This window comes from Legionella londiniensis, assembly GCF_001467825.1.
Classification (GTDB): Bacteria; Pseudomonadota; Gammaproteobacteria; order Legionellales; family Legionellaceae; genus Legionella_A; species Legionella_A londiniensis.
This window is the reverse complement of record NZ_LNYK01000033.1, coordinates 221,530-272,834: the sequence shown is the minus strand read 5'-3', so window position 1 is coordinate 272,834 and position 51,305 is coordinate 221,530. Positions and strand designations below refer to the sequence as shown.

Below are 51,305 nucleotides of genomic sequence, written 5' to 3'. Positions count from 1 at the left end.
CGGGGCGAAACTAGAATTTCGCCCCGAGCCGCAACAGCAAATTGTCTTAAGACACTTTTTTGTAAGTTACCGTTTCGTCAAAATCCATCGTTTTGCCATCGGGCATGGTCATGGTTCCTTTCGCATGCATCACCATTTGCTTTCCTTTCATTTCAAAAGTACGGGTTTCCTTAAACCTTTCGTTGCCGTCGGCCAGTACAAATTTATTATCGCCAAATGTGCCAGTGCCCACAGCAGCGCTGTCTGCGCCCCAGCTGTCAAACCACCAGGCCTTGCCTTGGCCAGTAGAAGTCACCCCAAATACGCCCATACCTTCATAACTGATTTCAGGTTGGTTACTGCTTGCCTTTAATTCCATAATCAAATATTGATGGTTCAGCGCCCAATGAATTTTGATGGTCTCATGCATTTTGATTCCCATCATGTCATTTTCGCCTTGCCAAGTCCCGACCATTGCATCATAAATTTTATTTTGAAGGGGCTTTGGGGGCTGCATCATATTGTTCGTTTCAACTTTAGTTTCAACGGCATATGCGCTGCTGAACAAGAGAGACGCGCTAAGCGCTAAAATTTTTTTCATGTTATCACCTGCGTTAAGTTAATTTAATAAAGCGATAAATTTTATCAATTTTTGGCAATCCGTACAGATTTTTTTAAAGTTGATAAAAATGGTTGACATTCTATTCCGCAAAACATAAGCTTTGGGACAAATCACCAGGGGTGCTTTGTTTTGCAAAGCTGAGAAAAACCCTTATAACCTGCACTGGATAATGCCTGCGGAGGGAGAGTGAGCCTTGGCTGTAACGAGCAGTACTTTCGTTATGCCATGGCATAATCTTCTCCGGGCAAAGAGAAGATTATGGCTGATTCATATTTAAAGCTTTGCCTTGTTACCCAAAAACCCGACAAACCTCTCAACCAGTACCTGGAATTCCTTGATTTGGCAATTCAGGGCGGCGTTACCTCAGTACAACTTCGCGCTAAACATGCCCCGCCCGCTGCTGTTCGCCATTATGCTCTTGCCATCCAACCTCTGCTGGCTTCGCATCATATTCCGTTCATTATCAACGACCATGTTGGTTTGGCGCTTGACCTTGACGCGGATGGCGTCCACTTAGGCCAGGGCGATCTGTCGCCAGAAATAGCCCGATCCATGTTGGGTCCAAATAAAATCATTGGCTTATCCATTGAAACTTTTGAGGAACTTGAAAGAGCCAACCAGTTGAATTGCATCGACTATATTGCCGCAAGCGCCGTATTTCCAAGTCAAAGTAAGCAAAATTGCAAAACAATCTGGGGATTAAACGGTTTACAGGAAATCGCGCAGCGTTCAAAACACCCTGTAATCGCTATTGGCGGAATAACTTTGAACAATATTTGTGAGGTGATCGCTCATGGCGCCTGCGGCGTTGCCGTCATAAGCGCGCTTCATGAGCATCAAGATCCTTTTTTAGCCGCAAAAGAATTCATTCAGAAAATAAACCAAGGATAGCAATATGTATGACCACATGCTTCAGTCTATTAAGAAAATTAAAGAAGTACGACCCGTAATTCTCAATATCACAAACCATGTAACCATGGATTTTATCGCCAACGGCCTGCTGAGTCTAGGCGCATCACCTATCATGACGCAATCGCTGGAAGAAATGGAAGAGTTAATCCATATTGCCCAAGGTGTAGTGATTAATATTGGTACATTAAATCCTGAATTTATCAGGCTATGTGAAAAAGCTTGCTCAATTGCTAACCAGTCAGGAAAACCAATTGTATTTGACCCGGTAGGCGCTGGCGCAAGCCAATATCGCACCAAGGCAAGCTTGAGCTTACTTGAGCAATTCCGCTTTGCGACAATCAGAGGAAATGCCAGCGAAATTATGTCCCTGGGCGGCGAGCATCACAACTCAAAAGGAGTTGATGCAAACATGGCTACCAGTGAGGCGGTGGACGCTGCAAAATTGCTTTCCGCAAAATACAATGCCGTGATTACAGTGAGCGGCAAAACAGATATGGTCCTCCTTCACGACAAACTAGGCGCATACGACCGAGGGCACGCCATGATGCCTGCCATTACCGGGTCGGGTTGCCTATTGTCGTCGGTTATCAGTGCGTTCAATTCGGTTTGTGACGATTATTTTAAAGCTTCTTCTCTAGCTGTTGTATATTTCGGCATTTGCGGCGAGATGGCCGCCAAACGCTCGAATGGCCCAGGATCTTTCAAGTCCTGCCTCATAGACGCAATGGCCAAAATACCCGGGAGAACAGATTATGAAACAGCATAAGTTACCCTGCGTTTTGACTATTGCCGGCACTGATCCATCCGGCGGGGCGGGCATCCAGGCAGATATCAAAGCGATTTCTGCTACAGGCTGCTATGCCGCAAGTGTTATTACAACCCTGGTGGCACAAAATACGCAAGGCGTGATATCAATTTACGATATACCGGAAACGTTCGTCCAACAACAACTAGACGCTGTTTTCAACGATTTAACTATTCAGGCAGTCAAAATTGGCATGCTGCATGATGCAAGAATGATTCGGGTTGTCGGCAGCACCCTGGAACAATTATGCCCCCCGAACATAGTGATTGATCCAGTCATGGTTGCAAAAGACGGTTCGGCATTATTTTGTTTAGAGACCATATCGCTTTTAAAAATGAGGCTCTTCAGACAAGCCTGCCTGATTACGCCAAACCTTTTTGAAGCAGAAAAAATATTGGACAGAAATTTAGCCAACACTGATGATATGGCAGATGCAGCTTGTGAAATTGGCCGGGAATTTCAAACCAATGTCCTGCTGAAAGGAGGCCATCTCAAAAGCGATGAGGCATCGGATGTTTTATTTAGTTTGAAAGACCAATGTTGCTACTGGTTTCACTCAAAACGCATTAAAACAAACCATACCCATGGCACAGGGTGCAGCTTATCTTCGGCAATCGCTTCCTATTTAGGCCAGGGTCTTGCGCTTTATGACGCAGTGGCGAAAGCCAAAACCTATATAACAAAAGCTATTGAATCTGGTAAGCAATACGCTCTGGGTCAAGGCAATGGCCCTGTTGATCATTTTTATTTTTTGAGAAGCAGTTAAAATGATTTTTCACAGAATGCAACACGCCATTCGTGCGGATATTTCCCGATTTTTTCAACACCCCTTAAATCTCGAAATCTACAAAGGAACATTAAACAAAAATATTTTTCAGAATTTTATAGAACAAGACAAAATTTACCTGAAAGCCTATGCGAAAGTACTGAATCATATTTCGACTCGTTTGCAGCGTGAAAATCAAAAAAAACTGTTTAGGGAACTGTCTTATTATATTTCGCAAACCGAATTGAAGCTTCTGGATAAATATCTGGCGCGCTCCCCCGCAATGCGATTTTTTTCAAGAAATGAGTGCATAAAAATCTCAGTAGAAACTTCAGAGTACATTAATTACCTGCTTAATTTGGCTAATGACGCTTCAGTAGAGGAATCCGTGGCCGGCGTCATTCCTTGCTTTACAATTTATAGTGAGTTGGGGCAAATGATGCAAGAAAAAGGCGTTCTTACAAGTAATCCTTATTTTGACTGGATAAACTCATACGCAAGCCCCAAATTTTTAGCTTATGCGAAAAGAATGGCGATCACTGCAGATGAAATAGCGGAGGATATTGATATCGCCAGTCAGCAAAACATGATAAATGCTTATGTGAAAGCTGCTCACTATGAACTATTATTCTGGGACGGTGTTTATAAAACAGCGACAATACAGCAAAATGACCTGCCAAATCGATTCGCAGGTTGACCTTGTTTTGCCATTATTTTTGCTGATGGTATCATTAGGCAACTATGCCAATTGTGGGATATTCAACAGATTAAAGTTTATTTCTGGCCTTGTTCAATGATGGCATAAGCAATTTTCATGCTGTCCTCATAGGGAAGCGTGCATTTTTTATGAATCAGTTGCTGACAAATCCTGCGGATTAATTTCTGGGGAAGGAACGGATGTATAAAGCCGCTGACAAACCAACCTCCCTTGATAAAAAAATCAAAAATATCTTTTTCGGTTTTAAGAACAATATTAATTTCTGTTTCCTCTAATGCGACCACTTTGAAGCCACTGGCTTTGATCATCTTGTGCAAATGATCCAAATCTTGCGGAACATATACTTTATCCAGCGTTTTCTTGATATGGTGTGCTATAAGCTTGTAAAACGGATTGGGAGATTCTTTAAGCCTCGTGAGTATCGATTGGGCTACTGGAAAAGAGGCCATTGTGTTGGTGACAATCGAAATTAACCCGTTATCTGAAATTAACTTTTTACACTCAGCGAGCATTGCAGGCAGCGGAACGTACGCTGTCACAAAATGTGCCAAGATAAAGTCAAAATCCTGTTTTTCAATAATAGAAGAAGCCTTGAGAATATCGCCATGGTAAGTTTTGCAGTCCAGAACCGATTTTGCCTTTTCCAACATCTTTTGGGAGATATCCAAACCATGTAAATCAGCGTCAGGATAATGCCCCACATAAGGAAGCACGTCTGTTCCGTCCCCCATCCCCAAAGCAAGAATAGAACGAAATGAAATGCCCTGCGCCAGAATCAAATCAAGCGCTTTATTTTTTGCTTTATCAAGAACCTTACCGCTTATGTCTTGGTTATAGGTCTTGGCTACTTCGTCATACAATCGTTCAATTTGCATTGATAGCATCCTTTGCAAAAACCATTTAAATTATGGGATAAAATCGGCACATTTTAAAGAATAATTCTTTAAACACATACAAATAGCGTTGTTCTGCATAAGCCTTGATTCGCGCAATATCCACCGCTAGATCGAGTTGGAAAGCCCGCCTGCCGGAAAGTCTTCTGCTTTTGAAGTCTTTTTCATAAAAATACTTTGCGATCTCACCAAACCTTTTTTCTCAGGCTCTATATTCTTCAGGTTTTTAAATTTGTGAGCTGGCAATGTGAGCAGAGGGCACTCCGGAATTGAACCGCTACCCTTGAAGGCACTTTTATAGAGATTATGCTGGCATGGCTTGAATGATGCAAGAGGTGAAGTCATGATGATTTCTGCGCCATTTGTTATGCAATTATTTTGAAATGCTATCTTAACCGCATTTTGTTCAACTTCCCGAAGCTTCATTGGCCCTTTGAAACCCTGCAATAATTCTCCATGCAAAAAGTAACTCAAAAACGTTGCAATTCCCAGATTTTCTCCGCCATAAAAATATTCATGTTTCTGGATTTTTTTACTGGAAGATGTATGGTCCTTATATTCTTCATGTTGGATATAGCTTGAAAAATGTTCCAGATATTTGCTGGGAAACCCGCATCCATTATCAGTGATGGTGATCGATAACTGATTGTCATGAAGGGAGCAGGCTATGGTCATTTCTAATTGGGCCCGTTCTTCCTGATTGCCGCTTTTTAAAAATTTCTCAATGCACGCATCAACACTGTTTTTCAACAATTCAACAAAGCTATAATCCAGGCTTTCTATGGCATGGCATATTGGTATGTCCTCTTTGCCATAATCTGCCAAGGCAGATTTTAACAGTTTTTCTTGCAAATCTTCGTCGTTACACTGCTCTTTTAATTTCTTTTTAATATCCAACCAAAGAAGATCCGCTTTTAATCCGTGTAAAAAGCAGCCTAACGCTTCGCGTTCCTCACGAAATTTTTTCATCAATTGCCTGTACTGAATTTTTAAGACTGAAGCGTTTTCCTCGCAATTTTTTTTGTTATTTTCCGGCTCTTGACGCTTGCGGGCTTCATCGAGCCTTTTGCACGCTTTGCAGTAATGACTGATATCCATAGTCAATTTAACCGCCAACCTCAACGATTCGTGCTGCCGAATTTCATACATAACCAACTCCATCTGGATAATTTAGCCGGGTAAAAGGGTTCCCAATTTGCCTTAAAATCTATCAACCACATTCCAATCGAACAGCATGCGCAAACCAGTCTATCACGTCTTATAAACTTTCTGATGCTATTTTTTCCTGGACTGCCTCACTCAATTTCAGGTAAAAAATTTTTTCTTGCGCATAAAGTCATGATCTTTAAGCGCGCAACAAGCTTTTGGTTGGGTGCGCCCATGGGAAATAAGGATTGGTTATCGATTCAGCCGTCATTCATGACCTGGTTAATGCCTTTAAATCAAAAGATTCCAGATCCCCATCCTCAATTTCCTCCTCATCAGCAAGATGCTCATAACTCAAGCCGAACTGATTAATGCCGACTTCAACCGCGAGGGATAGTTCACCTGAAGTCAGATAATGATTATGAACCGGGCGGGATTTGAGCATGATATTGAATTCTTCATAATTAAATCCGCTTGCAACTTCCTTTAACGTTTCAACTTCTTTCTCAGTTCCTGACAATATGAGCTCCCTTCCTTCGAACTGAGATTTTTCACCGCCAATAAAAAGCAAACTTGTCACGATAATCTTATCATCTTCCTCTATATCGAGCTGTTCGCGCAATTCCTCAAAAAAAAATTGCAGCTGCTCTGCAACATAGTCTGTTGCCTGATTCCGCGGATCGGTGAATCCTGACCAGTGAAACAAGCCGCAGAACGGAATGAAGTTGGCATCTTCGTCATAATAATGGCCCTGAACAACAAATGCGATGCAGGTTGTAATACCCTTGGTCACCAATACAGCATCTTTTTTATTTGTGAAATAATATTCATCCATCCCAACATCAATCGTATTAGTTATCATGATCCAGAGCACAATGATTTAATTTAAAAAGGGTATTTTATGATGCATTCGTTTATCAGTCATCTTTTGGCAGAAAAAGACGGTTGGGCAAACAGGAAAAACTTCTGCCTGTTCCTCCTCAGCGCCATTTAAATCTGTTACAAATCTGCTACAGTTATTAAACGGGCAGGAGAAGGAAATCGCGATAATTTTCTAAGTTTCCTAAAAATAAAAGAGGGATCGAAATGACTACTAAAATCCAAATCATATTTTACAGTATGTATGGGCATGTTTATCAAATGGCAGAGGCTATTAAGGAAGGCGCCCAAAAAGTATCAGATGTTGAGGCTTTGCTGTTTCAAGTCCCGGAATTAGTACCTGAAGAAGTATTAGAAAAAAGCGGGGCCAAAAAAGCACGCAGCCAGTTTTCCCATATACCCGTTGCAAAAACAGAGCAGCTGACTCATGCGGATGCGATTATTTTCGGCACCCCCACCCGCTATGGCAATATGTGCTCGCAAATGCGCAATTTTTTAGACCAAACTGGCGGATTATGGATGAATGATTCCTTAGTAGGAAAAGTTGCCAGCGTATTTTGCTCTACCGCAACGCAACACGGCGGCCAGGAAACGACACTCACCAGTTTCCACACTACTTTGTTTCATTTGGGTTTTATCGTTGTCGGCCTGCCTTATAGCGAAAAACGCATTTTAAATATGGATGAGATAACCGGCGGCACGCCTTATGGAGCAACAACGCTTGCCGGAGCGGAAGGCACGCGAAAACCCAGTGAAAATGAACTTGGCGCGGCAAGATTTCAAGGCCAGCATGTGGCGCAAATTACCAAGGCGCTCAAATTGGGACGCAATAAGCTGTAATTGCTATTGCAGCAACAACCAAATGGCATAAATTGTAAGCGAATCCGCAACAATGCATGCGGCAGTATGTCTGAGGCTAAATCATGCCTGAATTTCAATATACAGCAAGAGATCAAAAAGGGAATGAAATTAACGGCAGGCGCCGGGCTTTAACAGCTGAAGATTTGGCAGGGCAATTGCAAAATGAATCCTTGATTCCTTTGGATATAAAGCTTGCAGGCAAAACCCAGGAAAAAAAACATCCTGCTTTTGAACTGCCAAAATTATTTAAGCCCAAGGTTTCTCAGGAAGAATTGCAAATGTTTTGCCGGCAAATGTATTCTGTCTTAAAAGCCGGCGTTCCCATTTCCATTGCGGTAGAACGGCTTGCGGAAACCGCGCGCGATAAAACGTTGGCTAATGTTTTGCAGCAAACACTTGCCAGCCTGAATCAAGGCCACAGCTTATATTTATCCTTAAGCCAGTTTCCCGACATTTTTTCCGATTTTTTTATCAATTTGGTCAAAGTTGGCGAAAGTACCGGCCGCTTGGAGCAAGCCTTTTTGCATTTGGCCGAATACATTGACTTGAAAGTCGAGACCCAGAAAAAGATTAAATCCGCGCTTCGTTACCCCATACTGGTATTGGTGGCGACTGTTGTGGCGTTAATTGTCATCAATGCCTTTGTCATCCCGGCGTTTGCAGCGCTCTTTGCCCAGTTTAAGGGCGATTTACCTTTGATGACCAGGATTCTGATTGCCTCATCGAATTTCTTGACCAGTTACTGGTATATCGCGCTGTTAATGGTGCTCACAGTCATCATTGCCCTTCGCTATTACATCAAAACCCCTGAAGGCGAATTACAATGGGGAAGGCTCGAATTGAAACTTCCGGTTGTGGGATGGTTAATTCACCGCATTATCCTTGCCCGTTTTGCAAGGCTTTATGCCTTGGTGCTGCGCTCGGGGCTTTCTGCCGTAGAAGGTATTGAATTGGTAGGCAACTCCATCGGCAATGCTTTTGTTGCCAAAAAAATCAAGGCAGTTGGCACCTTGATAGCCCGCGGCAACAGCATTTCCTTATCGATTGCGCAAACCCATCTTTTTTCTCCCCTGGTCATTCAAATGATAACTTTGGGCGAGGAAACGGGAACCATTGATGAGCTGCTCGATGAAGTAGCGGATTTTTATCAGCGCGAAATTGATTATGATCTGGTGCGTCTAAGCGATGCCATAGAACCCATCATGCTTTCCGTGATGGCGGTGATGGTGCTGATTCTGGCTCTTGGTGTATTTTTGCCCATGTGGCAACTGGCGGGGCAGGTGCGCGGGTGAAAGGGGTGCTTGCCAAATCCTATCGCTTAAAACGCTATCATATGGTTTTAGTCATTATCGTCATAGGAGCGATCATTTGGCTGATGCTTCGTTATTTTGCCATGATTGAAGCCAGTTTTGAGCGCCTGTCTTTTGAACACAATCTTCGTCTTATAGAACGGCTGATCCATATCCAGAACATTATTGCTCAAGAAAAAGACATTTGCCGCAATCTTCGCTCCCCCGATTTCTTCATAGAGACAGTAGGCGGCATGGGCCTCAATCCCGCCGCAGAAAAGGGAAAGCGTTCTGTAATAAAAAAATGGCGCTATTTACCCAAGAAGCAGGTTTTAACCTACTATGTGCAGAGCAGGGATTATTTCCACGGCAGGAAACAGGAAATTCAAATTGCCTTTATCTGCTGGAATAACAAGGTATATTATAAAGTCAGCCGGCACCAATGGTGTGCTGATATGCGCCTTTGGGGTTGCAGGGAATGGGAAAGCGTGCCTCAATAAATTCTTGATGTATTTTTTACAAAATTATCTTGAATATTATTCTATAATTAAGGGTATAAACAATCTGGAGGCAGGACAATGAGACAACAGGGTTTCACATTGATTGAGCTCGTGATGGTGATTGTCATCATCGGCATTCTCTCGGCGATCGCCATTCCTCAATTTATCGACCTACGGGGCGAAGCAAGGCAGGCGGCTGTGAACGGTGTGGCGGGTGCCCTGGGATCTGCTTCTGCCATCAATTATGCAGCTTCAGTTGCCGGCTCGCCCAATGCCATCGCCGTGGATAACTGCACCGATATTGCAGGAGCCCTGGCAGGAGGCGCTTTGCCTTCTGCAGAATATGCCATTGCCGATCAGGCCATTGCGTCAGGAGCAACCGCGACCTGTACGGTAACGCTTACCCCTGCAGGCGGGGGGGCGGCAGTAAATGCCACTTTTACCGGTCACGGCACATAATTGATCCGGATAGGGATAGTTATTCATGCAGGGAGCAGCAATGATTACATCATTATTAATTTTAGGGATTTTTGTGATTATCATAGGGGGTATGCTGATTTTTACCCCCCACCTACTGGAAAAAATCAACGCTTACCTCAGCAAAAAAATATTCACAGACAAGGACGTGTTTGCGCACAGGCTGGTGGTTGCAGTCATCTTTATTGCTTCCGGCATCTGGTTTATTTTGACCTATGTTTACTACGCTTAGCGGTGGTACTCATCCGTCAGCTCAAGCGGCAGCTGTTTTAGCAGGCGCAGATATAATGCCGACATTTGCTTGCAAAAAATAAATTGTTGCTCACGGCTCTCCCATAAATCATAGTCTACACCCTTACGATAGGCCATTTGGCGCCCCAGGGTCTGGATAAGCTCCAGATCGACTTTTGAAAAATGAAGCCCGCGGTTTGCGGCAACCAGCTCGGATAATTTTTTATAATGCCTGATTTGGCGGTGCTCATATAACAGGCAGGCTTTGAGCGTCAATTCAACAGCAAGGTGCAACAGGGAAATCGCCGGCAACAAGGCATCGTGCGCCAAACCGTCCTGCGCCCTGATGTCTGCGTCCTCAGAGAGCAGGTGCAAAGCGCAATTGGCATGCTGCTCTGCGATATGAAGCATTTCTCTTGGTTCTAAATAATATTTTTGCATCATTCCCCCATGGGCTTTTATGGTTCGATATCACAAAAGAGAGCGTCCGCCGTCAACGGCTAAAACCTGCCCCGTGATGAACGGATTTTCGCTCAGCGCCAATACCGCGTTGGCAATAAATTGAGGCTCACCATGGCGTTTTAAGGGCGTTTGGGCCATGATTTTTTCCTTTATGGATTCGCTTAATGCGTTTTCCCCTTCAGGCCACATAATGGCGCCCGGGGCTATGGCATTCACTCGCACTTTTGGGGCAAATTCGCGGGCAAGCGACTTGGTCTGCATCGCCAAGGCTGCCTTGGACTGGCAGTACAGGCTATAGCCTTTAAGCGGTTTATCTGCATGAATATCCGTAATATTAACAATCGAGCCTTGTGTTTTTTCAAGATAAGGAAAAGCAGCAAGGCTTAGCCAAAAAGGGGCTTTGACATTGGCAGTGAACAACACATCCCAGTCTGCATCGCACTGTTCCTTTAAATGGTTTGGCATAAAAACTGAGGCATTATTCACCAGCAAGTCAAGCCTTCCCCACCACTTGTTTGCTTCTTCAATCAGCAGCAAAAGAGAGTTTTTGAGCATTAAATCAGCAGCTAAAGCGCATGCGCTGCCGCTTCTTTCCTGATTGAGCTTCCATGCCAAAGCGTTTGCCTCTTCAGCCGAATGGCGATAGTGTATAATCACCCGAAAACCTGCTTGATGCAGCGCTATGGCAATGTGTTTGCCAATGCGGCGGGCGCTGCCGGTGATTAATGCAACGCGTTGCTCTTCATTTTGTTGATTCACGTTCGTTTCCCCGGATAATTGCGCTATACTTGCACAGCCTGAGTAGAAGGCTTGTTAATCAATTCTTATAATGATCAATGATATGTTATGAAAGCTATTGAAGCCATAAAAAGGCAAATTGAACATCAAGGCGGGATACCTTTTGTTGAGTTCATGCGGCATGCATTATATGACCCGGCATACGGTTATTACAGCTCAAGCATGCCTAAATTCGGCAAGCAAGGGGACTTCATCACAGCGCCAGAACTGACGCCGCTGTTTGGCAAAGCCTTGGCCAACCAGTGCCGCGAGCTATTTGCCAAATTGCCATCCCCTTGCCTTTTTGAATTTGGCGCAGGTTCCGGCAGGCTTTGTGTGGATATATTAACGCACCTTGAACAATTGGATTGCCTGCCTAAAGAATACCTTATTCTTGAAGTCAGCGCCGATTTGCAAGCCCGGCAAAAACTCTTGATTGACTCGGAGATTCCGCACCTTGCAAAACGGGTAAAATGGCTCAATTGCTGGCCCGAAAAGCCTTTTTCAGGCGTGATGATTGCCAATGAAGTGCTGGATGCCATGCCCGTGCACCGCTTTCTGCAAAGCGGGGATGGAATACTGGAGAGTTATATTGAACTGGATGACAAAAAAAATCTGATTGAAGTATTTAAACCCTGCCAAAACCAGCTCTTGCTTGCACATGTGCAAAACTGTTTGCCGTCGAACCTTTATCCTTATCAGTCGGAAGCCAATTTATTGATTGATGGCTGGATTAAGGCGTGTGCAGAGCGGCTTGCGCAAGGGGCTATTTTGCTTATTGACTACGGATTTCCGCGCCATGAGTATTATCACCCTGAACGAAATACCGGGACAATCATGTGCCATTACCGGCAAAAAGCGCATGGCGATTTTTTAGCCCATCCCGGGGAGCAAGACATTACCGCCCATGTTGATTTTACTCATGTTGCAGAAGCAGCGCATGATGCAGGCTTTCATGTAGCTGGATTTGCAAGCCAGGCTTCCTTTCTCTTGAGCAACGGCATACTTGAGCTTTTGGCAACAGTAGCGAATGATCGCGAACGGGTCAAAGAACAGCAGGCAGTGAAGCAGCTGCTTCAGGCACATGAAATGGGCGAGCTGTTTAAGGTGATGGCATTAACCAGGAATCTCTCAGAATTAACGCTTGCGGGCTTTCAGCTGCAAGATAGAAGAGCGAGTTTATAATGATGGCAAAGTATTTAACTACTGTGGAGCTGCAAAAAGAATCCATGCAATTTTCAGCAGGTCATACGACTATTTTTTCAGCAACAGAACGCGAACCGTTGCATGGCCACCATTACGGCGTCTATCTCGCTTTGACCACCTGGGTTGAAGACAACGGCCTGACTTTTGATTACCGCTATTATAAAAAACGCATTCACAGTTTATGCAGGGCTTTAAACCAGACTTTTCTCATGCCCAAGTTTTCACCTTTTTTACAGTTTGAAGAAGATGAAACCTATTATTATTTCACCTTTAACCATAAAAAAATGCCGTTTTTAAAGGAAGACGTAACACTCATGCCCTTGAGCAATATTACTGTTGAGGAACTGTCACGCTGGTTCGTCAACGAATTGATTAAAGACGAAGAAGAGCTAAAGCGCCATCGGATAGAACGCATCGTGGTGAAGGTATTTTCAGCTCCCGGCCAATCGGCAAGCCACACCTGGCAGCGTCCCTAATCAAGCCAGTAGCCCGCATTAGCAAAGCGTAATACGGGGAAATTCCAAAGAGAACCCGGATTACGACTTCGCCTAATCCGGGCTACAATGCTACTGGGTAAAATTCAGCTGCTCATCATCCGAACTTTCTTCGCCATGTCGCTGTTGCAGCAAAGGCTGCTCCTCTCGCGGACGTGCAAACAACCCGAATGTTCCGGCTGTTTGCCTATGTTGCTTGGGTAATTCCCGAGCGAACGATTCATAGGCAGCTTCGTCAAATTCTGGCGCTTTAGCTTTGCCGGGTTCAAATTGGTTTAAAATCAAGCGCGATATCACCGCCAAAGCCAGCCCTGCTGCAATCACCCCAATGCCGATACCAGTGGGCATAAAGGTTAATGCAGTAAATATCAGTACGGGCATCATGGCATCAATAAAAATGCTGCGGATGAGCTGGGCTGTTTGAAACGCAATTTTTTTACCCTGATAGCTGGACTCGGCATCAAGGCGCATGATTTCAAGATAAAGAAATTTTTTCTCATCGGGATCATTGCTTTTAAGAAACTCATCAACCAGTTTTTGCCGCTCCTGCTTTAGCAATTGCCGCTGTTGGGCAATTTGGCCAATATCCAAAGCGCTGGTAACCGCGTTATAAGCCACAGTCAGCGCAAAACAGACAGCAGCGCCTGCGACACCTAACACAAGAGCCGTTGCCGGCAAGACGCCTGGCGGCATGATGCAGCACATCACGATAAAACCTGCCAATAAACCTGTGGAATAGGCAAAGCCCGCCGCCGCTTTATATTTTTTATAACGCCACTCCATCTCAGTTTGCTTGCGGTCAGCCAAAAGTTTTTCTTGTTCGATGGTCAAGGCTGCAAGCTTATCCTGAAGCATCGCATTTTCTTCATCCATTGTAAGCGCGGCTTCGGTGTCCCTGATTTTTTCATTTAACGCTTCAAGGTCATTTTCGTAGCGTAGCATGGTTTTGTTGTAAGCCGTACTTTCCTCATAAAACCGCCAGATGGAAAGGACAGTATCTACCAGCAACAGGCCAACAGTTAAGAGATTTCCTGAGTAACCAAGCCAGCTGCTGCCAGTCAGCCAGAAAAAAGTCACAAGATTCACGGTTGCCCAGATGGAATCATTTAACAAGTTAAACTTTCGCTGATTCCATTGGGTTTTGAAGCGATCCCATGCGGGGATTTGTGTTTCTTTCTCTTTCATCCACGGACCTTGGATTGCATGCTTCAGCAGCAGGCCAAGATTAATACCGAAGCGGGAATAATAAAGGATCCAGCTGACATAACCGGCCACATGGCGCACCGTCCCCAATGTTTGCTCGGCTTCAAGACGATGGCCAAAATCAGCAGGCAGCAGGCTTAAAACACTGGCCAAAAACCCATCGCCCCACACCCAGTAAAGCCGTCGCTCATTGAGCGCCCCCATCCACTCCCTGATTTGCCCTGTTTCGCTATAATCGGGATCGATCTCTTTAAGCTCTTTCTCGATGCCTTCCTTTGCCTTAGTCAAAGGCACAGAGTCCTTCTCAATCAATTCCTGAACTTTTTTAACAATAAAGGGGGCTATAACCGTTAACCCCAAATATTTTAAATGACGCCCGTAAGAATTAATTTCATATGCAAGATGATTTTCGAGCGTAGGAATAGAGTGTTCCAGCATAAACAGCAAGTCTGCGCAGCGCTTAATCTGGGTGCCAAGTTTATGAAGGTTTTGGCGCCTGCTTTCTGCGTCATCCAGGTTGTATTGTGCTGAAAAGAGGTAAAACGCAAATAGTAATTCTTCTTTCAATGCTTTTTTTTGCGCTTCATTAAAAAAAGGAAATGTAGCTGGATTAATCGCTTGCAGTTTGTTTTCATAAACAGCAACAGTCTCGGCAAGCGGCATGCGGTTATAAAAAAGGTCTTGAATATCGAGATCAAGTTTTTCGCCTCGTCGATAGCTCGCATACAACTCGCGCACTTTCCCTTGCCCTGCTTCATACAGGGCATTAAAAGACGTGTGGAGCAAGATGCTGTTTTCGCTGGTCATGGCCTCACCTCGGGCAACGGTAATCACTGCACTATTAATTTTGTGATCAAAAAGACAATATGTACACTTTTATATCACTTTATAACATAGGCTGTGTTTTGCCAACAAGATGATGAGCGTAATCTTTACATAAATGTCAGATTTTTTACGTTTATTTATTGGTGTTTTCAGTTTAGGGTAGTTCTACTTCGCGATGATATATGTCATCAAAACGGATGATGTCATCCTCGCCGAGATAATCGCCGCTTTGGACTTCAATGACATATAAAGGATGGCTTCCGGGATTGCCCAACCTGTGGCGGGTTTTTTGCGGGATATAAGTTGATTGATTGGCGCCCAGGCATAGCAGCTTGTCACCATTGATGACTTCTGCCTCGCCACTGACAACCACCCAATGTTCGGCGCGGCGTTGGTGCATTTGCAAAGAGAGTTTGGCACCCGGCTTGACCATCAGGCGTTTCACTTTGAACGTTTCTCCTTCTGCCAGAATTTCATAATATCCCCAGGGGCGCAGTACGCGAAGGTGCTCATCAGCCAACTGCGGATGTTTGCTGGCAAGGGCGCTGACCATGTCCTTGACCTGTTGTGAGTAACGTTTATCCGCAACCAGTATGGCGTCAGCGGTTGCGACAATAATTTGATCTTTTATCCCCAAAGCAGTGACCAGCGTTTTTTCACTGCTGATTAGGCAATTCTTGCTGTCTTTTGCAATGGCGTTCCCTTGAAGCACGTTGCCGTCATCATCCAGCGGATTTGCTTCTGCAACGGCTGTCCAGCAGCCAAGGTCGCTCCAGGGCATGGTTGTTGGAATCACATAAGCGGCACTGGTTTTTTCCATCACAGCATAATCGATGGACTGGTTTTCACACTGTGAAAAAGCATTTAAATCCAGGCGGAAAAAATCATGATGATGATGCGCATGAAAGACGGCTTCATCGCAGAATCGATAAATGTCTTTGGCATGCAGCTGGAATTGATGAAGCCAGGTTGCGGCTTTCGCGGCAAACATGCCGCTGTTCCAGAAGTAATGCCCCTGCTGAATGAACAGTTCTGCTGTCTGAACATCAGGCTTTTCGCGAAAGCTTTTAACTTTAAGCGGACTTTGCCCTGTATCCACGGCTTCGATATACCCATATCCTGTTTTGGCGCTGGTGGGCTTGATGCCGAACGTGATGATGCCGGAATTGCTGGCTGCGGCTTTTACACCACAAGCGATGGCCTCACGCCAACTGGCCACATCGCCTATCCAGTGATCAGAAGGCAAAATGAGCATGACAGCATCTTCGCCAAAATGCCTGGCAATATAATGGGCCGCTGCTGCCACCGCGGGCGCGGTATTTCGGGCGCAGGGCTCAAGCAGGTAAGTTAAAGTACAGCCTGCGCTGTTTAACTGCTCCTGGCAGAGAAAATAGTGTGCCTCATTGCTGATGATTAAGCAGTCGGAACAGGAAAGGCTTAATGCCCGGGCCAGCGTTTGCTGAAGGAGTGTGGCATCGCTTTGCAGGCGCAAAAACTGCTTTGGGAAATTTTTACGGGACAAAGGCCAAAGACGGGTACCGGAGCCGCCTGCAAGAATCACAGGAATTATTGTTTGCGCCATGGATTTGCATTCAATCGCTATCGTGTGGCGCATTTTAGCAGCTCCCTGATAGAGGTGGCAAATTTCAAAATAAACCTTGACGGCAAGCAAAGCCATCAGCCATCACTGGGAAATCAAAGCTTTGCTGCCCGGAGAATTTTCTTGAAGCACCATGATATGATCTTGCCTGATGTACTGGAAGCTTCCTCATCTTGCATGATAAAATTTCATTTTTGTGTATCACGGTTGTATCCATGAAAAAGGCTGTCGTCCTTTTATCCGGCGGGCTTGACTCTGCTACCTGTCTTGCCTTGGCAAAGGCTCAGGGTTTTTCCTGCTATGCTTTAAGTTTTGATTATGGCCAGCGCCATGCTTATGAATTGCTGGCGGCAAAGCGGATTGCCGAACGATCAGCAGTTTGCGAGCACCGCATTGTGAAGCTTGATATGGAGCAATTCGGCGGCTCGGCCCTAACGGACATGTCCATCGACGTGCCAAATTATAATGCCTCCCAAAATATCCCGGTAACCTATGTTCCGGCGCGCAATACGACTTTTCTTGCCATCGCATTGGGTTATGCCGAAGCACTTGGCGCATTTGATATTTTCATAGGCGTCAATGCCGTTGATTACTCAGGCTATCCTGATTGCCGGCCGGAATATATCAAAGCTTTCGAGGCGATGGCAAACCTTGCCACCAAGGCCGCAGTTGAGGGAGCACGCATCCGCATTGCGGCTCCCTTGCTCCACCTTAGCAAAGCCGAAATCATCAAGACTGGCACTGAACTTTTGGTGGATTATTCGCTCACGGTATCCTGCTATCGCTTAAACAACGAGGGTGAAGCCTGCGGCGCATGCGACAGCTGCGTATTTAGGGCCGAAGGCTTTGCCAAAGCCAATGTCCCTGACCCTACCCGCTATCAAAAATGACAAGCTCTTAACAAATAATTAACAAATTATTGTTTATTTTTCGCTTCTTATCTTGATTTTAACTGATATAATTGAACCTCTTTTACTTTGGGAGGATTTAATCATGTTGGAATTTTTACGTAACCACTGGAAGGGCATGGTGTTTGGTGCCATAGCTTTCGCCATTGTTGCCTTGTCTATTGCCGCAGTCATCCTGTTATTCCCGCCCGCGGGAGCCTTAATCAGCGCGCTTGCTGCCACCCCGCTTTTTGCTTACATGGGAGCCGCGGCGTTTGGCGTGGCTACCGCATCAGTTGCTCTCGCTGGCGCGCTTGCCGTCACTTCAGGATTGCTGGTGTTGAAAGGAATAGCATCTTTAGTTGGCAAATTATTTAACCCCAGCAGCCAAACGCAGGCGGAAGAATATGTTGTTCTCAATCGAAATGAAGATGAGGAAGATAAGCAAAAGCCATCTACCCTTTTACCTCAACTGCTTCAGAAAAACGAAATAAATAAAAAGCTATTAAAGGATAATGATTCCCAAGATCAGCAACCTCCTGTGTTAGAACAGCGACAGCAGGATGACAGTGTTATAGAAGGATCACAAGATGGAGTTGATAAAAAAACCAGCACTCCTGTATCTATTCCAAAAGTCGGTATGTTTAAGCAGCCGCCCACAATTGATATTCAAGAGAATCAGGAAGAGGAACAGCATGACGATTTGAGTCCAGCAAAACAGAAAGTTCAGTAATAGCATACTACCAGTAAAAAACGCGGCATTGCCGCGTTTTTTACTGGTCCCAACGCCTGGCCAGCGTATTGTCAAGCCCGAATAAATCAAGGACGCGGCCTATGTTGTCATTCACCAGATCGGCGATAGTTTGGGGCTCGTTATAAAAAGCCGGCACGGGCGGGAAAACTATGCCGCCCATTTGCGTGATGGTCACCATATTTTGCAAATGCACGAGATGTAGCGGTGCTTCACGCGGCATAATGACAAGCCTTCTTCTTTCCTTGAGGGTGACATCTGCGGCCCTCGCGAGAAGGCTGCTGCCTGTGCCGTGCGCGATTTCACCCAGTGTTTTCATGGAACAGGGGGCGATAATCATCCCTAGGGTCTTAAAAGAACCGCTGGCAATAGGGGCTGCAATATCCTGGCAGGCATGCACCACATCAGCCAGCGAGTTCAGGTCCTTTGCGGTCAGGTTTGTTTCATACCCGCGCGTTAACTGCGCTGCCTTGCTGACCACCAGATGGGTTTCCACCTCCATTTCCTTTAAGGCTTCCAGCAAGCGGATGCCATACACAATACCCGAGGAACCACTAATGCCGATAACGAGCCTGGGGTTGCTCATGAGCAAAACTCCATCATAAAAATAACCATTGTAACCCAGCTTCCCGCGTGAACCTATGTTGGGAAGCAGGTTATTGCTGGCTTCCAAGCATTTTTTCCCGCTGTTTCACCTCTCTCAGCCTGAATTCCTCATCGAGCTGGCCGACTACGCGGATAGCTTCGCTAACCGAGGTCTTGCCCTGTTTCAGTAAGTCAATGACTTCCTCGGAAATTGGCCGATAGGTATCGCATGCTAAAGCTGCCCTGGCAAACTGGGAAGCGTCGTTCAGGCGCAGGGCTTCAAGCATAGGCCTGTTTAATTCCAACAATTCATAAACGCCAACTCTTCCTACATATCCCCGGTAGCTGCAATGCGAGCATCCGGCGCCGGCTTTGAAGGTTTGATTCGGATCAATGCCCATGGTTTCAAGCCATATTATTTCTGCCTCTTCCGGGGATTTGTCTTCCATGCATGCCTTGCACAAAGTCCTCACCAGCCGCTGGCCGACTATGGCTTTTACAGCAGCTGCTACCATATAACCTTCAGCGCCCATATCAATTAAGCGCATGGCAGAAGTTAAGGCATCATTGGTATGCAGGGTTGCCAGTACAAAATGGCCGGTTACAGCAGCGCGCATTGCGATGCGTGCGGTTTCCGTATCGCGGATTTCACCTACCATAATGACATCCGGATCCTGGCGCAACAGGGAGCGGAGGATGCGGGCAAAAGTCAAATCAATTTTGGGGTTTACCTGAACCTGGCAGACCCGGTTGATGCGGTATTCGACGGGATCTTCTACAGTGAGAATTTTTCGCCCCGGCGTGTTCAATCTGGCTAAAATACTGTATAAGGTTGTGGTTTTACCGCTTCCCGTAGGGCCTGTGACCAGCAACATCCCGTAGGGTTTTTGATAAATGGATTCAAGGCGCTTGACCATCTCCCTTGGAATGCCAAGTTCTGCCAAGTCGCGAACAGGGGCTGACTGATCTAAAAGCCGCATGACCACCGATTCGCCGTTTGCAGTCGGCATTGTGGAGAGCCGCACGTCAAAGGTACGGCCTTTCACAGTAAAATTAAATCTCCCGTCCTGGGGTATTCTCCGCTCAGCTATGTCGAGATGGGCACGTAATTTTAACCTTTGTATTAATGCATTTAAAATCCGCTTGTTGTTTATAACATTTTCATTCAGCACCCCATCAATGCGAAAGCGGATGCGGAGGGATTTTTCATCAGGCTCAATATGGATATCTGATGCGCGGGCTTGTACGGCATCACGAAAAAGAGAGTTCAAGAGCTTTACAACAGGCGCCTGTTCTTCGCTTTCAACTGCTTCATCGAAGAGTTCATCTTCCGCGGCAGCCAGCTCATCGACCAACTCGCCGGAAAGTTCTTCAGCAAAATGGGTGATTTCCTGGGTACGGCGGTAGATCCTATCCAGCGCAGTCAATAAACTGTCTTCACTGACGACCGCGATTGTAATCGGTTTTTTCAGGATTTTTGAAATCGCATCAAAAGCGTTTATATCCTGCGGGTCTGCCATGCCAATCAAGTAACCGCCATCCTGGCGGGCCAAAACGATTGCCCGGTATCGGCGGGCATAGGTTTCTGGCAAAATCAGGGATAGGGACTGGTCAATATCATAAAAATTTAAATCGACATAAATCACGCCGAGCTGGCGGGCAAGCAGCCTCAGAAGCTGCTCCTCCTGGATAGCGCCCATTTCAACCAGAATAGCGCCAAATTTTTTCCCGGTTTTTTTTTGGATTTCGCCGGCCTTATCCAGTGTTTTTTGATCAACCAGATTTTCTTTCAGTAAAAGCTCGCCCAAGCGTATTCGTTTCATGACTAACCCTGCAATAGTTTCAATCGGTTCTCAGCATAGATACGAACCATAGGCTCAACGTCATAACTTTGGCTGGCATGTTGATAAGCGATTGCCGCCTGCTGAAAAGCCTGTCTTTGCTCAAGCGCCATGCCATAGCCTAGCCAATATTGTCCACATGAAGGCTCAATTTCCACCAGTCTTTTATAGAGATCACCAGCTTCATTATTCTTTCCCAAAGATTGCAGAATAGCGGCCATTAGCCCATAAAAATCCGGATCCTGGCGAATGTCTGGTTTAAACCTGGCAAGCAGCTTCAACGCCTTGCTCGTTTTATCCTGCTCAAAAAAAATTCTTGCTTTCATTTTAGACAATATTATCGAATCGGGTTCATACTCCAGGCCTTTGTCCAAAATAGTCATCGCCTTGGTCAAGTCGGCACGGGAAAGATAGATGGCAGCAAGACTTTCTCGGGCTTCGACAGAGGCGGGGAATCTTGCAAGAATCATCGTCAATAATTGAATGGCATGAGATTCCTCTCCTTCCTCTATTGCCTGAAGCGCTTCATTTAAGTGCAAATCATGCCATTCTCTGGCTGAAAGGCTTGAAGCCGTTTTTTTGACTGCTGCCGTCAAGATCGGTTTATGGGCATTAGGCGCCAATGTTGGTTCGGCTGCAAAATCCTCGTCGGGAAACTGTGATATGCCGGGAATAAAAGAAGGCAACACAAAAAATAATGGCTCTGATGGGTCATTTCTGGCAGGCAGGTTGCCTAAGGATTCATTCTGAATTTTGTTTGCAGCAGGTTTTGCGGTTGCCGGCTGCTTTTGTTGTTTTACTTGCACCAGAGCCTCCGAAGGAAGAGGGGCTGCCGGCTCGCCTTCGATTTCTTTGTCTTTTTTAATCTGTAGGCCATGCGTCATTAATAAAACCAGCAAACTGATTATAAACGTCGCAAAAAGCCAGGGGATAACGCTCGGCAGTTTTTGCAAAAAGGATTCCTTGTGCAAGGGAAGGTACAAAGGTGTTGCCTTGGCCCTGGCTTTGGTTTCATTGAGATCTTTTAGCATCTCATTCAGTAAACTCATCTCAGAGCAGCCCCAGCTTCCAATAGACCCCCAGCACCAAAACCAGCGCAAGGCCGCTGATTAAATACATGGTTAAATTAGAGTGGCTTTTGGTTATCCAGGCGCTTTCCGTATCGGCAATGGCGCTTTTGACGGCTTTGACATCCACAATACCGGCACCGCGCCCATAGGTGGCAAGCAATGCCTTGTGGCACAATACGTTCAATAAACGCGGCAGGCCTTTGCTTGCCCGGTAAAGATATTTTTTGGCGCTTTTGGAAAACATTGAGCCATAAGTATAACCCGCCTTAGCCAGGCGATGGCAGATATACACTTCAAATTCGCTTTTGCTTAACGGCTTTAAGGAATACGAGAACGTAATGCGCTGCTTTAACTGGCGTAAATTTTTCTGATTCAGTTTATTATCCAGTTCAGGCTGGCCAAATAAAACCACTTGCAGCAATTTTTTTTCTTCCGTTTCAAGGTTGGTCAGCAACCGAATGGCTTCAAGGCAGGAATCCGGCAAAGCCTGGGCTTCATCGATGATTAAAACCGTTTTTTTACCGGCCTTATGCAATTCCAGCAAGCGCATATTAATGGCAGTCAACAATTGGTGCTGGGTCATGCCCTTCTCAGGTTTCAAACCCAGTTCAGTCGCCAATGACAAACGAAGGCTATGGGCATCTTGATCGGGATTGGGAATATAAGCTGTGACATACTGATCATTGAGCGCGTTCAAAAGCAGCCGGCACAGCAGGGTTTTACCCGTTCCCACCTCGCCTAATATCTTGATGAAGCCCTCGCCATGCTCAAGACTTAACAATAAGATATTCAAGGCCTCCTGATGGCCAGGCAGCTCACAGTAAAATTCCGTATTGGGAGTGAGTGAGAACGGCAGTTTCGCCAATTTAAAATGCTCTAAATACATTTAAAGCCCTCCTGCATATCAATGCTGCGGTTTATAATAACCTGCCTTAGGCCCAAAACTCACAGGCTCTTCGCCTTCTGTACCATAAAGGTCAGGCCTGCTGCCGATTTTAAAGCCACGTTTCATACGCGCGAACTGTTGTGTGGTTTCAATCAAATGCTTATTCATGCTTTTCGGGTTAATCACGGTTGGCCGCAAAAGGATGACCAGCTCACTTTTATTGGAGTTTTGCTTGGTTGCCCTAAACAAGGTGCCAAGAAAAGGAATATTTCCAAAATAAGGCATTTCAGCAATTTGTTCTTCAGACTGGTTTTGCATTAAGCCGCCGATGACGACCACTTGCCGGTTTTTCGCGTGTACAATGGTATCTGACTCACGAATGGTGCTTTGCGCCAAAGGCAGTTCAAGGACGCCGCCCTGCTGGCCAAGATTAATGCGCTTTCGTTGGTCTTTCACCACACTGACTGATGGATGAATGTGGAGGGTTACATCATTATTGGCATTAATCTGCGGCGTGACATCGAGAGTTATCCCAGAGAAAAAAGGCGTTAAATCAACGTTCTGCGTGGGATTGGTAACGCCTCCTGTGGTCACAAAATTTTGGGTGGTATTGATATTGGTTACAAAGAATTCATCGCTGCCCACTTTAATCATCGATACCTGATTATTCATGGCCGCCACTCGCGGGCTTGAGAGCACCTGAACATTACCTTGCGTTTCCAAAGCCTGTATGGTTGTTTCAAAGCTTTGATTCCAGTTGATATCTATTTTGAATGCGTCAGGAAACGTTTCTGGTGAAATATCCACGCCAGCTCTTGTAAAATTACTCAGCGCATTCAAGCGCGCTCCAAACAGGCGCCAATCGATACCCATCTGGTATTCATCCTTCAGCGTTACCTCAAGAATCTTCGCCTCCAGAATGACTTGGCGGTCCATGCTGTTTTGCACCAGATCGAGATAGGTTTCGACTTGCTTGAGTTCTTTTGGCAGGGCGCGGACCACGACGACTCCTGCCATGGCATTCACAGTTACGCTACGCCCGCCCTCAGTGCCGATAATACTCTCGAGGGTGGATTTCAGCTGCTTCCAGAAATCAATAGTGCTTTTGGTTTCAACATCACCAATTTTATTCTCAACTGTTGCGGTATTGCCAAATGATGTTGCCGTCGTTGCGCCCAAAATACCGCTGGTTGTCCTTCCCGCCGGCAATTGCGTTACTTCTCCGGAAGAAAGGCGCATGTTTGAGCGGCCCTTGCGTTCCAGCTCAAGATAATTGACTGTATACATCTGTGTTTTCAGGCTGTTTGGCAGAATCTCATAACCGCCGGGGATGGGATTATAGGCGTACCCATAAAGATTCTCCAAGGTTTGCAGCACCTGTTCGATGGTCACATGTTTCAGATTCAAGTTTTTAATTTCACCTTGAATATCCGGACTGACCACAATACTTAATGGCGTATCTGCTGCAAGCGCCGTGTAAAATTCATGGGCCGGCGTTGATTTCACTGAAATATCAAAACGCCTTTGCAGGTGATTTTTTTGCGGGATGCGAACCTTGATTCCAGGCATTAACGCTTTGGAAATGACTTTGGATGATTTTGCGTGATCTGCTTTATATTGCAGCATTTCATTTTCAGCAATCCCTTGCCGTAAATCTACATTCATTTCATCGATAGCCGTTCCATCCTTTGGTTGATTGGTGGTGCACGCCGCAAGGCTTAATACTAAAATTAAAAAAACTTTTCTCATTGCGTTCTAGTTCCAAATACCGCGCTTAAATAAATGAATAATCAGCTTTCTTCCCGCCACTGACAATACAACGGCATTTCTTTCAATTGCAACCACTTTCGCCCCTCCAATGTTATCACCAACTTTTACAAGACGATTATTGATGATTGCCATGCGGCGGCTATTGCTGATGATAATGGATTGCAAATCAAAGCCTACGGCGTCTTTTTCTGCGGCAGCGACATCGCTTATCCCTGCTGGAGGTTTTGTGGGATCTCGGCCTGGATTCATTAGGGGGGCGGCAAAACCTGGTAGAAAAACCAATAGAAGAAAGCAAAAATTAAATAAAACAACATGTTTCATTTAACCGTTCCATCAGTAGTTGCCTGACCGCTTGCGGGCTTCAAGGTATAAAATTCTATGACTGCCAGGGCTTGCGGGTATGCTTCTACTTTATAATTTAATTTGTCCCAATACAACTGCCAGGGGCTTTGTTCCAGGCGTTTTAAATAATTCATGATCGAGAAATAATCCCCTTTTAAAGTCAGAATATACTGAGTTCTTTCTCCGGATAGCCCGCTAAAATTCGTCAATGCCGACGGCAGCGCAGATTGAGTGGAAACAGCGCTGCTTACAGATGGTTGAGGCTTTGCCAGGGCAGCATCTTCTCCTCGCTTTTGAATGGGGGCATTCGAAAAATCTTCAATACTTACGCCTTGGGTCTCCTCCAGAATGGAATACAATAACCTCGATAAATCACGGCTGCTGATGTAGCGATGCTTAAAACGAGTAATTTGCTGTTCAACTTGTTGTATTTCTTTCTGAATATCCTGATAGGTTCTAATCAAACCCAGCAGGGTTTTATCTCGGGCAAGTTGCTCAATTATTTTACCCTTTTCTGCAAAAAACGCCGTTTGCTTCTTTTCTTCCGCGGCGACAAGTTTTATTTCTTCAATGCGGTTTTTTTGCGGAAGAAAAATTAAAAACATCCAGAGCACAAGAATCAGCAAAAGCGAGGTAACCAAAATCATAACCCGCTCCCTGAGGCTTAAGCGATCCAGTATAAACCGCAATTTAATCAATTGTTCTTTCACCGCTTGTCTTCCTGATCCTCTTCCTGATTGGTAAGCTTTTTATTCGCTATTTCAAATTCGATATAATTTTTGCCAGGGACTTTTTTAACATAAAACAAATCAAATTCTATTGCTTTAAAAGCCGCAGCCTCTTTAAGGTTTTGCAAAAAAATAGACACCAATACAGGCTGCAGGCTATATCCGCCAAGCGATAAATTCTTTTCATTCTGATCAATTTTGATGGTTGATAGCCACAAGCCTTCCGGCACAGCAATAGATAGATTGCTTAAATACTGAGAAAACGGATGTCTGAGCGTCGCATGAGTGAGCTCTTTAAATTGTTCCCGCTTGGCTTGCAGCTTGGCTTGCAGTTCGGTAACCCGTTCGACCAATGGCCGCTCTGTAGCCAATAAAGGATAAGCTTTGGCCATTTTCTGAAAATTCTTTTCTGCAATCTCGCGTTGCGCGGTGATTTCATCAAGCCGTTGCGCTGCTTGAAACTGATAAACGCCCATCGTCAAAGAAATGGATATTAACACCAAAAGCAAAGCAAGTATGCCAAGGCCCATCCACATTGCCGGCAAGTATCGTGGAGCCTCCGGCATGGAGCGAAGGAAGTTCACTTCTTGAGTCATGTCGGATTTTGCCCTTTGTCGTTATTGAAATTAAATGCAAGCGCCCCGCCAATGCTGTAAATTCTGTCCTGCTGTGCCTTAAGGCCTATGGGTGTTTCCACCTGCAAATATTCATTGATATCGAGCAACTTAATCTCTTTATGCAATTCGCGCTCAAGATATTGCAAAAAGCTTTTTGCCTTATAGAACATTGGCGTGAAAAAAATCTCCTGTGGCTCGGGCAATTTTAATTCACTCAGGCAATAATCAATACTACGCTGGATTTCCAAAAGCATGCTTTCCGCACCCTTTGGATCTTCTTTAAGATGGCGGCCCATCGGGAGCTCTCGAACCAGATAAAGCTTATTTTGATAGATGACCTGCAACTGGCATAGTTTGTCTTCAAGGCTTATCACCATAGCTGACGCCATTTCATTGTTAAGCGCGAGGCTTACGAGGTTACGCAAGGCAAGCTCCGCGATGCCGACTCCCTGAACTTCAAGAAAAGCTTTTTCCAGAATTTCAATTTTAGCCTTCAGCGAAGACATGGAAGTAACCGCCACAAATACTTTTTTTCTGCGGCCGGCTACACCATGGGAGGGGATAGAAAAAACATCTATAGCCAAATCATTCAAGGGATACTCGACCAATCCTTTTAGCCGCCACCGAAAAGCTTTGGCCATTTCCTCTTCCGGCACTTCCAATGCATCCATGAGCAATAACTGGTATTGCCTAGGCCATAAAATCATCTCGCAAGAAGCGCCGATCAAATGCAAGCTTTCGACCTCGCGAGCCAGCCCCTGGGCTATCAGCTGGGGGATTTTTTCTGCAAACTCACAATGTTTGCTAAAGAGCAATTTCTGGTTATTCTCAATTGCCGAAATAGCGAATTGTTTTTCGCCGAGACAACAAGCAATGCTCCGTTTGCCGCGATTAAAATTGAAGCCAAACATAAAACATCCATGTCCTGCATAATTACATAGACATTAACACAAAATCTTCTATACCTGCATTTCTTTTCAAATGAATTATACTTACCTTTAATCTAGGATATTTAATGGATTTACTTTGCGAAATAAAATACATTTTGGCTGCATCGTAGGTACAAGGCCTGAAATCATTAAAATGATGCCCGTCATTCGCTTGCTGCAGCAAAGCTCCTGGGCTTGCGTCTCTGTAATTAATACCGCACAACATCGCAACCTCCTGGATGATATGCTTGATTTATTCCATATCAAGCCCGATTTTGATTTAAATATTATGGTAAAGAACCAAACTCTTGGCGAACTCACGGCAAATTTATGCGAGAAGCTTGAGGTATTATTTCATGAGCAGCGGTTCAACGCCGTGCTGGCAGCAGGGGATACCAGCACAGTTTTTGTTTCAGCGCTCACTGCATTTTACAATCAAATCCCGTTCGGCCACATTGAAGCAGGGCTAAGAACTCACAACCCGAGGCATCCCTTTCCCGAGGAAATGAATCGAGTCTTAACCGCTCCTTTAGCTACCTGGCATTTTGTTCCAACAGCACAGGAGAAAATCAACTTGTTACAGGAAAACATCCGGTCCTCTGCTATTATGGTTACGGGAAATCCGGTCATCGATACGCTTTTATGGACTCTTAATCATACTGACACACATTACCGCCAAACAGAGAAAAGCATTATCACCGTCACAACCCATAGACGTGAAAATTTTGGTGAAAATTTACAAAAGATCTGCCAGGCGATCCTTGAACTATCGTTAAAATTCCCGCAAATACATTATGTAATACCGGTACATCCCAATCCTAATGTGCACCAAGTAGTTTATTCCATGCTTGCCAATAAGCCTGGAATTGAGCTGATTTCTCCCTTGCCTTATGATGCATTTGTACACTTGATGTCTCAATCCATGCTTATTTTGACTGATTCAGGAGGCATACAGGAAGAAGCTCCCGCGCTTGGCGTGCCTGTTTTAGTGTTACGGGAAGAAACGGAACGGCCTGCCATCATTGAAGAAGGAGTGGGAATGCTGGTCGGCGCTGAAACAGAATTTATTGTTCATAATGTTGCAAGGCTCATCGAGGATCAAGATGCTTATTTCTCCCTGGCAAAGGGAATCTCTCCTTATGGGGACGGCAGGGCAGGGGAAGCTATTGTTAACCATTTGCATGAGATATTTTGCCCTTAACCCGTTTTTGCCAAAGCTCAGATTTTAATCAGGCAGAGATAACCTGAAAAAAAGATAGTCATTTTAATTTTCTTTATCGATGAGTACAAATACCGGTTTTAGAGGTTTAAACCGGTGAATAATACTTTCAATTAGAAATTCATTGGTTGGGTCTTCGATGCCTATGGCTACCATTTTCCGGTTCTTTTCATGGGCAATAACTTTGGCTTGATGCTGCTCTGCCCAATGTTGCAGCTTTAGCGATACCCCTTCCACCTGTGGAGGTATTCTTGATTTTGGAAAAATTTTAAGCTTGTATTGTTTTGATAACAAACGCAACAAGGTTTTTTCATCGACTAAATTAAGTCGCCTCAAAACTTGTCCCAGCCGCTCGCCTGTTTTCTGCTGCTCTATGGCTGCCTGATTGAGCTCTCTTTCAGTGATTAATTTATTTTCCAGCAATATATCACCAAGCCTTCGCCTATAAGGAATCAGAATATGACTGCCTGGAAACTGGTGGTCAGTCTTGTCCCAGTTTGGCTGTGCTTGTGTTGAGGCTTTTTTTTTAGGGGATGAGAAATAAACCTTATAGGCTCTTAACAAGGCATGCAAATTCAGCAAATTCCCGTAAAACACTCGGGGGATGGAGAGGATGGCAGGCACTAGGCCATATATTCTGGCAATTGCGATAAAGCGTTGCATCAAGCGTTGAACCATCAGTAAAGTCACAATAACAACCAACCACCACACCCAGGGATGAAAATTAAACTGTTCTTGCAAGGAGGGGTACTGGGGATATTCATAAGTTAAAAAAGTGTAGAAAAACCAAAATAAAAAAACAAAATAGCCAAAGCCATTGATAAAATGGGTAATAAACGATTTTCTGTCATGGAGCAAGGTAAATCTAACCGGCCAGGATTTAGGCCATTTTGCATGCAGCCACTCCTGAAAAACAATGCCAATTATCCATCTTGCTTTCTGCCTGACCGCTTTTTTATATTCCATTGGAAATAAGGCCCGGGTTGCAACATATTCTTTCTCTTTCTCTAAAACATAGCGCCTGCGGAATATGCCGCGTCTTTTCCACTTCATACGCTCAACGGTCTGGGTCACGAATATCTGCTTTAGGCCAAGCATGCGGATCATGAGCGAGGTACGATAATCTTCCGTCAGGGAGTCAACTGAAAAAGGTAGCCCTGTTTTAGGATCAGACAATGCCTCAAGCGCACCGCACCAAAATGCCGTACCGACTCCCGCAGAGGGCACATGGCCGTGTATAGACTCCCGTACAATGATATCTTTGGTGTGGTTTTCGGAAAACTCATCGGCATACAGCCAGTGAGTAAAATTCCAGTAGCTGACAGCAAGGGGGAAAATTGGAATTTGAATCATCTGCTTCTGCGGAATAAGGTAGTTATAAAGCCTGAACGACAAGGGATGAATGATATCTTCAGCGTCATGGAAAACAAAAATCTCAAACACCAGTCCTGATTTTTTTTCATATTCTTTAACATATTGATAAATGGTATTTAAATTGGCAGCTTTATTGGTAGGCCCTGGTGTTTCGCCAATAACGCAGCGCACATGCGGGTTAACCGATGCTGCTTCCTGAACTTCTTTCACCGTTTCGGGATCATTGGGATATACCCCGACAAACAGGCAGTAGTTCTCATAATCAATGGCGTAACAGTTGTTGCGGAGCATGTTTCCTATCACGCCTGCTTCGTGCCAGCAGGGAATGAGCACTGCAATTCTTTTTTCCTTGACAGACAACAGCTTTTCATAGGTCAAAGGTTCAAATTTACGCAGTTTCCACTTACGGATCACATAACGAATCCAATAATAAATATCAAAAAAAAGATCATCTATGCCAGACAACACAAAAAGCACTGCCAAAAAAATCAGCAGGTACCACATCACTAAATAAATAACGATGATTAAATTATAAATATCCATTACACTTTCACATAATACAATAATTGCACAATATTGTTGTTGTAATATTTCCCGTAAGGGTTGACAGAGCCGCCTGCAGGTAAATATACGCCTCTAATCCATTCCATTCTCAATTCGAGATTAAACCGGTTGTAAGGGATAATCCCAAGCCCGGGACCGACTTCTGCAATATTGTTAAAAAATTCACGCCTTGTATCTTCAATAATCCGGCCCGAAAGGTATAGGTTGACTAAAGCATTATGGTATTGGACAAGATGGATGCCTTGGTGGGTTTTAAGCGTACCAATGACGTTATTGTCATATCTTGAAAAATAGGTGATATCCCCATAAAGCGTGCTGTAATAATCGGGTTTAATTCTTAAGCGTTCATAATAGGCCGTTTTTTTCCCAAATTCATTATAATACATCACTCCTCCGCGCAAATCTCCGCGCCAGGGGTTGCGGTTACGAAAAACCAAATCATAAGCGCCGCCTGCTTCTACCCAGCCCACAAGGGGCAGGCGCTGTATCGGGCTTATCTGAACCCCGGTTCCTATAATGCGGACATTATCCTCATAAATTTGCGGAAGCTCTCCAACAGACGAGGATTTATTGTCGTCTGTCTGCCGAAATAGCAGGTAGGTTTTGGTTTGCCAGCGATCATCAAGTTCAACGCCCAACCGTGCGATCAACGGCCTTACTGTTAAACCAAAACGGCTCTGGCTAAACGGCGTAAAAAAGACTTCACCAAAATAGGGTTTGGGGAAAGCCTTGGTTTGTAATCCTGCGAGGTTAACCAGCGCATTTTGAGCCTTAAGGGCTAATGTTTGATCCGCGCTTTTTGCTGCCAGTTCAAAATATTGGTACGCAAGCGGCTGATTGTTGTCAAGGTCCTGAAGATATCCTAATTGCATGGCAAGTTCTGGTTCTTGAGTATTGCGATAGGCTCTTGTAAAAAAATGGATGGCGGTTTTGCGGTAATTTAAATCCAAAGCCAAATATCCTGCCTCTTTTAAGGCTTGGGTATTAGTTGGGTATTGCTTCGCAATCTTTAGAATCAACCGCCAGGCAGCAGGCTTATTGTCTTTTTTCAATTCATAAAATTGATTCATTAAGCCCGCTTCAGGGTCTATGTGCTGCGGCATCGCAATCGATTGGTCCTTTTTGAAGGACAGAGCCTCTCCTGCCAGATAATCAAGGCTTTTTAAAGCGGCATCCCGTGTTTTGGCAAAAGGCGCGCGCGAGGCAATCAAAAAATAATCTCTTGCAGCATTCTCATCTTTTTCCGCAAGATAAAGATATGCGATTTGCAAAGCAAGTTCAGGGGTTGAATTTTGCTGATAGGCGTTTAAAAAGAAATACAAGGCTTCCCCTATCCTCTTCCTGCGCAACGCGAGATATCCTTTTTCCTGAAGAATGAGGGGATTGTCGGTGCCAAAATAAAATGCCATATTCAGGAAGTCAGCCGCGTTTTCGTTTTTATCAAGCTCGTAATAACGGTCTAAAAAAGCATGCTCAAGTTTGATTTTTGGAAGCGGGATTAACGATTTTACCTCAGCATGCAACCTGAGATGAGGAATGTAGGATTTCATGTGCTGTAGAAGATATAACGCCTGCTGTCTGATGGCGAGATCAGCACTGGATTTTAAGGGAAAAAGCGTTTGCCGGGCTTTATCCCACATACCAAGCTGGTAGTAAATCCGCGCTGCTTGAAGCTGATACTGTTCCCGCTTTTCTTCAAGGCGGCTTAATCGTTTGATTAACGGCAAAGCGTCTTCCAACTTCCCTTTTTCAAGGTAAAGCCGGCTTAATTCCCGAAGGGCAATAATATTGCTTTTTTCCTGGCCTAAAATAATTTTCAGCGCGACTGCCGCCGCTTCTTTATTCTTATGTTGCAAAAAATAATATTTATTCAGCAAGACTGATGTATCCCTGGGTAATTTTTTGGCTTCATTCACGGCCAGATAAATAAAAAAAACCAGCATAATGATAAATACAGAAACCACAAATAAAATTTTGTTTCTGAACATTGAGGATTGACTCTATGAAAAATCCTCCCTATACATTACGGGAAAACTCTGGAACTTTGCAATTACTGTTAAAAAACAAAAACACTGTTTATATAATAGGAGCAATCGTGTTATTAATTGAACACATCCTGCCAGGAACTGACTGGCGATTGCCTGGCTGCTACTCCACTCACGCCATTGAGGTTGCTTCCGCCGCTGCCGGTCAGGACAAAACTTGAACCATCATAATGAAAGCGCACGCCGCCATTACCCACTATCCAGGCATTCGTTGTGCTGATAACATCAACGCCCCGTAAATCCTGGCCGCTAATCGATATTGGCCCTGAAACGGCAAAATTAACATCAAAACTGTAAACCACGCCATTATCCCCGACAGCCATGCCAAAATCGGCAAGCCCATCATTGTTGGTATCAATCACAGAAACCGAATGCATCGGCGCACTGGTAGTCACCACTGACCAGGAGCCATTGCGCCAGCGGAATAATTTCCCCTGCGTGTTGTTTTGGGTAGAGCGGCTGACAAAGTAAACATCTACAGGCGGATTGTTGCCGTTGGCAACGGCATCAACCCCATAAATACGGCCAATTCGATTAGCCGCTGGCGGCAGGCTTGAACTGGCCCATTGCGCACCGTCATAAACCATGATAATGCCGCGGTTGCCGCTGCCCGTTCCATCCCTGCCGCCCACTGCCCAGCCGATATCAGCAAATCCATCGTTATTATAATCTAGGGTTTTTATCCCAAATAGATCGCGCTGTTGACTGCCCGTTCCCGATGTACTGACAGTTTTTCCGCTGCAGGGCAATAGGCACCAGTTTGCAATGCTGTTGCTCCCGTCACGAACCCAACGCACAATGGTAAACTCATTGCCTTGCCGAGAGCCGACAGCCCAGGCTTCACTCTCCGAGGGAGCGTCAACGCCATAGAGATCGCGGTTTCCTGAAAACGAGGGCTGAAATAGCGTCCAGGCATTCCCCTGCAGGCGCGCAACTCTCGCTTGCGTATCCGCAACTGCCCATCCCTCATGGTAATTGATCATGGATATGGCATTAAACTCATATGCTCCAGGGGACATGGATTCCCAGGCATTTTCATTGGTTGGGCTGTTCCAGCGCAAGATTGTGCCGCCGCTGCCTGCCGCAAATACAGCAGGCTGCTGCATGCCTTGCTGGTATTCGCGCGTTGCTTGCGGGTTATTGGCGGGCGCATTGCCAATTGAAGCCATATTGCATTGGTACTGACTGACCAGGGCGCCTTCAGGATGGGATGCGGATGTACTGCCATCTTCGGCGCGGCTGATTCCGGTTAAGATATTGCCATTGACCCGTTGATATTGAAATACCTCCCTGCCGATCAATACACGTCCGCCGCCTGTAACAAAAACACTGCCGTCAGTCACAGTGATGCTTGCCGGGGTTCCACTGCTTGCAATCGCAGTCGATAAAGTGGCAAAGGCATAACGGGGGTTTATCCCGACAGCAGGGCTTACAGTAAAATTTCCGGTCGGAAGCGAGGTGAGGTTTGCAAGCCCCGCACAAGTTTGCCGATCAGCAAGCGCCGGCTCTGTTAAATTGGCACGCCCCTGCTCAAGTCCGCTTTCTGCTAAAGCGGATGCTTTGGGAATGGCGGAAAGATTGACGGTATAGGCGCTCGCCCGAATAAACATGGAAACCAGCGTTGCGCTTAAAATGGCGAATATGACAATCACCACCACAGTGGCCAGCGATAAAAATCCTTGCTGTCGTTTCATAATAATTTTCTAATCAAGGTTCCTGAGGCTAATGAATAGGGAATATTGTTCTCACTCACGGTTAGCGACACCGTAATAAAGCGCACTTCAGCGGGTAGCGCCGTTGTTGCAAAGCCCGCATTAAAATAGGCGAAAGAAAACGAGGTTACATTGTTGCACAAAGGCTGCGCGCCGCCGCCATTCACATTGCGCCTTAATGTGGTGCCGCTTAAATCAATAACAACCGTTTCTCCTTGCTGGTTGACAAAGCTTAGTGCGTTTGAGCTTATGGAATTGATGCTTTCAGCGCTTTTGATTTCACGCAGCATATTATCCATAGCCATATTGGCTTCCCCTGAGACACTCACAATAGGTTTAGTAGCAAAATAGGCAGAAAAGCCCTGGCTTAAAAACAATCCTATGATGCTTGCGACAATGCCTGTGAGGAGAATCACCAGAATGATTTCAATGAAAGTGAATCCTCGCTCTTTCTTCATTGCACAAACCTCGCCACAACCTGTGCTGACCCTGATCCTGAAACATTCACCGTGACGGTGGCAATGCCTCCCCCTGATGTAATGGAACTGTTCACGTTAAGACCCGCACTGGCTGCAAAATTAGCCAGGGGCACACAGGCTGCGGGGGGGCTGCCTGAAGCACAAGGGTCGCTGATATTTGCAAAGCCATCCACCAGCCGTCTTTGCACAATAATATTCATCCGTGCATTTGCCAATTGTGCTGCTGCCATCAGTTGGCCAGGCTCGTTGCTCCTGCCCGCTACTGTGTTGAAAGCAACCAGCGCTGCCACGGCACTGATGCCAATCACTAAAATAAAAACAATGAGCTCAATTAAGGTAAATCCAGATGCCTTGTTCATTGTATCAGTCCTGTCTGCGGAATGACGCTGACGGTTCTTGTCTGCCCTGCCTTGGTGACGCTAAACGTCAGGGTGCTGCCCAGGGGTGATGAGCCGCCATCATAAGGCGTGCCTTTGGAATCGAAGATAATTGTGGTCGCAGGCGATACCGTTACCCCCGCCGGATAAACCACATTATTGCCGCCTGTTTCAGGATTGGGGACGGGGCTGCCGTTTTGATCCTGGATTTGATAGGAAGCGGCACCGACCACCAGGCGGTAGCGTTGATTATGGCTCATGGACAAGGCTTTGGTGTAGCGTAAGTCCTGCAGTAACACATCTGCCACTCCCTCTGCCTGAAAGGTATTCTGTAATCCTGCGGGCGATGTCAAACTCACGCTGATTGCAATGATGCCTATCAGCAAAAGGATTACTACCATTTCAAGAAGCGTAAATCCGGATTGCAGCACCTTATTTTCCCCGTAAGATCCCTTAATTCAATTATAGCTATTCAGTCAGGAGTTATCCTTTAAGCTTTTAACTGTTCTTTAAGCAGAAGCATTTCATCGCGCAGTTTGGCGGCTTCTTCAAATTCCATATTTTTAGCATGAGCAAACATTTGTTTTTCAAGCGTTGCAATCTGTTTGATTAATTGCTCGGCGGGAATGGTTTTATAATCCGTTTTTTTGTCATCGGCTTTGGTTTTCCGCTGACCCGGCGCAGGGGATGCTTCCATAATATCGGTTACCGATTTTTTAATGCCCTTCGGGATAATGCCATGCGCCAGGTTAAAAGCCATCTGCTTTTCGCGCCGGCGTTCTGTTTCATCAATTGCACGGCGCATGGAGCCTGTAATGCGGTCAGCGTACATAATGACACGGCCACGCACATTGCGCGCCGCACGTCCTATGGTCTGGATAAGGGAACGGTCCGACCGCAAGAACCCTTCTTTATCGGCATCTAAAATTGCAACCAAAGACACCTCCGGCATATCAAGCCCTTCGCGCAACAGGTTGATGCCCACCAGCACATCGAATGCGCCAAGGCGCAACTCACGAATGATTTCCACCCGCTCGACCGTATCAATATCAGAATGAAGATACCGCACCCGCACCTGATGATCGCCCAGGTATTCCGTTAAATCCTCAGCCATGCGTTTGGTCAGGGTGGTGACCAATACCCGTTCGCCGTCAGCTACCACTTGATTGATTTCAGATAATAAATCATCCACCTGATTGGCAACAGGACGAACTTCCACCCTGGGGTCGACAAGGCCTGTAGGACGCACCACCTGCTCTGCGATATTGTCTGCCTGTTCAAGCTCATAGGATCCGGGAGTCGCAGAGACGTAAATTGTCTGCGGAGAGCGCTCGATGAATTCTTCAAACCGCATGGGACGGTTGTCAAGGGCGGAAGGCAGGCGAAAGCCATAATTAACCAGCGTTTCCTTGCGCGCGCGATCGCCCCTGTACATCCCGCCTATTTGCGGAACAGTGACATGGGATTCATCAATAACCAATAAGGCGTTTTGCGGCAAATAATCAAACAGGGTCGGGGGCGGTTCCCCGGGATTGCGGCCTGAGAGATAACGGGAGTAATTTTCAATGCCTGAACAATAGCCAAGTTCCAGCATCATTTCAATGTCAAATGCAGTGCGCTGTTGCAAGCGCTGCGCTTCAAGGAGCTTATTTTGCGCGGTTAACTCGGCAAGGCGTTCTTTCAGTTCTTCCTTGACCTCATCAACTGTTTTTAATATCCGCTCGCGGGGCGTCACATAGTGGGTTTTCGGAAAAATGGTAATCCTCGGCAGGCGCTGCAAAATCTCACCGGTAAGCGGGTCAAATGTGGCGATGTTTTCCACTTCGTCATCAAACAATTCAATTCTTACCGCATCTTTTTCTGCGTCAGAAGGAAACACGTCAATCACATCGCCATGGACGCGAAACTGTCCCCGCGCAAGCGTTTGCGGGCTTCGTACATACTGCATCTCAGCGAGACGCTGCAAAATTTTGCGCTGACTGCACTGTTCTTGACGTGACAGATGTAATACCATATTGAGGTACGAATCCGGATCGCCCAGACCATAAATGGCGGAAACAGTCGCTACGATAATCGCGTCTTTACGCTCAATTAATGCCTTGGTGGCAGACAAGCGCATCTGCTCAATATGCTCATTGATGGAGGCATCTTTTTCAATGAACGTATCTGAAGCAGGAACGTAGGCTTCCGGCTGATAATAATCATAATAGGACACAAAATATTCAACGGCATTGTGGGGGAAAAAGGTTTTGAATTCTCCATAAAGTTGTGCCGCAAGCGTTTTATTAGGCGCCATAACGAGGGTCGGACGTTGCAAGGCTTCAATGACATGGGCGATGGTAAAGGTTTTACCGGAACCTGTAACGCCCAGAAGAATTTGCCGCGCCAAACCGGATTGCACTCCCTCAACCAGCGAGGCAATTGCCTGCGGCTGATCGCCTGCGGGCTGATAATTTGAACAAACTTTAAATATTTTTTTCATAATTGAAACTATACATGGCAATCAGAGGGATTGCGAGGGAGAAACACCTACCTAGAAAGTATAGCTTTTTTTAACACCGAAGCATAAACCAAATTCGCTAAATCAGGAGCATTCGATGAATATCGCTTTAGCAAACCGCATTGAAGAAGTGAAACCCTCCCCAACGCTTGCAGTCGCCGCAAAAGCCGCAAAAATGCAGGCAGAAGGACGGGATGTGATAGGTCTTGGCACAGGCGAGCCGGATTTTGATACGCCGGAACATATCAAACTGGCAGCCATTGCGGCTATCGAGGCAGGATTTACCAAATATACAGCAGTTGACGGCATTGCCGAACTGAAAGAAGCCATCCGCAACAAATTCAAACGAGACAATGGGCTTGATTATGAAGCGAAGCAAATCCTTGTATCCGTTGGCGGCAAACAAAGTATTTTTAATTTGTGCCAGGCGTTGCTCAATGCAGGCGATGAGGTATTGATTCCTGCGCCTTTTTGGGTTTCCTATCCTGATATCGCCTTACTTGCCGGCGCAAAGCCCGTGATTATTTCGGCTGACTCAGAGCAACACTACAAAATAACGCCCGCTCAGCTTGAAGCTGCAATTACCGCCAAAACAAAGCTCTTTTTTATCAACAGCCCCTCCAACCCGTCAGGCATTGCCTATAATCTCGATGAACTGAAAGCTCTGGGGGAAGTATTAAAAAAATATCCTGAAATTTTAATTGCAACGGATGATATGTATGAGCATATTCTCTGGTCGCATCCTTTTGCCAATATTTTAAACGCCTGCCCGGAATTGTATGAGCGCACCATCGTGTTAAACGGCGTATCCAAAGCATATGCTATGACTGGCTGGCGTATTGGGTATGCTGCAGGACCTGCCCCATTAATCAATGCCATGAAAACCATTCAATCGCAATCCACCTCCAACCCCTGCTCCATTGCCCAAAAAGCAGCCGTTGCCGCCCTAAACGGCGGTGATGAGACGGTAAAAACCATGGTGCGCGCATTTCATGACCGCCATAATTTCGTTGAAAAACGCCTGCGGCAAATTCAAGGCATTGAAGTCATCCCGGCAGACGGAACTTTTTACATTTTCCCAAACGTGCAAGCGGTTATTGAGGAGCGCGGATTCAAAAATGACGTGGAATTCGCGGAAAAATTGCTGGATGAAGCAGGAGTCGCCCTCGTCCCCGGCTCCGCTTTCGGCACAGAAGGCTGCATCCGCCTTTCCTTCGCCACCAGCATGGACATCCTGCATGATGCCATGGATCGCCTGCAAGGCTTTATCGAGCAATAAATTTATGGCAGATCTCTTGACCTCCAGGCGGAATCGTTTTAAGATTTCGCCCTATTCCCCGGTAGCTCAGTCGGTAGAGCGGATGACTGTTAATCATTAGGTCGGCGGTTCGAGCCCGTCCCGGGGAGCCAATTCCAGTCTAGGTTTTGGCGAATTCCAAGTTTTCCCTTCCTGAAACTTGGTACCAGTTTGGGTACCGATTTTAAAGTTTAGATTACTACATTCTATAATTTATAATAAATTTGTTTCCGCTTGCTACAAGGAATCAGTATGACGATTAAAGAGCCACCTAAAGAAGGACTGATAGATAAGACTGCAAAGCTAATTAAAGCTGGAGTTGATTCCTTTGTGCCAGGAGGAGCTATAGCAAGCGTAGCCTTGATGTAGCGCAGCGAAATCAAGGTTTTTTATTCCCCAAATGACGAACTTTCCCTATCCTCCATGCATGAGCCTGCCCAATTTTCATTTAACAGGCTTTGCTGTACAAAATAATGAAATGAAGAGTAAGGCCAATCTCGTAAATGTTTCACCAAACCATGTTTGATTGGATTATAGTGTATGTAATTAACATGATTTTCAAAATCCAGCCAATCTTTAATGGTATGTTCCCAAAATCGCCGCTGCCAAAGGCGATATTCGTTATGGCTGGTTTTTGCTAACGGTATCCCGCACTGATTGATTGATTTTGAAAATATGCCTTTAATACGTTGCCAACGTCCGGAATAATTTGAGTCGCCCTCAGGCAACTTCCAGACCATATGAAGATGGTCAGGTAAAATTACATAGGATTTAATCTGAAATGGATACGTTCTTTTTACCGCTCTAAACGCATCTTTTAATAAATCAATTTGCTCTACTAACAAATTTGATTTCCTATTTTGGAGCGCCACAGTAAAGAAATATAAACCGCCCGGCATAAAATTTCTGCGATAATGAACCACTATAATTCCTTAATTGATTGGACAGAAAAAATGTTATATGAGTAATTTGAATTTATAAACCTTGATTTCGCTGCGCTGCATCAAGGCTACGTTTGTTAAAAAAACTATATCTGGTGAGTAATGTCCCGTTTCTCCCAAATGTCCCGCTCATTTTTATAAGTTTGCAACCAGCATCAAATAAATTTAAATAAAACTCAATATACGATGATTCCCACAGCATAATATACTATAATTAATACAACATGATAAACTAGGATTTCTACAACGTAATATACTATAAATTCAACATTGCATTAAAAAAGAAAACGATCATGAAACCCTCAGAAAAACTGGCTCAATCACTAGAAATTTTACGAGAGTTACAGCGAAAGGGTAAATACGCCATTCTGTCAAAAGATATCAGCAGGACACACCGCGAAAGATTAGTGGAAAATGGATTTTTAGAAGAAGCAGTAAAAGGGTGGTACATTCCTGTCAATCCAGACGAACAAAAAGGAGGTAGCACTGCCTGGTATACCACTTTTTGGAATTTTTGTGCTTCCTATTTAAATGAACGATTTGGTGATAACTGGTGCCTTTCTCCAGAACATTCCCTACTTATCCATGCAGAAAACTGGACTGTCCCTCAGCAGTTAATGGTACGTAGCCCAAGCGGAACAAACCGTAATATGGAATTGCCTCATAATACGTCATTGCTGCAAGTACGGTATAAAATGCCAGTACCGGAAGACATCGAAGTAAAACAAAATTTGAGATTATTTGCACTGGCTCCCGCTGTAGTCTATTGCTCGCCCAAATTCTTCTCTCAATATCCAACTGAAGCCAGAGCGACTCTATCTATGTTTAATAATGCCTCCAACCTACTTCATTATTTACTGGGTGAAGGGCACTCTACGATAGCGGGAAGATTAGTTGGCGCCTTTAGAAATATTGGCAAGGTGCAAATAGCCGATGATATCAAAATGACTATGGAAAGCGCTGGGTATCAGATTCGCGAAGAAGATCCTTTCATTACAGATACACCCATTGATTTCTCAAAAGCGAATAAACCACCTTATCGCAGCCGATTAGAAATGATGTGGCATGAAATGCGGCAACCTGTCATCGATTATTTCCCAAAACCAAAGCACAAGATTACCAATACTGAAAAATATTTAGAATCAGTTGAAGAAAGCTATACCAATGATGCTTACCATTCATTGTCCATTGAAGGCTATCAGGTCAGTGCGGAACTCATCGAAAAAGTACGCTCCGGCCAATGGAATCCTGATGCGTTTGAAGATGATAGGAATCAACGAAATGCCTTAGCTGCAAGAGGATATTGGCAGGCTTTTCAAGCCGTTGAAAAAAGTCTGGTAAAAGTACTGGCAGGAGTTAATCCGGGAACCGTCATACAAAACGATCATGGCAGCTGGTATCGAGAGTTATTTCAGCCCAGTGTTATAGCCGGTCTATTAAGACCAACTGATCTGGCTGGTTATAGACGGAATTCTGTTTACATCCGTCAATCAAAACATATTCCAGCCAGAGCACAAATTGTCAGTGAATTGATGGAGGAATTCTTTCAGTTAGTGAGTCAGGAAAATGATCCTGCTGTTAGAGTTGTGCTTGGTCATTTCTTTTTTGTATATATCCATCCTTATCCAGATGGTAATGGCCGAATAGGCCGTTTTCTAATGAATGTGATGATGGCTGCCGGTCATTATCCTTGGACAATTATTCCGGTTGATAGAAGAAATGAATATATGGAAGCTCTAGAGCAAGCCAGCGTTCAACAGAATATTATTCCTTTCTGTAAGTTTGTGGCTAGTTGCGTTGGGGTTTGAGCACTCATACAATTTAAGCACCGCAGCTTTGCCATTACGATACAATGCGTTTAAATCTCATGGAGATATCAAAACCACAGGCATGCGCGTATTTTTCCAACGTTTTCCAGCTGGGGTTGCTATTCCCTTTCTCCAGTCGAGAAACATTACTTTTTTGCGTTCCCATTCGCTTTGCAAGCTCTTCTTCGGTTAATCCGGCTTTTTGCCGCATCGTAAATAAGAAGTCAATTAATGCAAACTCTGACTCTAGTGCGTAACTTGTGTATTGTTAATTATTCATTGCTTATTTGCTATCAACTACAAAATAATCAGACTATTTCAGCATAAGGGAAACAACACCTCGCAATAAGTTCAACAAAAGATGGAGCTGTAAATGAGAAGTAAAAAGGGGAGGTTTACAAAATATCTCGATTATCAACTACACTATAGTTGCCTCAAACTTATTTTTGGAGATAACAATGACGGATCAATCAGCCAACTCCCGAACCATTAACGGTATTGATACCCAGGCTCTAAAACAGACTGTGAGTGATATTAAAGAAAATCCCGATCTTGCGCAATGTGAGTTTCGCGTCCATAACAAGTGGATAAAAGGAGATATGAATCAATCTGAAGTTTTCGGTTATTTCGCAGCTGGAAGCGAACAGCGACATAGAGAAACCTTCCGTTTTCTTGCTGCAGAACCAGAGTTGTTAGCAGGAACAGATAGCGGAGCAAACCCCGTTGAGTTGCTTTTGAGTGGTTTATCAGCCTGTATGACAACCACTATAGCCTATTATGCGGCATTAAATGGTCACAAAATTGAAAAAATGGAATCAGAATTCAAGGGTGAGCTTGATTTGCAGGGTTTATTAAATTTGGATGCTGGTGTACGTCCTGGTTACCAAAAGATCAAAGCAAAATTTAAAATTAAAACAGATACGCCTGTTAAGGAACTTGAGCAATATTATCGCTTTTCACCAGTATATGATGTCGTTTCAAAATCCGTACCGGTTGAAGTGAGTTTTGAAGCTGATTGATTATTCCTTGCATCGGATTCTTGTGGCATAAGCGCCACTTAATCGCAAGACCTAACTTATCGCAGTGAAATGGTGGTCAGGAGTGGTTTTGATAATTGCTATGCATTTTTAATCAATCTTTAACGTTGCTTGATAACCCAGTTTAGAGCTGGGTGAGATATCATTTTTTTGCTAATTCACTGTCATCGGTTCATTAATTCAGGGGATGCGATACCTTCATTTCGTATTTTGTTAATCATTGCTTCAAGAGGCAATGGGTCAGCTGGCCTCTCTCGAAGCTCTTCAATTCTTGTAACAGCCCATTCCTTTAATTCACGGGTGTTTTTTGAAGCAGACATTTGGTGCATAACAGGAACAAGCCAGTTGCGCAAATCCGTCAGGTTAAAATCTATCTTTTCAGGCACCATATGAGATAAATCAATTTTGGTCATGGCCCAGTTTTAGTTTTTTGCCTACCCAGTGACATCCTGAGTCACTTTACCTGCCACAAGATAAGGATCAACCGGTACACTATCTACTGATTGATTTGGCGGGACAACCGCATATAATTTCCGGCGAATAGGCTTAATATGGCCAGACTTGACGTAATATGTTAGCGCCTTATTGACGGATATAGCTTTAATTGCCCCATGTTCTGACTTGAACAGCGCAAACTCCTCATATCGAAACACTGGGTGGTCATAAAAAAATTGTTCTACCTTCATTTGCCTTAATCTCCAGTAATATGCATATATTGGTAATTAATGGGATCAAAGCAAATATCATGGGTTGTTACTCACCTTCAATGTTTTTGATTACAACCTGATTTACCTTGGTTATCAGTGCGCAAATTCAAATAACTACCCTCTGTTTCCTAAGACTAAACATTAAAACATACGGTTGTTTTATTTATAAACAAATCAAAACAACCGTATGTTTTATTGACTTAAGCAGATTATTACTTATAATTTAGTATATTACTAATGATAAGCATATTAAATGAAACGAACTTTATTAAATTATCTGAACAACTGGCTGGTTTCATCTGACCGGAAACCTTTAGTCATTCGCGGGGCAAGACAAGTTGGTAAAACATGGCTGGTAAGGCACTTAGCTGAAAAGACAGGAATGCAACTAATTGAACTCAACTTCGAGAAGCAACCCTCCTATGCCAGCCTTTTTGCTTCTAATGATGTAAATCAAATTTTATTAAATTTAAGTACGGTATTAAATCAGAAAATAGATCCCTCAAAGTGCTTATTGTTCCTGGATGAAATACAGGCAGCACCTCAACTGCTTGGCAAACTCCGTTGGTTTGCAGAAGATTTACCCCAATTAGCAGTAATCTCCGCCGGCTCTCTATTAGAATTTATCCTGGCGGAGCACTCATTTAGCATGCCAGTTGGACGGGTTAGCTATATGCATTTGGAACCATTGTCATTTGATGAATTTTTATTAGCAAATGACAAAAAATCACTTTACGACTATTTAAATCAATATGAGTTAAGTGTCGATATCCCATCTGCGATTCATGAGCAATTAACTACTTTATTTAAAGAATATCTGATTGTCGGCGGTATGCCCGCCGTAGTCTCTAATTGGGTTGCTGAACGCTCTCTGAATAGAGTTAGTCAAATACAAAATGACTTATTGGCCACCTATCGCGATGACTTTTCAAAATATAAAGGTCGCTTGGCGACAGAAAGATTAGAAGAAGTACTGAATTCTATCCCCAAAATGCTTGGACAAAAATTTGTATTTAGTCGAGTTAATAAAACAATCCAAGCATCAACAATAAAAAACGTATTAGATCTGTTAGAAAAAGCCCGAATTAGCCATCGAGTACAAAGCAGCTCAGCAAATGGTGTTCCCCTCGCATCTGAAATTAAAGAAAAATTTTTTAAAGAAATTTTCCTTGATGTAGGCTTATGTAGTACTGCACTAGGACTGAGTTTAAACCAAATTAATTCAACAAATGAAATTCTTTTGATTAATAATGGCGGCATCGCTGAACAGGTAGTTGGCCAATTGCTAAGAACAATTGAACCACCCTATATTGCACCGGCTTTGTATTATTGGCATAGGGAAGAGGCCGGTTCAAGCGCTGAAATTGATTATGTAATCCAACATGGCAATAGAATAATACCTATTGAAGTAAAAGCTGGTGCCACAGGAAGCCTAAAGTCATTACATGTTTTCATGGGATTAAAAAAATTACCTCTCGCCTTGCGAATTAATTCTGATTATCCAAGTAAAATTAATGTAGATGTAAAAGATAGTCTAGGGAAATCCGTAAACTATACTTTTATATCCCTTCCCTTTTATCTTGTGGGGCAGATACACAGATTACTTAGTTTGCTCAATTAACATATACAGTGCAAAAAATGAATTATAGCACTCATATAGGTTTGACATTATTTGTCGGTATCACTCAATAAATTATTAATGCCGACTGATTTTGTCAAAAATCGAGCATTCGCAAGAAACTGATGTGGTCAAGCAAATTTGTACAACCCAGTTAAGCCGCGTTTTTCAATAAGCTCCAATAGCGATTTTCATATTGATTAGGGCTTTGATAATCCAAAGACGAATGCAATCGTTGATTGTTATAAAACATGGTAATGTAATCCAGAATATCCTGTTTTGCCTCCTTCCTTGTTTGATAATTACGCCAATGCACTCGCTCGTCTTTCAAGCGACTGAAAAAAAGCTCTCGGCCACACTGTTATCCCAGCAATCGCCTTTTTTGCTCATACTGCCGACAAGGCCATGTTGATTGAGAAGGTCACGATATTGTTTGCTGGCATATTGTGTGCCTCCGTCTGAATGCACAATCAATCCGGCTTTTGGCTTTCTCTGCCAAATGGCCATTGTTAACGCATCACAAACCGTATTAGCTTTCATTCTCGAGTTCATGTTCCAGCCAACTACTTTACGGGAAAACAAATCAATCATCACAGTCAGGTACAACCAGCCCTCATGACGTAGTTTAACCACGTCATACTGATACTGAACGCCCCAGTGCAGGTTATCTTCCAGCCTGGGCATAGTTAGTTGTCCTTGATGAGCATAAAGACTGAACAGTCGCCGACTTATAATCAACAAACAGCAATCTTGCTATTCTACATCGTCTAGATTTGATATTATCAGCACACCATCGATTATTTCTTACTTTTTAATGACCAGCCAAATTTTGCAGTTTAAAATTTCCCTAAAGCACTCTAAGCCACCTATTTGGCGCCGTGTTCAAATTCCTAGTGATAGCACCTTTGAAGATTTACATTTAATCATTCAAATAGCCATGGGTTGGTGTGATGAGCATTTACATGACTTTTGTATCCAGAAAGATAAGAATTCAGAGCCCCTTATCTTTGGCGTTCCATCAGAAGATGATTTCGGAACCGTGGAAACTAAGACCGAGTGGGACTACCAAGTCATCGATTTTTTAGCTCCTAAACAAAAAATGATTTATACATATGATTTTGGTGATAACTGGGAACATGAAATTCTTTTTGAAAAAATAATTGATCCAAAACCCAATCAGCTCTACCCCGTCTGCACCGCAGGCAAGCGTGCCTGTCCGCCAGAAGACATAGGTGGCATCTGGGGTTATGAGCACTTTTTAGAAGCCATAAAAGATCCAGCGCATGAAGCACATGAAGAAATGCTAGAGTGGGTCCATGATGAATTTGATCCTGAGGCTTTCGATCCTAAAGAAGTTGTGTTTGAGTAACACCACTTATACTCTACCCTTGTAACTTAGCCTCGTGTTCGGAGTGAACGTCCAGGATTGCTAATGCTTTGTGTTCTTCAAATCTTTATGTTCAAAAGCTGAAGCCATGCGGTCAATCTCCCTTTTTGTCAAACCAAATTGGGTAGCAACCGATCGCCATTCACCTACAGCTAGCGCAACCTCTTTTATAATTTCAAGTGCTCTTGCTTTCTTTATCCGAAACTCATCAATGACGGAAAGCGCCAAATCAATAGAAGCCGTTGGATCATCATAATCTATCGACGTTGATAACATAACCTCAGCTCGGCATAAGTAAGCCTAAATTTTTATTAAGTGAATGGATTTTGAGGGAAGGTTTTCTTGGTTTGAGCATATAAGCAGCTAAGCCGGATAAAAGGTTAATGACAAAATTATCTGGTTTACGATGTCTGGTATGTTCAATTTGGCAAATTGATTTTAATTGCTCAATTACTGTTTCAACGATACTGCGTTGTCGGAGGAAATATTTTTCAAAAGTTGAGAGTATTTTAGCCTTCATGTTTCTGCGTACCTTTGTGATGAGCTTAACTCCTTTCTGGAAAAGGCTTTCCTCTTTTTTCTTTGAAAGATACCCCTTATCAGCTGCGGCAAGACCATGGAGGTTTTTGAAAAGCTGCTCTAGTGGTTGACGGTCATCCACATTGCCTTTTGTTATGCAAAAAGCAATTAATTCACCAAGATGATTAATCACAAGATGGAGCTTAAAACCGAAAAACCAGCCCATTGAGGATTTGCCACGTTCCGCTATTCCGGCAAATGTTTTATGGCGATGAATGCGCTTGTTATGACATACTTGCAGGGTGGTTGAATCAACATAATACAGCCCTGTCTTCTTCCCCATATGCGACAGCAAATAGGATGATAAAGGCGTCACTACCGATGACATGATTTCTACGAACCGATTATAGCTGACAAGTTTCGGAAAATACGATTTCATATCCATCTCCACGCATTCACGATAATAGTCTTTAAAAGTGCGATAATGGCTGAGATGAAATAAAATCATGACCGTCATGATTTCACTGGCTGACAGCCTGCAAGGGCGTTGTCTTTTGCGATTCGGTGATGGAAGTAAATAAGGCGACATTTCTTTAAACCATGCCTTGCAAAAATCATCAATATCACAGAATATTTCTACTATCGGTGCTAACATCTTGTTTCCTTTCATAATTCAGGCGTGAATTTTAAAAAAACAAAATGTATATAGCACCGCTAATTTTTTCAATAATTCAATCACATAACCTTATTCTTATATCGAGCTGAGGTTAAATTATTTTTTTTTTCCTTTTAGGGGCAAGGCTATTTCTTCTTTTGTGTTTTTTTGAGCGATAGTTAAGTTAAGCAAATCATATGCAGGTGATATGGAAATTTTTCTATCCTTAGTTATTAGGGAAAAATTTTTTAGGTGCATGTCCTCATTGCCGATCAGGAAGTTAAACAACGTCAACTTAAATAACTTCACAAATTCAATTTTTGGGAATTTACAAAACTGTTCTATGATTGCAATCACTTTTTCCATGGAACTTTTATATTTTGTATGCCGATCTTCACCTGATAGCTGTGCAAAATCTTCTAAAGCTAACTTTTTATTATGGCCTATTCGATCAAACCGTTTAATGAAGTAGGTCAAACTGTTGATGTAAACCTCCCTTTTTTAGTGCCAGTTATAATTAGAGTTTTCCGACCTGTTTTTAATCAATCTGTAATCCAAAGGTGACATATCACCGAGTGATTCATGTGGTCTTTCTTCGTTATATTCTTTCATCCAATTTCGGGTAATATCACGTACCTCATTGAGACTTCTAAATAGATAAAAATCCAATATTTCATTCCGATAAGTTCTATTGAACCGCTCCACAAATGAATTTTGAGTTGGCTTACCCGGCTGAATAAACTCAAGAATAACACCATGCTTTTCTGCCCAGTCCGCTAACGCAAGGGAAATAAACTCAGGTCCATTATCAAGTCGCAACTTTGCAGGATATCCTCGATTGGCGGCAATATGGTCAAGTACCCGAATAACCCTTAGAGCAGGCAAGCTCAAATCAATTTCAATGGCCAAAGCTTCCCGATTAAAATCATCTACCACATTAAAAGTCCTGAATCTTCTGCCGCAATTGAGGGCATCACTCATGAAATCAGCTGACCATGTATGGTTAAGGGAATCGGGCACAGCAAGAGGTTCCGGGTGGCGGGAAGCTAATCTGCGTTTTCCTTTTCGCCTTATATTTAACTTCAACTCACAATAAACACGGTATACTCGTTTATGATTCCAGGAGAAACCTGCCTGCCGCAATTTGATAAACAACTTCCTGAAACCATAACGCGGATAGCGGGCGGTGTTGGTCACCAATTCTCTTATCACCGCTTCATCCTTATCCATCGCCGGCTGATAGTAGTAAGCTGTACGACTTAAGCGTAATAGTGCGCAGCTTCGCCTGAGGCTCAGACCATGTTCCTGCACCAGATAATCAGCCATTTCCCTCTTTTCAGCCGGCTTCAAAGCTTTTTTTCTATGACATCCTTCAGTGCACGGTTTTCCAGGGACAAATCAGCAAACATCCGTTTCAGCTTTGCATTTTCTTCCTCAAGTTGCTTCATGCGTTTAATATCTGAGGCTTCCATCCCACCGTATTTTGCTTTCCAGTTGTAATAGGTGGCATCGGATATCCCATGTTCCCGGCATACATCCTTTACCAATCGTCCTACTTCAACTGATTTTAATATGTTTAAAATTTGATTTTCTGTAAAGCGACTGCGTTTCATCGTTCCTCCTCTTTTTTGCTTATTTTGCCGGAGAAACTCTAATTGAAAATGGTGCTATTTTAAGGGAGGTTTACACGACACAGAATGTATGATCTGCAATGCAATTTCCGAATCGATAAGGTTTTAGAAATTCTTGGCCACAATGAAGTTTAAAGTGCTCTTCCTTAACCATCAATTCCTGGTGGCCTGATTTGAAACAAATACCACAATTACAAAGAGTAATTGTTAAATTATGAGTGGCAGAGGCTTCAAATTTGATATTACCGCAATGACATTGTCCTGTGTACCATATCCTTGCTTTATTTTCTTCAATTGTTTGCATATTATTTTCCATACAACATCCTAATCAATATTAAATATATTGCGCCGTGGCGAGCGACTTTGATATTCGTCATTTAAGCTATGAATTACTTCAGCGACAGATTTCGTGCCAATAAGATTATTTGCTGCTCGTACGCTTAGGGTACCTTCAGCCAACTCTTTATCTCCTACTACAATAATATAATTAATTTGTTTCAGTTGGGCTTTACGTACTTTTTTATTGATAGATTCATTATCGAAATCTACCTCGGCGCGTAATCCCGCTTTTATAAATTGTTCTAATACGTTCTGAGCATAATCATGATGATTTTCTGCAACTGGTAATATGGTTGCCTGGATAGGGGCCAGCCAGAGTGGGAATTTACCTGCGTAATGCTCAATAAGAATTCCAAAAAAGCGTTCTATTGAACCATAGACTACGCGATGAATCATCACTGGGCGTTGTTTTTCTCCATTCGCATCAATGTAACTTAAGTCGAATCGTTCAGGTAAATTTAAGTCTAATTGGATAGTCCCACATTGCCAGGTTCTACCAATAGCATCTCTAATATGAATATCAATTTTCGGCCCATAGAAAGCACCATCGCCTTCATTAAGCTTATAATTGAAGCCACAACGTGCTAATGATTCGATTAAACCATTTGTTGCTAATTGCCATTGTTCATCACTTCCAATAGATTGCTCAGGGCGAGTTGATAGCTCTAAGTGATAATCTAATCCAAATAGTTTATACATAGATGTTGCCAATGATAAAACCTTATGAATCTCATCTGAAATGTCGGTAGGCTTCATAAAAATGTGAGCATCATCTTGATGAAAGCAACGAACTCGAAATAATCCTGACAGAGCCCCACTAAACTCATGCCTATGTACTACTCCTACTTCAGCGATTCGTAAAGGCAGTTGCCGATAAGAATACATATCTTCCTTATAAAACAACATACCGCCTGGGCAATTCATAGGCTTTAATACACTTGTTTTTTCATCGACTACGCTAAGGTACATATTTTCCCGATAAAAATCCCAATGTCCTGATGTTTCCCATAATTCATGGGACATAAGTATCGGTGTTTTAATTTGTTTGTAGCCTTCTTTATTATGTTGCTCCTGCCAATAAGACATAAGTTCATTCCAAATAATCATACCTTTGGGATGAATGAATGGCATACCAGGACCTTCCTTATGGAAGGAGAATAAACCAAGCTGTTTACCTATAACGCGATGATCACGCTTTGCAGCTTCTTCTAAAAAATTCAAATGCGACTTTAATAATTTTTTATCTGGAAACGAAATACCATAAATCCGTGTGAGTTGGGGATTATTTTTATCAGCACGCCAATAGGCGCCAGAGGTTTTCATAAGCTTAAATGCTTGTACTATACCAAAATGAGGAATATGAGGACCTCGGCATAAATCAATAAAATCATTTTGAGAATAGGCGCTTAATCCTTCATCTAGATTTTCAATCATTTCGATTTTAAATCTATTATGGGCAAAAATTTTTTTTGCCTCTTCCTTATTAGAATACTCAATGCGCTTGGGCTCAATTCGCTCTTGAGTAATTTTTTGAATTTCTGCTTCAATTTTGGGGAAATCATCAGCTGATATCGACAAATCAGCAAAGTCATAATAAAAACCAGACTCAATTGCAGGTCCTATTGTTGGTTTTGCTTCAGGATATAAGCGAGTTATCGCTTGAGCAAGAATATGTGCTGATGAGTGCCAGAATATTTCTTTTCCTTCAGGATCTTCGAAAGTTAGAACTTGAACATTATCCCCATCTTTGAGTTCACTATTAAGATCCTTCAGTAAACCATTTATTTTAAGTGCTAACGCTTGATGACCATTGAGAGTTTTTTTAATATGGCGTATCAAATCAAAACCACTCATACCAGACTCTAACTCAACGACACTCCCATCCGTAATATTTATTTGCATAAAATTCTCTTTAACATCATGTGTATTATCTGATTCTTTATATAGATTGAATTTTTTCTACATCTGTAACCTATAATCTAGGCAAGAAATTATTATTTTGAATGAAAAAATTTAAGCCTTTTGTGCAAGTTGTTATATCATAT

General features: G+C 43.8%; 52 protein-coding genes, 1 tRNA gene, 2 pseudogenes and 1 riboswitch. Of the genes and pseudogenes, 20 read left to right on the top strand and 35 right to left on the bottom strand.

Going from position 1 to position 51,305, the window contains the following annotated elements:
* Positions 1–46 precede the first annotated feature (46 nt).
* The gene (locus tag Llon_RS10695) at positions 47–580 is read right to left on the bottom strand and encodes a hypothetical protein (protein ID WP_058530035.1); all 534 of its coding nucleotides are present in this window, start codon (positions 578–580) and stop codon (positions 47–49) included.
* Positions 581–706: 126 nt separating this feature from the next.
* A riboswitch (TPP riboswitch) is annotated at positions 707–803 on the top strand.
* Between the two features lie 56 nt (positions 804–859).
* Between Llon_RS10695 and thiE the strand changes: the two genes are divergently transcribed.
* The 4 genes from thiE to Llon_RS10675 are packed head-to-tail and all read left to right on the top strand — an operon-like array spanning position 860 to position 3,781.
* Positions 860–1,492: a thiamine phosphate synthase gene (thiE, locus tag Llon_RS10690; RefSeq protein WP_058530034.1), complete on the top strand. Its 633-nt coding sequence runs from the start codon at positions 860–862 to the stop codon at positions 1,490–1,492.
* 4 nt (positions 1,493–1,496) lie between these two features.
* On the top strand, positions 1,497–2,279 hold the full coding sequence (gene thiM / locus Llon_RS10685; RefSeq protein WP_058530033.1) for a hydroxyethylthiazole kinase: 783 nt from the start codon (positions 1,497–1,499) through the stop codon (positions 2,277–2,279).
* Positions 2,266–3,084 carry a bifunctional hydroxymethylpyrimidine kinase/phosphomethylpyrimidine kinase gene (thiD, locus tag Llon_RS10680; protein WP_058530032.1) on the top strand — a complete coding sequence of 273 codons (819 nt, stop codon included), beginning with the start codon at positions 2,266–2,268 and terminating at the stop codon, positions 3,082–3,084. The genes thiM and thiD overlap by 14 nt, the downstream gene beginning before the upstream one ends.
* Before the next feature lies 1 nt (position 3,085).
* The gene (locus tag Llon_RS10675; RefSeq protein WP_058530031.1) at positions 3,086–3,781 is read left to right on the top strand and encodes a TenA family protein; all 696 of its coding nucleotides are present in this window, start codon (positions 3,086–3,088) and stop codon (positions 3,779–3,781) included.
* 77 nt (positions 3,782–3,858) lie between these two features.
* On the opposite strand, the gene Llon_RS10670 is transcribed toward Llon_RS10675, so the two are convergent.
* The 3 genes from Llon_RS10670 to Llon_RS10660 all read right to left on the bottom strand — a co-directional run bounded on the left by Llon_RS10670 (position 3,859) and on the right by Llon_RS10660 (position 6,703).
* Positions 3,859–4,677, bottom strand: coding sequence for a class I SAM-dependent DNA methyltransferase (locus tag Llon_RS10670; protein ID WP_058530030.1), 819 nt, complete (start codon positions 4,675–4,677; stop codon positions 3,859–3,861).
* A 126-nt stretch (positions 4,678–4,803) separates the two neighbouring features.
* Positions 4,804–5,844 (bottom strand): ATP-binding protein, encoded by a 1,041-nt coding sequence (locus Llon_RS10665; RefSeq protein WP_058530029.1) that lies wholly within the window; start codon positions 5,842–5,844, stop codon positions 4,804–4,806.
* A gap of 268 nt (positions 5,845–6,112) precedes the next feature.
* Positions 6,113–6,703, bottom strand: a complete 591-nt coding sequence (locus tag Llon_RS10660) for a hypothetical protein (RefSeq protein ID WP_131754666.1) — start codon at positions 6,701–6,703, stop codon at positions 6,113–6,115.
* A gap of 224 nt (positions 6,704–6,927) precedes the next feature.
* Between Llon_RS10660 and wrbA the strand changes: the two genes are divergently transcribed.
* The 5 genes from wrbA (at position 6,928) to Llon_RS10635 (ending at position 10,079) form a co-directional block, all read left to right on the top strand.
* Positions 6,928–7,560 (top strand): NAD(P)H:quinone oxidoreductase, encoded by a 633-nt coding sequence (wrbA, locus tag Llon_RS10655; RefSeq protein ID WP_058530027.1) that lies wholly within the window; start codon positions 6,928–6,930, stop codon positions 7,558–7,560.
* Between the two features lie 83 nt (positions 7,561–7,643).
* Positions 7,644–8,873 carry a type II secretion system F family protein gene (locus tag Llon_RS10650; RefSeq protein WP_058530026.1) on the top strand — a complete coding sequence of 410 codons (1,230 nt, stop codon included), beginning with the start codon at positions 7,644–7,646 and terminating at the stop codon, positions 8,871–8,873.
* Positions 8,870–9,370 (top strand): hypothetical protein, encoded by a 501-nt coding sequence (locus Llon_RS10645; RefSeq protein ID WP_058530025.1) that lies wholly within the window; start codon positions 8,870–8,872, stop codon positions 9,368–9,370. Before Llon_RS10650 ends, Llon_RS10645 begins: the two co-directional genes overlap by 4 nt.
* A gap of 78 nt (positions 9,371–9,448) precedes the next feature.
* Positions 9,449–9,829: a type II secretion system protein gene (locus tag Llon_RS11855; protein ID WP_058530024.1), complete on the top strand. Its 381-nt coding sequence runs from the start codon at positions 9,449–9,451 to the stop codon at positions 9,827–9,829.
* A gap of 40 nt (positions 9,830–9,869) precedes the next feature.
* Complete coding sequence (locus Llon_RS10635; RefSeq protein WP_058530023.1) at positions 9,870–10,079, top strand: hypothetical protein; 210 nt, start codon at positions 9,870–9,872, stop codon at positions 10,077–10,079.
* Here Llon_RS10635 and Llon_RS10630 read toward each other — a convergent pair.
* Complete coding sequence (locus Llon_RS10630) at positions 10,076–10,519, bottom strand: hypothetical protein (protein ID WP_058530022.1); 444 nt, start codon at positions 10,517–10,519, stop codon at positions 10,076–10,078. The genes Llon_RS10635 and Llon_RS10630 overlap by 4 nt on opposite strands.
* Before the next feature lie 30 nt (positions 10,520–10,549).
* Entirely contained in the window at positions 10,550–11,299 is a 750-nt protein-coding gene (locus Llon_RS10625) for a pteridine reductase (RefSeq protein WP_058530021.1), read from the bottom strand.
* Between the two features lie 87 nt (positions 11,300–11,386).
* On the opposite strand from Llon_RS10625, the gene Llon_RS10620 reads away from it, so the two are divergent.
* Complete coding sequence (locus tag Llon_RS10620; protein ID WP_058530020.1) at positions 11,387–12,502, top strand: class I SAM-dependent methyltransferase; 1,116 nt, start codon at positions 11,387–11,389, stop codon at positions 12,500–12,502.
* A 2-nt stretch (positions 12,503–12,504) separates the two neighbouring features.
* Positions 12,505–12,999, top strand: coding sequence for a 6-pyruvoyl trahydropterin synthase family protein (locus Llon_RS10615; protein ID WP_058530091.1), 495 nt, complete (start codon positions 12,505–12,507; stop codon positions 12,997–12,999).
* 90 nt (positions 13,000–13,089) lie between these two features.
* Here the strand turns inward: Llon_RS10615 and Llon_RS10610 are convergent, their stop codons facing one another.
* Together Llon_RS10610 and Llon_RS10605 are read right to left on the bottom strand one after the other, a co-directional pair.
* The gene (locus Llon_RS10610; RefSeq protein ID WP_058530019.1) at positions 13,090–15,027 is read right to left on the bottom strand and encodes a hypothetical protein; all 1,938 of its coding nucleotides are present in this window, start codon (positions 15,025–15,027) and stop codon (positions 13,090–13,092) included.
* Positions 15,028–15,199: 172 nt separating this feature from the next.
* Positions 15,200–16,627: a mannose-1-phosphate guanylyltransferase/mannose-6-phosphate isomerase gene (locus Llon_RS10605; RefSeq protein WP_058530090.1), complete on the bottom strand. Its 1,428-nt coding sequence runs from the start codon at positions 16,625–16,627 to the stop codon at positions 15,200–15,202.
* 233 nt (positions 16,628–16,860) lie between these two features.
* On the opposite strand from Llon_RS10605, the gene queC reads away from it, so the two are divergent.
* Together queC and Llon_RS10595 are read left to right on the top strand one after the other, a co-directional pair.
* Entirely contained in the window at positions 16,861–17,535 is a 675-nt protein-coding gene (gene queC, locus Llon_RS10600) for a 7-cyano-7-deazaguanine synthase QueC (protein WP_058530018.1), read from the top strand.
* A gap of 103 nt (positions 17,536–17,638) precedes the next feature.
* Positions 17,639–18,265, top strand: coding sequence for an MFS transporter (locus tag Llon_RS10595; protein ID WP_058530017.1), 627 nt, complete (start codon positions 17,639–17,641; stop codon positions 18,263–18,265).
* A 40-nt stretch (positions 18,266–18,305) separates the two neighbouring features.
* Here Llon_RS10595 and Llon_RS10590 read toward each other — a convergent pair whose 3' ends face one another.
* The 9 genes from Llon_RS10590 to Llon_RS10550 all read right to left on the bottom strand — a co-directional run bounded on the left by Llon_RS10590 (position 18,306) and on the right by Llon_RS10550 (position 27,033).
* The gene (locus tag Llon_RS10590; protein ID WP_058530089.1) at positions 18,306–18,869 is read right to left on the bottom strand and encodes a UbiX family flavin prenyltransferase; all 564 of its coding nucleotides are present in this window, start codon (positions 18,867–18,869) and stop codon (positions 18,306–18,308) included.
* A 70-nt stretch (positions 18,870–18,939) separates the two neighbouring features.
* The gene (locus Llon_RS10585) at positions 18,940–20,691 is read right to left on the bottom strand and encodes a GspE/PulE family protein (protein WP_058530016.1); all 1,752 of its coding nucleotides are present in this window, start codon (positions 20,689–20,691) and stop codon (positions 18,940–18,942) included.
* Positions 20,692–20,693: 2 nt separating this feature from the next.
* Positions 20,694–21,758, bottom strand: a complete 1,065-nt coding sequence (locus tag Llon_RS10580) for a tetratricopeptide repeat protein (protein ID WP_058530015.1) — start codon at positions 21,756–21,758, stop codon at positions 20,694–20,696.
* 1 nt (position 21,759) lies between these two features.
* Entirely contained in the window at positions 21,760–22,665 is a 906-nt protein-coding gene (locus tag Llon_RS10575; protein WP_058530014.1) for an ExeA family protein, read from the bottom strand.
* An 18-nt stretch (positions 22,666–22,683) separates the two neighbouring features.
* A complete protein-coding gene (mshL, locus tag Llon_RS10570) occupies positions 22,684–24,414 on the bottom strand; it encodes a pilus (MSHA type) biogenesis protein MshL (RefSeq protein WP_058530013.1) in 1,731 nt (576 codons plus the stop codon).
* 6 nt (positions 24,415–24,420) lie between these two features.
* Positions 24,421–24,756: a general secretion pathway protein GspB gene (locus Llon_RS10565; protein WP_058530012.1), complete on the bottom strand. Its 336-nt coding sequence runs from the start codon at positions 24,754–24,756 to the stop codon at positions 24,421–24,423.
* Positions 24,753–25,487 carry a hypothetical protein gene (locus Llon_RS10560; RefSeq protein WP_058530011.1) on the bottom strand — a complete coding sequence of 245 codons (735 nt, stop codon included), beginning with the start codon at positions 25,485–25,487 and terminating at the stop codon, positions 24,753–24,755. Before Llon_RS10560 ends, Llon_RS10565 begins: the two co-directional genes overlap by 4 nt.
* Positions 25,484–26,101 (bottom strand): PilN domain-containing protein, encoded by a 618-nt coding sequence (locus Llon_RS10555; RefSeq protein WP_083503324.1) that lies wholly within the window; start codon positions 26,099–26,101, stop codon positions 25,484–25,486. Before Llon_RS10555 ends, Llon_RS10560 begins: the two co-directional genes overlap by 4 nt.
* A complete protein-coding gene (locus Llon_RS10550) occupies positions 26,098–27,033 on the bottom strand; it encodes a hypothetical protein (RefSeq protein WP_058530009.1) in 936 nt (311 codons plus the stop codon). The genes Llon_RS10555 and Llon_RS10550 overlap by 4 nt, the downstream gene beginning before the upstream one ends.
* Positions 27,034–27,148: 115 nt before the next feature.
* Between Llon_RS10550 and wecB the strand changes: the two genes are divergently transcribed.
* Positions 27,149–28,252: a non-hydrolyzing UDP-N-acetylglucosamine 2-epimerase gene (wecB, locus tag Llon_RS10545; protein ID WP_083503323.1), complete on the top strand. Its 1,104-nt coding sequence runs from the start codon at positions 27,149–27,151 to the stop codon at positions 28,250–28,252.
* 63 nt (positions 28,253–28,315) lie between these two features.
* Here wecB and Llon_RS10540 read toward each other — a convergent pair whose 3' ends face one another.
* The 7 genes from Llon_RS10540 to uvrB form a co-directional block, all read right to left on the bottom strand.
* Entirely contained in the window at positions 28,316–30,187 is a 1,872-nt protein-coding gene (locus Llon_RS10540) for a glycosyl transferase family protein (RefSeq protein WP_058530008.1), read from the bottom strand.
* Entirely contained in the window at positions 30,187–32,196 is a 2,010-nt protein-coding gene (locus tag Llon_RS10535) for a tetratricopeptide repeat protein (RefSeq protein ID WP_058530007.1), read from the bottom strand. The genes Llon_RS10540 and Llon_RS10535 overlap by 1 nt, the downstream gene beginning before the upstream one ends.
* Before the next feature lie 113 nt (positions 32,197–32,309).
* Positions 32,310–33,947: a type IV pilus modification PilV family protein gene (locus tag Llon_RS10530; RefSeq protein ID WP_058530006.1), complete on the bottom strand. Its 1,638-nt coding sequence runs from the start codon at positions 33,945–33,947 to the stop codon at positions 32,310–32,312.
* The gene (locus Llon_RS10525) at positions 33,944–34,423 is read right to left on the bottom strand and encodes a competence type IV pilus minor pilin ComGF (RefSeq protein ID WP_058530005.1); all 480 of its coding nucleotides are present in this window, start codon (positions 34,421–34,423) and stop codon (positions 33,944–33,946) included. The genes Llon_RS10530 and Llon_RS10525 overlap by 4 nt, the downstream gene beginning before the upstream one ends.
* Positions 34,420–34,803 carry a type II secretion system protein gene (locus tag Llon_RS10520; protein ID WP_058530004.1) on the bottom strand — a complete coding sequence of 128 codons (384 nt, stop codon included), beginning with the start codon at positions 34,801–34,803 and terminating at the stop codon, positions 34,420–34,422. Before Llon_RS10520 ends, Llon_RS10525 begins: the two co-directional genes overlap by 4 nt.
* Complete coding sequence (locus Llon_RS10515; protein WP_058530003.1) at positions 34,800–35,252, bottom strand: GspH/FimT family pseudopilin; 453 nt, start codon at positions 35,250–35,252, stop codon at positions 34,800–34,802. Before Llon_RS10515 ends, Llon_RS10520 begins: the two co-directional genes overlap by 4 nt.
* A 59-nt stretch (positions 35,253–35,311) precedes the next feature.
* Entirely contained in the window at positions 35,312–37,303 is a 1,992-nt protein-coding gene (gene uvrB, locus Llon_RS10510; RefSeq protein ID WP_058530002.1) for an excinuclease ABC subunit UvrB, read from the bottom strand.
* A 115-nt stretch (positions 37,304–37,418) separates the two neighbouring features.
* On the opposite strand from uvrB, the gene Llon_RS10505 reads away from it, so the two are divergent.
* Both Llon_RS10505 and Llon_RS10500 read left to right on the top strand, forming a co-directional pair.
* Positions 37,419–38,600 carry a pyridoxal phosphate-dependent aminotransferase gene (locus Llon_RS10505; RefSeq protein ID WP_058530001.1) on the top strand — a complete coding sequence of 394 codons (1,182 nt, stop codon included), beginning with the start codon at positions 37,419–37,421 and terminating at the stop codon, positions 38,598–38,600.
* A 55-nt stretch (positions 38,601–38,655) separates the two neighbouring features.
* Positions 38,656–38,731, top strand: a tRNA-Asn gene (locus Llon_RS10500).
* Positions 38,732–39,007: 276 nt separating this feature from the next.
* On the opposite strand, the gene Llon_RS10495 is transcribed toward Llon_RS10500, so the two are convergent.
* Positions 39,008–39,541, bottom strand: coding sequence for an REP-associated tyrosine transposase (locus Llon_RS10495; RefSeq protein ID WP_058530000.1), 534 nt, complete (start codon positions 39,539–39,541; stop codon positions 39,008–39,010).
* A 311-nt stretch (positions 39,542–39,852) separates the two neighbouring features.
* Between Llon_RS10495 and Llon_RS10490 the strand changes: the two genes are divergently transcribed.
* Complete coding sequence (locus tag Llon_RS10490; protein ID WP_058529999.1) at positions 39,853–41,367, top strand: Fic family protein; 1,515 nt, start codon at positions 39,853–39,855, stop codon at positions 41,365–41,367.
* A 34-nt stretch (positions 41,368–41,401) separates the two neighbouring features.
* Here the strand turns inward: Llon_RS10490 and Llon_RS10485 are convergent, their stop codons facing one another.
* Positions 41,402–41,578 carry a helix-turn-helix domain-containing protein gene (locus Llon_RS10485; RefSeq protein ID WP_083503322.1) on the bottom strand — a complete coding sequence of 59 codons (177 nt, stop codon included), beginning with the start codon at positions 41,576–41,578 and terminating at the stop codon, positions 41,402–41,404.
* 313 nt (positions 41,579–41,891) lie between these two features.
* Here Llon_RS10485 and Llon_RS10480 point away from each other — a divergent pair, with 313 nt between their 5' ends.
* Complete coding sequence (locus Llon_RS10480) at positions 41,892–42,386, top strand: OsmC family protein (protein ID WP_237758316.1); 495 nt, start codon at positions 41,892–41,894, stop codon at positions 42,384–42,386.
* A 182-nt stretch (positions 42,387–42,568) separates the two neighbouring features.
* On the opposite strand, the gene Llon_RS10475 is transcribed toward Llon_RS10480, so the two are convergent.
* Both Llon_RS10475 and Llon_RS10470 read right to left on the bottom strand, forming a co-directional pair.
* Positions 42,569–42,817 carry a hypothetical protein gene (locus Llon_RS10475; protein ID WP_058529997.1) on the bottom strand — a complete coding sequence of 83 codons (249 nt, stop codon included), beginning with the start codon at positions 42,815–42,817 and terminating at the stop codon, positions 42,569–42,571.
* Positions 42,818–42,838: 21 nt separating this feature from the next.
* Positions 42,839–43,090: a hypothetical protein gene (locus tag Llon_RS10470; protein ID WP_058529996.1), complete on the bottom strand. Its 252-nt coding sequence runs from the start codon at positions 43,088–43,090 to the stop codon at positions 42,839–42,841.
* A gap of 274 nt (positions 43,091–43,364) precedes the next feature.
* Here Llon_RS10470 and Llon_RS10465 point away from each other — a divergent pair, with 274 nt between their 5' ends.
* Positions 43,365–44,732 (top strand): ATP-binding protein, encoded by a 1,368-nt coding sequence (locus Llon_RS10465; RefSeq protein ID WP_058529995.1) that lies wholly within the window; start codon positions 43,365–43,367, stop codon positions 44,730–44,732.
* Between the two features lie 151 nt (positions 44,733–44,883).
* Here Llon_RS10465 and Llon_RS10460 read toward each other — a convergent pair.
* Positions 44,884–45,344: pseudogene (locus Llon_RS10460) on the bottom strand (IS3 family transposase); the annotation flags it as partial.
* Positions 45,345–45,543: 199 nt separating this feature from the next.
* On the opposite strand from Llon_RS10460, the gene Llon_RS10455 reads away from it, so the two are divergent.
* Positions 45,544–46,098 (top strand): plasmid pRiA4b ORF-3 family protein, encoded by a 555-nt coding sequence (locus Llon_RS10455; RefSeq protein ID WP_058529994.1) that lies wholly within the window; start codon positions 45,544–45,546, stop codon positions 46,096–46,098.
* 60 nt (positions 46,099–46,158) lie between these two features.
* Here Llon_RS10455 and Llon_RS10450 read toward each other — a convergent pair whose 3' ends face one another.
* The 6 genes and pseudogenes from Llon_RS10450 to thrS form a co-directional block, all read right to left on the bottom strand.
* On the bottom strand, positions 46,159–46,392 hold the full coding sequence (locus tag Llon_RS10450) for a hypothetical protein (RefSeq protein ID WP_058529993.1): 234 nt from the start codon (positions 46,390–46,392) through the stop codon (positions 46,159–46,161).
* Positions 46,393–46,396: 4 nt separating this feature from the next.
* Positions 46,397–47,290 (bottom strand): IS982 family transposase, encoded by an 894-nt coding sequence (locus Llon_RS10445; protein ID WP_058529992.1) that lies wholly within the window; start codon positions 47,288–47,290, stop codon positions 46,397–46,399.
* Between the two features lie 123 nt (positions 47,291–47,413).
* Positions 47,414–47,773 (bottom strand): annotated as a pseudogene (locus tag Llon_RS10440) (HipA domain-containing protein); the annotation flags it as partial.
* Between the two features lie 18 nt (positions 47,774–47,791).
* A protein-coding gene (locus Llon_RS10435) for an IS3 family transposase (protein WP_237758315.1) occupies positions 47,792–48,903 on the bottom strand; the annotation gives its coding sequence in 2 pieces (ribosomal slippage) (positions 47,792–48,651 and positions 48,651–48,903; 1,113 coding nt in all).
* 70 nt (positions 48,904–48,973) lie between these two features.
* The gene (locus Llon_RS10425; protein WP_176579707.1) at positions 48,974–49,237 is read right to left on the bottom strand and encodes a GFA family protein; all 264 of its coding nucleotides are present in this window, start codon (positions 49,235–49,237) and stop codon (positions 48,974–48,976) included.
* A gap of 8 nt (positions 49,238–49,245) precedes the next feature.
* Positions 49,246–51,162: a threonine--tRNA ligase gene (gene thrS, locus Llon_RS10420; RefSeq protein ID WP_058529990.1), complete on the bottom strand. Its 1,917-nt coding sequence runs from the start codon at positions 51,160–51,162 to the stop codon at positions 49,246–49,248.
* Between the last annotated feature and the right edge of the window lie 143 nt (positions 51,163–51,305).

Excerpts from the sequence above, each read along its gene's own strand:
- Llon_RS10520 (WP_058530004.1), bottom strand. The coding sequence starts at position 34,803 with ATGAACAAGGCATCTGGATTTACCTTAATTGAGCTCATTGTTTTTATT.
- thiM (WP_058530033.1), top strand. The coding sequence starts at position 1,497 with ATGTATGACCACATGCTTCAGTCTATTAAGAAAATTAAAGAAGTACGA.
- uvrB (WP_058530002.1), bottom strand. The coding sequence starts at position 37,303 with ATGAAAAAAATATTTAAAGTTTGTTCAAATTATCAGCCCGCAGGCGAT.
- wrbA (WP_058530027.1), top strand. The coding sequence starts at position 6,928 with ATGACTACTAAAATCCAAATCATATTTTACAGTATGTATGGGCATGTT.
- Llon_RS10660 (WP_131754666.1), bottom strand. The coding sequence starts at position 6,703 with ATGATAACTAATACGATTGATGTTGGGATGGATGAATATTATTTCACA.
- Llon_RS10525 (WP_058530005.1), bottom strand. The coding sequence starts at position 34,423 with ATGAAGAAAGAGCGAGGATTCACTTTCATTGAAATCATTCTGGTGATT.
- Llon_RS10595 (WP_058530017.1), top strand. The coding sequence starts at position 17,639 with ATGTTGGAATTTTTACGTAACCACTGGAAGGGCATGGTGTTTGGTGCC.
- Llon_RS11855 (WP_058530024.1), top strand. The coding sequence starts at position 9,449 with ATGAGACAACAGGGTTTCACATTGATTGAGCTCGTGATGGTGATTGTC.
- Llon_RS10470 (WP_058529996.1), bottom strand. The coding sequence starts at position 43,090 with ATGAAGGTAGAACAATTTTTTTATGACCACCCAGTGTTTCGATATGAG.
- thiE (WP_058530034.1), top strand. The coding sequence starts at position 860 with ATGGCTGATTCATATTTAAAGCTTTGCCTTGTTACCCAAAAACCCGAC.
- Llon_RS10540 (WP_058530008.1), bottom strand. The coding sequence starts at position 30,187 with ATGGATATTTATAATTTAATCATCGTTATTTATTTAGTGATGTGGTAC.
- Llon_RS10475 (WP_058529997.1), bottom strand. The coding sequence starts at position 42,817 with ATGACCAAAATTGATTTATCTCATATGGTGCCTGAAAAGATAGATTTT.
- Llon_RS10590 (WP_058530089.1), bottom strand. The coding sequence starts at position 18,869 with ATGAGCAACCCCAGGCTCGTTATCGGCATTAGTGGTTCCTCGGGTATT.
- Llon_RS10530 (WP_058530006.1), bottom strand. The coding sequence starts at position 33,947 with ATGAAACGACAGCAAGGATTTTTATCGCTGGCCACTGTGGTGGTGATT.
- Llon_RS10620 (WP_058530020.1), top strand. The coding sequence starts at position 11,387 with ATGAAAGCTATTGAAGCCATAAAAAGGCAAATTGAACATCAAGGCGGG.
- Llon_RS10565 (WP_058530012.1), bottom strand. The coding sequence starts at position 24,756 with ATGAAACATGTTGTTTTATTTAATTTTTGCTTTCTTCTATTGGTTTTT.
- thrS (WP_058529990.1), bottom strand. The coding sequence starts at position 51,162 with ATGCAAATAAATATTACGGATGGGAGTGTCGTTGAGTTAGAGTCTGGT.
- Llon_RS10675 (WP_058530031.1), top strand. The coding sequence starts at position 3,086 with ATGATTTTTCACAGAATGCAACACGCCATTCGTGCGGATATTTCCCGA.
- Llon_RS10555 (WP_083503324.1), bottom strand. The coding sequence starts at position 26,101 with ATGACTCAAGAAGTGAACTTCCTTCGCTCCATGCCGGAGGCTCCACGA.
- Llon_RS10535 (WP_058530007.1), bottom strand. The coding sequence starts at position 32,196 with ATGTTCAGAAACAAAATTTTATTTGTGGTTTCTGTATTTATCATTATG.
- Llon_RS10425 (WP_176579707.1), bottom strand. The coding sequence starts at position 49,237 with ATGGAAAATAATATGCAAACAATTGAAGAAAATAAAGCAAGGATATGG.
- Llon_RS10505 (WP_058530001.1), top strand. The coding sequence starts at position 37,419 with ATGAATATCGCTTTAGCAAACCGCATTGAAGAAGTGAAACCCTCCCCA.
- Llon_RS10450 (WP_058529993.1), bottom strand. The coding sequence starts at position 46,392 with ATGTTATCAACGTCGATAGATTATGATGATCCAACGGCTTCTATTGAT.
- thiD (WP_058530032.1), top strand. The coding sequence starts at position 2,266 with ATGAAACAGCATAAGTTACCCTGCGTTTTGACTATTGCCGGCACTGAT.
- Llon_RS10465 (WP_058529995.1), top strand. The coding sequence starts at position 43,365 with ATGAAACGAACTTTATTAAATTATCTGAACAACTGGCTGGTTTCATCT.
- Llon_RS10575 (WP_058530014.1), bottom strand. The coding sequence starts at position 22,665 with ATGTATTTAGAGCATTTTAAATTGGCGAAACTGCCGTTCTCACTCACT.
- Llon_RS10670 (WP_058530030.1), bottom strand. The coding sequence starts at position 4,677 with ATGCAAATTGAACGATTGTATGACGAAGTAGCCAAGACCTATAACCAA.
- Llon_RS10605 (WP_058530090.1), bottom strand. The coding sequence starts at position 16,627 with ATGGCGCAAACAATAATTCCTGTGATTCTTGCAGGCGGCTCCGGTACC.
- Llon_RS10580 (WP_058530015.1), bottom strand. The coding sequence starts at position 21,758 with ATGAGTTTACTGAATGAGATGCTAAAAGATCTCAATGAAACCAAAGCC.
- Llon_RS10585 (WP_058530016.1), bottom strand. The coding sequence starts at position 20,691 with ATGAAACGAATACGCTTGGGCGAGCTTTTACTGAAAGAAAATCTGGTT.
- Llon_RS10485 (WP_083503322.1), bottom strand. The coding sequence starts at position 41,578 with ATGCGGCAAAAAGCCGGATTAACCGAAGAAGAGCTTGCAAAGCGAATG.
- queC (WP_058530018.1), top strand. The coding sequence starts at position 16,861 with ATGAAAAAGGCTGTCGTCCTTTTATCCGGCGGGCTTGACTCTGCTACC.
- Llon_RS10695 (WP_058530035.1), bottom strand. The coding sequence starts at position 580 with ATGAAAAAAATTTTAGCGCTTAGCGCGTCTCTCTTGTTCAGCAGCGCA.
- mshL (WP_058530013.1), bottom strand. The coding sequence starts at position 24,414 with ATGAGAAAAGTTTTTTTAATTTTAGTATTAAGCCTTGCGGCGTGCACC.
- Llon_RS10490 (WP_058529999.1), top strand. The coding sequence starts at position 39,853 with ATGAAACCCTCAGAAAAACTGGCTCAATCACTAGAAATTTTACGAGAG.
- Llon_RS10665 (WP_058530029.1), bottom strand. The coding sequence starts at position 5,844 with ATGTATGAAATTCGGCAGCACGAATCGTTGAGGTTGGCGGTTAAATTG.
- Llon_RS10615 (WP_058530091.1), top strand. The coding sequence starts at position 12,505 with ATGGCAAAGTATTTAACTACTGTGGAGCTGCAAAAAGAATCCATGCAA.
- Llon_RS10610 (WP_058530019.1), bottom strand. The coding sequence starts at position 15,027 with ATGACCAGCGAAAACAGCATCTTGCTCCACACGTCTTTTAATGCCCTG.
- Llon_RS10650 (WP_058530026.1), top strand. The coding sequence starts at position 7,644 with ATGCCTGAATTTCAATATACAGCAAGAGATCAAAAAGGGAATGAAATT.
- Llon_RS10550 (WP_058530009.1), bottom strand. The coding sequence starts at position 27,033 with ATGTTTGGCTTCAATTTTAATCGCGGCAAACGGAGCATTGCTTGTTGT.
- Llon_RS10445 (WP_058529992.1), bottom strand. The coding sequence starts at position 47,290 with ATGTTAGCACCGATAGTAGAAATATTCTGTGATATTGATGATTTTTGC.
- Llon_RS10630 (WP_058530022.1), bottom strand. The coding sequence starts at position 10,519 with ATGCAAAAATATTATTTAGAACCAAGAGAAATGCTTCATATCGCAGAG.
- Llon_RS10635 (WP_058530023.1), top strand. The coding sequence starts at position 9,870 with ATGATTACATCATTATTAATTTTAGGGATTTTTGTGATTATCATAGGG.
- Llon_RS10455 (WP_058529994.1), top strand. The coding sequence starts at position 45,544 with ATGACCAGCCAAATTTTGCAGTTTAAAATTTCCCTAAAGCACTCTAAG.